Source organism: Halocola ammonii (genome assembly GCF_049334165.1).
In the GTDB taxonomy this organism is placed as follows: domain Bacteria; phylum Bacteroidota; class Bacteroidia; order Flavobacteriales_D; family Sanyastnellaceae; genus JBEGHD01.
The window spans coordinates 1-57671 of the sequence record NZ_JBEGHD010000001.1; the positions used below are offsets into that span (position 1 = coordinate 1).

The window sequence follows — 57671 nt, forward strand, 5'->3', positions numbered from 1 at the left end:
CTTTTTTAGCGAACTCTCCACCGTTTATTTTTCTGGAAAGTTTAAAAGATTGTTCAGTAATGTAAACCGGGTTCTTGCCCTCGTTGATCACCTTCCCCCTGCTGGCGCGAGCTTGTAGCTCGTGCCTCATTCTCAAGGCTATTCCTTTTTCCAAAAGAACTCGCGTGATGTCAAAATTAACAAGCAATGTGGGCACTTAGAGCGTTTCTGGTTTTTGGAATTCTATGCCTTCTGGCTGCTATTTATTTTCTCCTTTTCAAAGGGAAAATTCTGGTTGGTCCAGAAGTTAGAAAAATCACGAATCCGATTCTTATCCTGATATTTCTAATTCTTCATCTGTTGTTACTGTCCTTTTTCGGTTACATGTTAACTCTGGCCTTTTGAGTGGAGCGAAATGAATTTGTTAGTATGAGAGTCAGCTTTAATTTTATAAGAGGATTACTAAAGTGATCCTAAAGTAAGGTTCGTTACCCAAGCATAAAACCCAGAATGCACAACAGCCTTCGAGGGTTTTTCTTCGCCCTGCATCCGCTTGAGCCTGCGGCTCAGACTGCTGCAGGACAAAGAAAAACCCAGCGCGGTACCGCGCTGGGTTTCTTTTGTGACCCCGAGAGGATTCGAACCTCCAACCTTCAGAACCGGAATCTGACATTCTATCCAGTTGAACTACGGGGCCATGTTGTTAATATGGAGAAACTCTTGACCAGTTGAACTACGGGGCCGTTTCTCCGGCAAATCTCATTAGATTTGGGGTCGGCAAAATTAAGAGATTAATTCCAATTGATAGAATCTGGGGGCCGGGTTATATGAAAGTCAAATCTTTTCCGTTACCCTTCTGACTGAACTGTTTTTTATCAAATGATGATGAGACTAACTCTTTGTACTACTGTTTTTTGTGCGCTTTTTAGCTTTTCGCTTAACGCACAAATTGGTGTTGGACAATGGCGCGACCACTTGCCCTACACCAACGCAATTGATGTCGCACAGGGAAATGGACAGGTGTTTACGGCTACAGAATCTGCCATTGCAGCTTACTCCAAAACTGACCACTCGGTGAGGCGCATCTCCAAAGTTAACGAACTGACAGCTTCGGGAATTTCCGCTATCGGTTTTAGCGAAGAGTACAACACCCTCGTTGTAGCTTACGAAAACGGAAACCTCGACCTGCTCACCAACGGAACAGGGAGAAACATGGCCGACATCCTCAATAGCTCTATCCTGGGTGACAAAAGCATTTCAGACATTTACTTCATCGACAACAGAGCCTATCTCGCCACCGGATTCGGAATTGTGGTGATCAACATCGAAGCTCAGGAAGTGGCAGACACTTACATCATCGGTCCCAATGCCAGTCAACTAAAAATCTACAGCATCACATCAGATGGTGAAAACCTCTTTGCTGTCACTGAAAATGCTGTTTATAAAGGTAGTCTTGGCGATCCTTTTTTGGCCAACTACCAAAACTGGGATCAAATTAATGACCTGCCTCCGATTGGCAACAATGCAAGATTCGCACAATTGATCAACTACAACGGTAATTTTTACTTGCGAGTAGAAAATGAAAACGAGGATGTTGTCTACACCAGCACTACTGCGGAGCCTTTGCAATGGGAAGTGCTACAAGATTTGCAAGACACTCCAATTTACGACATCAGCGTTGGAAAAAACGATAACGTCTACATTGTTGAAGACAATGATGTTTATGTATTTGATGAATCTGGAACCTTTCTCGAAGAGGTAAACAACCTCAATGGCGAAAACGGTGCTCCCAAAGCGATTGTTGTTGACGAAGAAGACATCTTCTGGATGGCCGACAGCAACAAGGGCCTGGTTTCCACCAATCAGCAGTTTGAGTTCAGGGATGAAATAGCACCAGATGGGCCAGCTTACAAAAACGTTAGAAGGCTGGATGCCTACAACGATAACATTTGGGTGGCTTCCGGAGGTGTTGATCAATCCTGGGTTCCGAACTACGATAAGTTTGGAGCTTACGGTTTTGTCGATGAAGAGTGGATTCACTTCTCTGCCTGGACCGTAAACGAAAATGATCTTGAAGCCACTAACGACATTATGGACATTGCGGTAAACCCTCAAAACAACAGCGAAGTTTTCATTTCCTCATACGAAGAAGGGCTGGTGAGATTGGTCGATGGAGTTGGTCAGGACGTTTACCGGAACGACAACAGTACTTTGGTAATTAACGACAATGACGAAGACCCTCAACGAGTGATGCTCACTGGGCTGAGTTTCGACCAGAACAACAACCTTTGGATTGGAAACAATTATTCAAATCTCCCGATCCACGTGCGCACTGCTGGCGGTGAGTTTATCGGCTACGATTTTGGAAACACGGTTACCGAAAATTCTACAATCGACCGGGTAACGGCAACTTCTGGAAACCTGGTGTGGGGAACTCTGCCCCGCGGAGGCGGATTGTTGGTTTTTAATCACAACGGCACTCTGGCAAATACTAGTGACGACAACTTTAAACTCCTGAACAACGAGGAAGGAAACGGTGGGCTACCTTCTAACGATGTGTACTGCGTAGAAGAAGATTTAGATGGCGAAGTGTGGGTAGGAACCCTGCGAGGCCTGGGTGTCTTCTACTCTCCTCAGGCGATTTTTTCTGAAGAGGGAGCCGATGTGCAACAAATCCTGATCGAGCAGGATGGCAACGTCCAGGTCCTTCTAGAAACGGAAGCAATCAACTGCATCACCATTGACGGTGCCAACAGAAAATGGATCGGAACGGAAAGTTCTGGCGCGTTTTTGCTGAGTCCCGATGGAACCGATCAAATCTATCACTTCACAGAAGAAAACAGCCCGCTCTTATCGAACAACATCTTTGACATCGATATCAACTACGAAAAAGGCGAGGTGTTTTTTGCCACTGAAGACGGTATCATTTCTTTCCTCTCCACTTCGAGCAATTTCGATCAGGAAATGACGGAGCTCAAGGTTTACCCAAACCCGGTGAGAGAAACATTTGACGGGCCGATAAGAATTGATGGCCTGGACTACAACACCGATGTAAAAATCACAGACATCAGCGGAAATGTGGTTTATCAAACGACTTCGAACGGAGGACGAGCTATTTGGAATGGCAAGGATTTCAATGGCAATCGTGTGGCTACGGGCGTTTACCTGATTTTTGCAACCAATACCGATGGCTCGGCCACCAATGTGGGAAAAATCGCATTCGTCCAATAGATCTGGATCTGGTTTTTCAACATTTTTCACAGGTAAAACTTCTATTTGTCGTCTCGGCCTAATGGGCTACTTTCGAAGAAGAAAATCAGACGAATTTCAATATGCCTAGATTTCAAAATAGCCTCACTTCGAAATTACCTCAGGTGGGGACTACTATTTTTAGTCACATGTCGGAGCTGGCCGCCAAAGAAGGTGCCATCAATCTTTCGCAGGGCTTCCCCAACTTTTCACCAGATGAAAAACTAGTGAAAGGTGTGACACACTACATGCAAAATGGCTACAACCAGTACGCACCGCTATCGGGCGTGGAGCCTTTGCGAAAAGTCCTGTCGGAAAAACTGCAAAAACTCTACGACAGAAGCTATGACTTCAAGGATGAGGTTAACATAACGGCAGGGGCCACCCAGGCGATCTACACAGCCATCAGTGCTTTTGTGAAAGAAGAAGATGAAGTCATCATTTTCACTCCTGCTTACGATTGCTACGCTCCGGCAGTGACGGTGAACGGAGGCAAGCCAATTTATGTGCAGCTCAAAGCTCCGGAGTACAAAATCGATTGGGGCGAGGTGGAGAAAGTGTTCAATCGGAAGACCAAAATGATTGTGATCAATACGCCTCACAATCCCACCGGGACAGTTATCGGCAAAGAGGATTTACAAAAATTGGAGAAACTCGTTCGCGATTCTGAGACCATCATCCTGAGCGATGAAGTATACGAGCACATTGTTTTCGACAATAAAAAGCATTTCAGCCCAGCCATTTCGGAAGAGCTCGCCAATCGTACTTTACTCGTTTATTCCTTTGGGAAAACTTTTCACGTCACCGGTTGGAAAATGGGATTCATTGCGGGACCCGAAGAGTTGATTGCCGAATTTCGAAAAGTGCATCAGTACAATGTCTTTTGTTGCAACACGCCCATTCAGTATGCCCTGGCAGATTACCTTTCGGAACCCGCTCACTACGAAAAGCTCGGAGAGTTTTATCAGCTAAAGAGAGATGCCTTTTTAAGCGGTTTGAAAGACTCGCGATTTACCTACACACCTTCGGCAGGAACTTACTTTCAGCTACTCAACTACAGCGAAATAACCAACACACCGGATGTGGAGTGGGTCGAAAAGCTCACAAAACAGATCAAAGTCGCGGCCATTCCCGTTTCCGTTTTTTACCACCAAAAACTGGATGAACACATGCTTCGTTTTTGTTTTGCCAAGGATGAAGACACGCTATACGAAGCAGGAAAAAGACTCAGTGAACTGTAAATTTTTTCTCGATGGAAGATCTCAAAATCACGCTGATTCAAACAAAGCTCCACTGGGAGAATCCCAAAGAGAACAGAACGCATTTTGGCCGGCTTCTGGGTGAAATTCCAGACGATTCTGACCTGATCTTGTTGCCAGAAATGTTCACGACTGGTTTCACCATGAATCCTGAAAAGTACGCAGAGCCGTTTTCACAAAACATGCCCACGCTGGAGTTTCTGAGAAAATTCGCGAAATCGAAAGATGCTGTAATCTCGGGAAGTGTTTCTACTGAAGACAGCGCCAAATACTACAATCGCTTGTTTTGGGTGCGACCCGATGGCAGTTTCAGTTTTTATGATAAGCGCCACCTCTTCACTTTTGCCGAGGAAGACAAGCACTACAGCGGAGGGGATAAAAAAATCATCGAAGAAATTAAGGGCTGGAAAATCTTGCCACTCACCTGCTACGATTTGCGATTCCCGGTTTGGAGCCGCAACAGGCTGGTGGATGGAAAACCTGAGTACGACCTGCTCACTTACGTGGCAAATTGGCCCGCGGCTCGAAGTGCTCCCTGGTCGCAACTGCTGCCAGCGAGAGCCAACGAAAACCAGGCCTATGTAGCCGGCCTAAACCGCGTGGGAAAAGACGGAAATGGAATTGATCACTCGGGTGATTCCATTGTGATTTCCCCTAAAGGAGAAACCATCTCGGCAGCTAAACCCAATGAGGAGCAGATTTTTTCTGCCGTTCTATCCCGGGAAGACCTCGAGCGATTCCGGGAGAAATTCCCCGTGCTTCACGATGGAGACGATTTTTCACTCAACATTTGAGTTACTCTGTTAAGGCCTGTTAAGCCTGTAGAAATATCGGGTTTTAATTGCTATCATCGCAGTGTAAACCGCCTGAAATCAGGCCACAATGCCGAGAAATTAATTTTATAACTTCGCCACACATTTTAATCGACATCGCGCGCTATGAACTTTCAACGTACTAACGTCATCACCGGCTGGGTAGTTTTTTTGATTGCTACCATTGTTTATGCTCTCACTCTCGAACCGACAGCCAGTTTCTGGGATGCGGGTGAGTTTATCGCATCAGCCTACAAGCTCGAAGTTGGTCACCCTCCAGGTGCGCCTTTCTACATGCTGATCTCGCGCTTTTTTGCGATGCTCGTTCCTATGGAATACGCGGCCATTAGCATCAACATGGTGTCGGCTCTCTCGAGTTCGTTTACCATTCTGTTTCTCTTTTGGACCATCACACACCTCGCGAAGAAAGTTGCTGTAAAAACCGAAGAGCTCAACCCCGGAAAACTGATCGGTATCATGGGAGCCGGTGTCGTTGGAGCCCTGGCTTACACCTTTAGCGATTCGTTCTGGTTCTCTGCCGTAGAAGGTGAAGTTTACGCGATGTCCTCGCTTTTCACGGCCATCGTTTTTTGGGCGATACTAAAATGGGAAACACTTGCAGACCGCAAAGGCGAGCTCCGCTGGATCATCCTCATAGCCTTTTTGATGGGCCTTTCAATTGGTGTCCACCTCTTGAACCTCCTTGCAATTCCGGCAATTTGCTTTGTCTACTACTTCAAGAGATACGAAGTGAGGCCGCTTGGAATTCTCTACACCTCGCTGGTGGCAGTCTTTGTTCTCGGACTTATTCAGGCGGTGATTATCCCAGGAACTGTAAAATTCGCAGCGGCCTTCGAGCTCTTCTTCGTGAACGACCTCGGAATGGGATTCAACTCAGGAGTTCTCATCTATGCCATCCTGGTGATCGCCATCCTCGTTGGTGCGCTCTACATCACACAAAGAAAAAGACTTTACGCGCTCAACACACTGTCGCTAGGTGTGACCATGGTTTTGATCGGATACTCCACTTTTGCGCTAATCGTCATCCGCTCTTCTGCCAATCCACCGATGGATGAAAACAACCCCGAAAACCTCTTTACACTCCTGAGCTACCTCAATCGTGAGCAGTACGGAGATCGTCCATTGATTTTTGGCCAGTACTGGAACACTCCACAGGATCAGGAAAACCCTTACACTGACGGAAACGACACTTACTTTAAATCATTTAGCGTTCGCTCAAATGGCAACCTTGTGGAGTCATTTGACAACGAGTTTGCAGCCAGGGCCTATGCCGATGAAAACGGTGGAGGAAATATGGAAGTCGTTGAGGAGTACCTGGTTTCTATCAGTGGTGATGATGCCAAACCGAATTACGACTCTGATCTGTCTACGATTTTCCCAAGAATGTATAGCTCGCAGGCCAATCACATTGCAGAATACAAGAATTGGAGCAATTACAAGGGTTGGAACAATCAACGAGATCGACAGCAGGTTCAAAGCTTAGAACAGCGAAAACAACAAATCGAATCTCAGGAAATCCGCAGGGCAATGTATTTCATGCAGAACCCACAGAATGCGGAGATGAGACAGCAAGCCGAGCAACAGTATCGCGCACTGTCTAACGAGCTCGAAGGGCTCAACCGAAAGCTGAAACCTTCGTTTGGCGAAAACCTGAAGTACTTTTTCAACTTTCAGGTTGGCTGGATGTACGGCAGGTATTTCATGTGGAATTTTGCCGGAAAGCAAAACGACATTCAGGGCCATAGCGGAATGCTGGATGGCAACTGGCTCTCTGGAGTCGACTTCATCGATCAGGAACGACTTGGCAACCGAGCCGAGCTCTCTGAGCGTTACGCCTCAAACAAAGGCTTGAATCATTTCTATTTACTTCCGCTGATTCTCGGATTGATCGGATTGATATTCCAGCTTCTAAGAGCGCCAAAAGACTTCACGGTCGTCATGCTGCTCTTTTTCTTCACCGGTTTGGCTATTGTGCTTTACCTCAACCAAACCCCACTTCAGCCGCGCGAACGTGACTACGCTTATGCCGGATCTTTCTATGCCTACGCCATCTGGATTGGTCTTGGGGTGTACGCCCTGTACTACGCAGCCACTAAAATGAACTGGAACGATATCGGTAAAGTTGGGCTTTACGCTGGAGGAACAGGTGTCTTCCTCTTCTTGCTCGAAAGCGTGCTCTCAGACGGTCACAGCTTTTCTTACACTATTCTCTACATGACCGTAGTAACGCTTTTGGCAATGGGCTTAATGCAGCTGCTCAAGCAAGGTTCGGTCGGAGTAAAAGGTAGGGGAATTGCAGCCGCATTGATTTGTCTTGCTGTTCCTGCAGTGATGGCGATCGATGGCTGGGATGATCACAACAGGGCGAGAAGAAAAACTTCTATCGCATTTGCCAAGAATTACCTAAACACACTTGAGAAGAACGCGATTCTTTTCACTAATGGTGATAACGACACTTTCCCGCTGTGGTATGCACAGGAAGTAGAAGGAGTGCGCACCGATGTGAGAGTGGTGAACCTCTCGCTTCTCAACACCGACTGGTACATCAGTCAGATGAAGCGCCAGGCCTACGAAAGTGAACCTGTGCCATTCGATATTGCAGAGCAAAAATACCGACAGGGAACTCGCGATGTGGTGATCCTCGACAACAGCAGAAACAAGAAGGACAAATACATCGAGTTGGACAGAGCACTGGAGATTGCGCTAAACGATGACTTTAAAACCACTGTTGGCGACAACAAGAAATACAGCTTCATGCCGACCAATAAGTTTGCTCTTCCTGTGGATAGCGCTCAGGTGATTCAAACGGGAACTGTATCTCCAGAAAAAGCGGATCAAATTGTTGATACTATCAAGTGGACGATCCCAGGCCAGTACATTCTCAAAAACAACCTCGCAGTATTGAGTCTTCTGGAAAACAACAACTGGGAACGACCAATTTACTTTGCCGTGACCACAGGCCAGGACGCCTACATCGGTCTCGAAGACTACTTCCAGCTTGAAGGTCTCGCTTATCGCCTTGTTCCAATCAAAGAAGAAGGTGATCGTAGCAGAAATGCTGTAGGCGGAATCAACGAAGACAGGATGTACGAAAACATCATGAAGGAGTTTGAATGGGGCAACATGGACGATACCACTAACGGAATCTACATGGATGAAAACAACCGAAGAATGACCACTAACCTTCGTTTGCAGTTTGCCAATCTTGCCAATGAGCTGACACAAGAAGGTCAGGAAGAAAAAGCCATAGAGATTCTCGATAAATCCATGGAGGTAATGCCGGAAGTAAACGTTCCTTTTGACAGAGTGATGCTTCCTATCGCAGAGGCTTACTATGAGCTGGGTGAGGATGAAAAAGGAAACGAAATTGTCTCGAGACTCTTCGACCTTGCCGAAGATGACTTGGAATACTTCTTTAGTCTGAGTGATGAAAGACAGGCTATGCTTTCTCAGGAAATCAGAATTCAGCTATCGGTTGCTACCAGGATAGAATCGCTCGTGAATGACGAGTATCCGCAGCCGGAGCTTGGACCAGAACTTCAGCAACGCCTCGATGCTCTGATGGAAGCGTACAGCGGACGACCGGCTCCTCGCTCGCCACGTCAGCGAAACCCGGAGCTACTTCAGCCACAGACGCCAGATCAAAATCAGCAGCAACAGCCTACAACACCTAACCCTCAGTAGGGTTTAGGATTGCTGATTCAGACTTCAAAGACTTGAAACCAGAAAGCGGGAATTCTCCGAGGAGAATTCCCGCTTTCTGGTTGTTTGGTTTGTCGTTTCTTGTTAATGAACCAACTTCTACTGCAATAGGCTCACTTCCTTATAGCCACGTGGAAACTTTACCGTTTTTCGAGTTTCACGGTAATACTTTTCCCATTTCGGGCTGCTAAAATCATAGATTGAAGAAGTTTTGCCCTTTGCCAGATTTTCATCTTCGAAATGCATAACTCATAATTTTTAATTCCTTAACCACTTAGTAGACTAGAAATACTTGCTGATAGTTGTCTGAACGATTACTGGAAAACCTGCACTAAAATGAACAGAACTCTGTTAAAGTCGGTTTAATTATCACTTTGCAACTCAAATAAAATCAACTATTTTCACATCTTCGGGACAGAAATAAGCATTACCTCCCGGCTTAGCTCCACCCCACTTTATTTAATTTTTTAGTTTTCGAATTATGCAGCAGTCGGATCTCTATAGTCTATCCAACCTACGAGACCTTTACATGAACAACGAAGAGTTTGTGGTGAAGACTGTCGAAGTATTTGTACATCAAATCAAAAATGACATCCTGGTTTTGAATGAGCAACTGGCTGCCGGAGAATGGAAAGACCTAAGATCCACAGCTCACAAAATAAAGCCTAACATAGATTTGATGGAGATAACGTCCATCAGAGACACCATTCGCGATATTGAAAAAAATGCATCCATGGAGACTTCTGACGAGATGAGGCAGAAGGTTAAAAAGGTTACTGAGACCATCGATGTGGTTCAGCACTCACTTCAAGAATATCTTGAAAAGCAGCAAAGCTAATTTCCTCAGCGAATCACAACCTTGCGAGCGTGCGATTGGCCGAGATCATTCAAAACTCGCACTACAACCAAACGACTTTTTTGACTCGATAGGTTCACTCTCACTACACCATTATTTGACCCTCCTGTATTCAATACTCTCCCCGAAAGATCAATCACCTGAAAGCGGAAGTCGCTCTTCGAGGAAATTCTTAACTCCCTGTTTTGTACCAGAATCTGAGTTGCACTTTCCAGCGACTCAGCCACATTGTCGATAATGCATTCCAAAATTTCTGCTTCCGTGTTGCAACCACTGGCATTGTTCTCCAAAACAATTTCACCACCGATTTGCATTGGCTCCTGATCCATCAAAGGTTTTAACGAGCAACAGTTACCCAAACCGGGGTTGTTGGTGATTTCAACATCACCTTCAATTTCCGTGAGTGCAGTCATTCCGGCAATGCTAAACATGGATTCGTTGTTTACAATTTGTAGCGAACCGCCAATGGTTGTCAACTCCTCAAGCGGGTCCAGATCAAAAAGCAGCAAAGTACTATCTATCCTCAGGTTATTGCCAACAGCTGAGAGTGACTCCAACCCCTCCAGAGTACTAATTCCTCTCAGGTAAATCTCCAGACTGCCGCCTATTTCCTCCAGATTGGCTAATGCCGTGAGGTCCGTGAGTCCATCTTGAAATTCATTCAGAATAAAATCTCCACCAACAAAAGTGAGGTTCTCAAAACCAGTCAGATCCTCAATTGTTGGATTGTCGTAAATCTCAAAACTACCCTCAAGAGATGTTATCTGCTGCAGTCCATCGAGATTATCGAGGCCGAGATTACTCTCAATGTAAATGTCACCGCCCACTTCCGATAGCGAACCCAAATTTGTGATGTCTTGCATCGTAAAATTCGAGATCAATTTCAAGTCGCCTCCTACTGATTCTAGCTGATCAAGTCCTTCCAGTGAGAGCATCGAAATATTTTCAAAAAGAATGAGATGCTCTTCAATGCTCACGAGCGAAGAAAGCGGTGAAAGGTTCTCAATGTCACCATCATTGATGTAGAGTGATCCGCTGATTTGAGAACACGAGCTCAGCGCATCGAGCTCCGACTGACTGTTCACAAAGATTGTGTCGCCAGTAGTACCGCATTGCCCGCTCGCAGAGAGCCCGGCTAGTGTGCTGATTAAAAAGAAAATAAACGTCTTCATCTTATTCATAATGACCTCTTTTACGAAAAAAACAAAAATTGTTCTGCGTACCGATTGCAAGACTTTTTCAAGCAGTACATTTGCAAAAATTTTTGGAGGGCTAATCAATGACGAAAATAGCAATTCTGGCATCTGGAACGGGCACTAACGCTCGTGCAATTATCGATCACTTCGCTAAATCTGCGATTGCAGAGGTTGCTTTGGTGATTACCAATAAGCCGAATGCGGGAGTTATTGAAATTGCAAAATCGAATGCTATTGCCGTTGAAGTTATTCCAAATTCTGAAATTGAAGAGACACTTTTACACACCCTAAAAAAGCACAAAACCGATCTGGTTGTGCTAGCAGGATTTTTGAGAAAAATTCCTGTTGATGCCATTAGGGATTTTGAAGGCCGAATGGTAAACATACACCCTTCGCTGCTACCGAAGCACGGAGGCAAGGGAATGTACGGATCTCGAGTTCACGAAGCGGTGGTGAACGAAGGCGACAATCAATCTGGAATCACGATTCATCTTGTTAATGAAAACTACGATGAGGGAAAAGTAATCTTTCAGGTGGCCAAGGAAATCTTGCCGGAAGACACAGCCGAAACGGTTGCTAAAAAGGTGCAAAAACTCGAGCACAAGTACTATCCTGAAATTATCGAGCAACTTATAAAGGACACTAAAAACAACTAATTTTTAATGGAATTCAATTTCACCGAATTCATCACTGCGACAATGGTTCTCTTCGCGGTGATTGACATCATTGGCGCTATACCTATCATTGTAAAGGTGAAGCGCAAAGCCGGAGACATCCACTCCGGAAAAGCATCTATAGTGGCGCTGGTGCTCATGATAGCCTTTCTTTTTATTGGAGAAAAGCTGATCAATTTCATCGGAATCGATGTCAACTCTTTTGCCGTGGCCGGTTCGTTTGTACTCCTGTTTCTGGCCCTGGAGATGATCCTCGGAATCAATCTCTTCAAACAAGACGACACCGACTACAAAACAGTTTCAATCGTGCCCATTGCTTTCCCGCTCATTGCCGGAGCGGGATCGATGACCACGATCATTTCTCTCCGAGCAGAGTATGCCGCGATCAACATTGCTTTGGCGATCGTTGTCAACATGGTTTTGGTTTTTGCAGTCCTCAGGTTGACAGGCCGCATCGAACGTTTGCTGGGCGAGGGAGGAATCGCTATCCTACAAAAGGTTTTCGGAATCATTCTTTTGGCTATTGCCGTGAAGCTCTTTAGCAGCAATGTGAAGGTGATGTTTAATTTATAAATTCACCCCATGGAAATTACCGTTTACACAGACGGCTCGGCACTCGGAAACCCGGGACCGGGTGGCTATGGCATTTTTATGCAATCTGGAAAGTACCACAAAGAGGTATCGGAAGGTTTTCGAAAAACGACCAACAACCGGATGGAACTGCTCAGCGTGATCAGGGCCCTGGAGATGATCAAAAAACCCGGAGCGACCGTGACAATCTACTCTGATTCGAGCTACGTGGTGAATGCGGTAGAAAAAGGCTGGCTCGCCAACTGGCAGAAAAAAGGATTCAAAAAAAAGAAGAACGTGGATCTCTGGAAACGCTTTCTGGAGATTTACCCCAGGCACAATGTTAAGCTCGTTTGGGTAAAAGGTCATGCCGGAAATCCACTCAACGAGCGAGTCGACCGTCTGGCAGTGGCTGCAGCCGAAGCTGGCCCAAAAAAAATCGACCAGGGCTATGAGGATTCTTTGAAAAACCCCGACCTATTTAATTGATTTCCCAACCATTTTCTACGCGGGCTTAATTCCGTTCTGAGAGCGTGTCTCCCTCGGCAGAATGCGTAAATTTGCAGCCGAATAAAAAGCAACAACATGCGAACGGATCAATATCAAGGACACGATTATTACGAAATGGACGACCTGCTGAGCGATGAGCACAAGCTTATCCGCGACACTGCTCGCTCGTGGGTTAAAAAAGAGGTTTCACCAATTATCGAAGATGCCTTTGAAAAAGGAAAATTCCCTCGTCACCTCACTAAGGGACTGGCAGAAATTGGTGCCTTCGGTCCATACATTCCAGAAGAGTATGGCGGAGCAGGACTCGATCAAATCAGCTACGGAATTATCATGCAAGAGCTCGAGCGCTGCGACTCAGGGTTGAGATCTACAGCTTCTGTGCAGTCATCGCTGGTGATGTATCCGATCTACAAATACGGAAACGAAGAGCAACGCAAAAAATATTTGCCAAAACTCGCATCGGGCGAAATGATTGGCTGCTTTGGTCTCACTGAACCAGACCACGGATCTAACCCGGGAGGAATGGTTTCGAACTTCAAAGACGAAGGCGATCACTACTTGCTAAATGGCGCCAAAATGTGGATTTCCAACGCACCTTTTGCAGATATCGCTGTGGTTTGGGCCAAAAATGAAGAAGGAAGAATTCACGGTCTTATCGTAGAGCGCGGAATGGAAGGCTTCACCACTCCAACCATGGAAGGTAAGTGGAGCCTCAGAGCTTCTGATACCGGAGAGCTGGTTTTCGACAACGTTAAAGTTCCAAAAGAAAACTTGCTACCAAACAAATCGGGACTCGGTGCTCCTCTTGGCTGCCTCGACTCTGCCCGCTACGGAATTTCGTGGGGCGCAATTGGAGCAGCTCTCGACTGCTACGACTCAGCTCTTCGCTACTCAAAAGAGCGTACGCAGTTCGACAGACCTATCGGAGGTTTTCAGCTTCAGCAAAAGAAACTCGCTGAGATGATTACAGAAATCACCAAAGCACAGCTTCTTACTCTCCGTCTCGGACAGTTGAGAAATGAAGGAAAAGCTACTTCAGCGCAGATTTCTATGGCGAAAAGAAACAATGTGGACATGGCGATAAACATCGCCCGCGAAGCGCGTCAAATCCACGGTGGAATGGGAATCACAAGCGAATACCCAATTATGCGCCATATGATGAATCTGGAGTCTGTGATTACCTACGAAGGAACTCACGATATCCACCTGCTCATCACCGGGCTGGACATCACCGGAGAAAACGCATTTACCTGAGAGTAAATTAGAACTCAATCAAAAAAGCCACTGCTCGCAATGAACAGTGGCTTTTTTAATGCTCTTTTGGGCTTGATTAATCCGTAAAACGCTCGTCTGTTTCCATAATTTCTCCGCAGTTGTCGCAGGTGCGAAGCTCTTCGGAGTTGTAAAATTCCTTGAACCGTGGTAGAAAATCCTTTTCGATATTCTCTAGCTCAAAGTATGTTTCGTGGAGCTTGTGGTTACAGTGATCGCAAAACCACATCAATCCATCTTTCATCCCAGTTCCCTTTCTCACTCGTTCAATCACGAGGCCAATTGAACCTTCCGATCGCATAGGAGAATGAGGAACTTTTGCCGGATGCAGATACATGTCTCCCGCCTTCAACGGAATGTCGACAGCCCGGCCATCTTCCTGAATGCGCACAGTGATTTCACCTTCGAGCTGATAGAAAAGCTCCTCGGTTTCGTTGTAGTGATAGTCTTTTCGGGCATTGGGTCCGCCAACGATCATCACGATATAATCTTCGCCTTCGGGGTAGAGATTCTTATTCCCGACTGGCGGCTTCAGCAAATCTCTGTTTTCATCTATCCACTTGGGAAGGTTGAATGGTCTTCTAACAGCCATAATTTTCTATTTCTGGTTTCTTGTAAAGATAAAAAAGTGATCGAAGGTCGCTAAGGCTGATGCTGAATCTCTTTTTTGCGTTTGCTTACCAAATAGACCCCGTAAAAAATGAGCACTGCACAAAGCACTTTTGGCCAGGTGATTTGACTCGCATAAGTTGCTTCAGAGAAAAGTGTGAAAACCCAGGCAAAGACACCCGTCATCATCGGTTGAAAATAGATGTAACTACTCGCCACTGTGGGCAAAACCGTTTTGAGCGCAAACACATTGAGGAGGTAAGCAAAGAAGGTCGTGAAGAGGATCACATAGAAAAAACTGAGGAAATCACCCGTTTCGAAAAGCTGCCAATCTACAGCAGCTGCCTGGCTCCAACCGAAAGGAATCACAAAAACAAAGCCCATCAAAAATGCCCAACTAATTACCGTTAGCGGTCGATACTTTTTCATAAGCGGTTTCACGGCCACGAGATAAAGCGCGTAAGAAGCGGCATTGATCAAAACAAAAGAATCACCCAAAACACTACTACCGGAATGCATTTCACTTCGGCTCAGCAGAATCAAAGTTACCGCCCCCACAGCTCCGAGAATGACTCCGATGACTTTTCTCTTGGTGACTCTTTCACCGATAATCAGCGCAGACATAATCAAAACCAAAATGGGGTTTGTGGTCATGATGATTGACGCATTAATGGGGGATGTAATGCTCAACCCATTGAAGAAAAAGAGCTGATTGGTGGCAACACCTGTGAGCCCGCAAAAAGCAAATCGCAGAATATCGACCTTATCGATCTTCTCAAACCGAAAGAGAAAAAATGACCAAAAGAGCAATAGTGCTCCTCCCACCCTAAGCAAGATAAACCCCGAAGGGCCCAGCAAATCAGGCATCAACCCTTTGGCGATGATGTAGTTAGCGCCATAAATTAGGTTTACACTGAAGAGGGCGATGTGTGCCGTAGTCCGGGCGCTCATTTACTGCTATCGAGGTATTGCTGTGCTTCGGCAATTACTTTTTTGCTGTTGCCGGCAAAAGCGCGATCGTTAGAAAGAAGTACCGGACGTTTCAAAAAAGTGTATTCATCGAGTATAAGCTGGCGGAAATCATCTTCAGAGAGCTCCCTTTCGTTCAGCTTTTGCTCACGGTATTTTCTCGCTCGTTTATTGAAAAGTGATTCATACGAACCTTCGTGTTTTTTCATTTGATCGAGCTCTTCGGGACTCACGTTTTCCGATTTTATTTCCCGCAGGTCTACAGCTCGATTTTCAATATCGAGATCATTCATAATTCGCTTGCAGGTATCGCAGGTTTTCAGGTAGAAAAACTTCATTTTCAAATCTTTTGATTGACCCAATTATCTCGAGGCAGGTTCTCTGTGCAAAATCGCTTTTAGTTTCTTCACCAAATTGTGAAGCTCGTTGTTGTACGAAATGTTGTTGTGAATCACTTCGTCACACTGACTTCTATAAGGTTGTAAATAGCTCCGATCGGCAGGTAGCACATGGTTTTCCCACTGATAGCGCACCACATCTTCAGGGTAACCTCGCTCCTCCATGTCGCGGGTAATCCTACGTTTTAGCCTTAGCTTTTCATCGGCTTCTACGTAAACCTTGTAATCCAGCAAGTCGTTGATTTCTTTGTAGTGAAAGATGAAAAGGCCTTCACAAATTACAATGGGCGCAGGGTGAATTGTGATCTTCTCTGGTTCTTTCTCGGGGTTATTAAATGTGTACTCGAGCTTGGTGATGGACTTGCCGATGCGCAACCGCTGCACATCGTGATGAAAATGCCTGCGGTCTATCGATGTGGGCAGATCGAAGTTCAGTTCACCATTCTTATCCTTCTTCTGCTCTTCCCTGGGCTTATAATAATTGTCTTGAGAAACCAGTGCCAGACTGCCTTTTGGCATCATCTTAAATAAATCTCGAAGCAGACTGGTTTTGCCTGAAGCGCTGCCTCCGGCAATTCCCACCAGGTAAGGATGTGAACGCGAACTCATGTCGCAAAAATACTAACCTACCGCGTAAGAAAGAAAAAGGGAATCAATTAACACGCGATTGCCTTCTGATTGCTTCTGTCAGCATGTAGCCGGCCTGATCGAAGTGGCTGATTGGCACGAATAGCCCACCTCCTGTTGCCGCAAAAGTGCTCAACTCTTCCTCATGATCGGGATTGCACTTAAGACCAACAATGGAGAGGTAGATGTTTTTCTCCACATAGCGATCGATGGATTGCTGAATTCTGCGTGTGTCGGAACTTCTGAAAACTCCATCACTTACCAACAGCACCTGATTATTTCCACCTTCAACGAAATGATCTGCTGCAAGGCTGTAGGCGGTTTGCACAGCTTTGCTTCCTGCGGTAAATCCTTCTGCCGAAATGTTTCTGATCATTTCTCTAATCTGCTCTTTGTTCGTCACGAAAGTCGGTTCCACAATCACCTCAGTGTCGGCCGCATAAGTGAGAATTGTGAGTTGATCGACATCTCTCAGCATGTCTACCAACTCGAGCAATGCCGCTTTCATGATGTCCAGACGGCCAGAGCGATTCATACTACTGGAGACATCCACCAAAAATACCAGGTTGTTGTGGACAAAGCGATCCGAGGTGAAATCATCTTCATCAACTTTCGGAATATTTTCCACTGGCGCAGGCTGCACCACAACTTGTGGCCGCGCTTCTTCGGGTTTTGCTTCTGGCCTATTGGCCTCCAGCTCAGTAGCAGGACGGCCTTGTTGAGCAGTCATTTCTATCTCCTCGCGTTCCTTCGGCTCCAGTTCGAATTCAAAGAAATTGTTGCGTCTGTTAATGTACGTGCTCGAATCTGCGGGCAAATAACCATCGGCCTCGACCAAAATGTAGAAATAGCGAATGGGAATCACTTCCACTACCCGACCGTCTCTGTCGGTCGAAAAGGCATTGATCTGTCGTCCGCGTTCAATTAGTCGCACTCTAGCATCATCTATCGGATCTCCTGTGATCTTGTTGGCTACCACAAATTCTACATCAAAGCTACTTCCTGTTTGAGGTCTTCGATCATTAAAACTCGGACAGGCCGGATTATCGGCAGGATCAATGAAAAGCACCTCTCCGGAGAATTCCAGGTTTATAGGATCAGGCATTGAAGAGAAATAAACAGGAATTTCGTAATCCACCTCCTCCTTAAACATAGGGTTGAATTTCACCCTAAGGGTGATGCTGCTGTCAGGCTGCAGTTCGCGACCAGAGAACAAGTGAGCAAACTCTCTGGGAAAAGCAGAGCGCAAGAGAAAAGCCTTCTCGTCTCCGCGATTTGTAAAAGTGAAATCAACCACGCGATCGGTTCCCCTCTTAATTTCACCAAAGTCGTGCTCGGTTTTACTGGCTTCAATTTGGGAGAAAACCAAAACCGGGATCAGAGCAAAAAGCAAAAAGACAGACTTCTTCATGGAAATTGAAACGTTCGAAATTCAAAAAAGATTATCGCAAGATCCGGGCCTTTCTACTTTCCTCCGAGATTATCGGCCACTTTGCGGTCGTTGCCAAGTCGCGGCACCTTGTTTTGCCCACCGAGGCGACCAACAGATTTCATGTAATTATTAAAACTTCCTTTCGGCAATGGAGTGATGATCAACCTTTGCAAAATGTTTCCTGTGATCAGATCCTTGTAGTATGGGTTTTGGTTTTGCATGGACTTGTCGATGCTGGCCCTTCCCTTCTCAAGGCTTTCCGTGTCCGGTATTTCTTCAAATTCCACCATCCACTCGTGATAGGGAAGTCCTTCAGCGGGTTCCAGTTGGGGCGCCACATGAAATTCACTCACCTTCCAGCCAAACTCCTTCTGAGCTTCGGACATCGCTTTTTCGACCTCCTCAGCTATCACATGCTCTCCAAAAGCAGACGTGAAGTGCTTTATCCTTCCGGTTACTTTTATTCGCGGAGGCTTCAGCGAAACGAACCGCACCGTGTCTCCGATGCTGTAACCCCACAGGCCAGCGTTAGTGTTTAATACCAAAGCGTAATTGACACCGATTTCCACTTCAGAAAGTGAAAGTCGGGTTGGGTTTTCATCAAAAAACTCGTCAGCCGGAATAAACTCGTAGAAAATGCCCGAGTCGAGAACCAATAACAACCCTTCCTCTGTTTGGGTGTCCTGGTAGGCGATAAATCCTTCCGATGCCGGGTAAGTTTCCACGGTGTCCACAGACCTTCCAATGAGCTTTTCAAATCGCTTTCGATAGGGCTCAAAATTCACTCCTCCGAAAACGAAAAGAGAGAAGTTTGGGAAGATTTCGGAAATATTTTCTTTTTCAGATTTAGCAATCAACTCCTCGAAGTAGACCTGAACCCAACTGGGAATTCCGCTAATTAGAGTCATGTTCTGATCGATGGTTTCTTCAACGATCTTGTCCACTTTAGTTTCCCAATCTTCAATGGAGTTCGTTTCGAACGATGGCAATCGATTTTTTTGCAGATATCCAGGTACGTGATTGGCCACAATCCCCGAAAGTCGGCCGTAAGGAATTCCACTGGGCAGCTTATCGAGCTTTGGGCTTCCCTGAAGGAAAATCATTTTGCCTCCAACAAAATTTGCATTGCCAGATTGCTCAATGTAGCAGAGAAGCGCGTTCCGCGCAGAATTTAGGTGATTGGGAAGAGAGTCTTTGGTAAGCGGGATGTACTTCGCACCAGATGTTGTTCCAGAAGTTTTGCAAAAGTAAAGTGGTAAACCAGGCCACAGAACGTCCTTTTCTCCCTTTTTAATCCGCTCGATGTATGAGGTCAGCTGCTCGTAGTCCGCAATTGGCACCTTCGACTTAAAGTCTTCGTAAGTCTCGATTGATGCGAAGTTATGGTCCTTGCCAAAAGCGGTCTTGCGGCCACCGGCAATCAGTTGCCTGAATACTTTCTCTTGAGCTTCAACAGGTTGATCAGCGGTCTTCCTAATTTTGTTGGCCGTCCACTTAGCAAATAGCCTTGCTGCAAAAACTTTCAGTCCCATTCGTTTTCAATTTGCTCCAATATCCGAAAGAAACGGACAGCCCAAAAATAAAAGAGGCCGGAAAATTCCGGCCTCTTTTGAAATGAATATTTATTTCAATAATTGCTTATTGAATAACCATCTTCTTAGTTGATGTGAATTTACCATCCACGATCATTGTGTAAGAGTAGATACCTGCATCAAGACCGTTAACATCCATTTGAATGAACTGGTTACCTGCAGCTACCTGACCTTCATCAATCGTTTTCACCAATTTACCAGTGATGTCATACACTTCAAAGCGTACTTCACTTGCCTGGTCCAGGTTGAAAGGAATTTTAGTTGTTTCAACAGCTGGGTTCGGGTGGTTTTGACCCATGTGGAAACCATTCTGAGTTGAAACCTCATCGACACTTACAAACTCGTCAGTGATCAAACGGATCGCTGGAGTGAAAGTACGAGAGAGGAACCAGATAAAGTCTCCAGCACCACTTTGATCAATTGCACCTGAAGAGAAATCAGAGTCAGAGTTAGACATTCCGTAGAATGTTAACGCTTCAGCCGCTGGCTGGTTGTTGAATACTCCGAGGTAGTAGAATTCACCTGTAAAGATGTCGCTGTTCTCATCTTCAAAAAGCAACCATGTAGGCTCGCTCATTTCAAGACTTGTTGGGATCATGAAATCCTCAACAATACCTGCTGTTGTAGCTACTGGCTGTGCACCAGCTCCGTTAACACCTTCTGCAGGATCAAACTGAATCAACTGAATGTTGTAGAACGCTTCTGGATCAGTGGTTTCACCAAATCTCACTGAAGCACCCCAAACTGTTGTGTTCTCGTTTACGAAAGTAAAGGCGTTACCCCAACCTTCTGGCTCCCACAAGCTTGGATCATCTTCGAACTCACGCATTGTAGTCTCGTTATCGAGCAATGGCACGTAGTCGTGACCCATGATACCAGGGTTTGTAGTGTATTCAATAGTTTTTTCCATTGTGTTGTCTTCTGGCATCTCGTCTGTAGCATCACTTTCTACTGTGGTGCGCACTGTGTATTCACCTGCTTCAGTAGGAACCCATCCAGTTTCGATGTAGATTGTGTCTGTCGGAGTGTTTGGGCAAGTTGGGTCGTTTGCAAAAGATGGAATCAAGAATGGTTCTGCAGAAGCTGTATGAATTACGTCACCACCTTCGTTAAGAATCTCAATTGTGAAAACTGAGTTTTCCTGGTCACCCTGACCGTAGTTTTGGTACATCGTACCTACATAAAGACCTCCGTCTTCAACAGGGATTGCCTGATCCAATGGAGTAATCCAGTATTCGTAGATATTAAGAACATCTCCGTTAGTCACTTGAGTAACGCGAAGGTCATTCACAACATCGGTTTCGAAGATGCGAACATCATCAATTCCCCAGTAGTAGTGAGAGTATCCAGTGTTTCCAGCAGTATCGTATCCAAAGCGAATGATTACGCTTGATTCACCAGCTGCAGCACAAGAAATATCCACTTGCGTTGGGAATGGGTTTGGAGACGCTTCGTTTGCGTTCTCAAGGAAATCTCCGTGAGCTGGGAAAACTGACCAGGTAGAACCACCGTCAGTAGAAACCTCAACTGTTAGAGGAGATGGAGAGAAGCAGCAGTAACGGAAGTACTGATCCCACGCAATCTTTACAGACTCAGTTCCTGAAAGGTCCATTTCAGGAGAAGTAAGAGTCCCTGTCAAATCTTCAACACCGTCTGCAACTGGAGTGTTGTAGAAATCGGCATCAAAAATCACCCAACCGTTGTCGGCTGTTTCAGACTCAAGTGGTCCGATGTTCGTTGAAAACTCACCGGCAGGGCTATTTTCATCTGCAACTTGCCAAACGTCCATTTCTCCAGTACCGATGTCAGAAATAGACCAGGCACCGAATTCGTTGTTACCATCAAATCCATTGGCAAAATCTTCGTAGAAAAGCTCTGTGTCTCTTGAAGAATCGAATGGACGTTGGGCCTCGTCTCCGAGTCTGTTACTCATCTCAACCTCTTGTTGAGTTGCTTTTTGTGTTTTGTGTTTTGGCAAATTAGTGTCTTGTGGTGTTTGAGCAATCGCTCCTGCACCAATCAAAGCACCAACTGCTAATGTGTACAATTTTTTCATATCACTTAGAATTTTTTTTGTAGGGTCCAAATTAAGGAAATTACCCAATAGACAAATGATTGTTAAACTTCTTTTTTCTTCAAATCGTGGAAGTCTAAACTTGTTCACAAGAAATAAAAAAGGCCACGGCATTCACCGTGACCTTTTATTTTATAGAGGAGCTAATTGAAATTACTTCACTAGCATCTTCTTAGTCATTCGCTTACCGTTTGCAATCAGTGTGTACTGATACATTCCGGCTTCTAGCTCAGAACCATTAATAATGTACTGGTGAGCTCCAGCTGCTTGCTGTCCTAAGCTTTCTGAGATCACTAGTTTTCCTGTGAGATCGTAAACTTCAAACGTTACATCTGCAGCAGATCCGAGGTTGTATTCTACTCTTGTCTCTGCTGTGAATGGGTTTGGAGCGTTTTGCTCGAGTGAGAAATCTGCAATCGCGTCTGGGCCATCAACAGAAACGGTAGGATCAAAGTTGAGACGAGTCATTGGAACCGAAGCTGTAGCGCCCCATCCTGCCTGTCCGTCATCCAACCATGAAGCAACCCATACGTTTGTTCCAGAAACTGGAGTACGAACAACTCCGAAGCACTGAGCTCCTACAAGGTAGGTTGTGCCTCCAGTGAGATCAAAGCCCTGATTGCCCGGGAACCCTAAGTCGACAAAGTTTCCTTCACCAACACTGTTCAGTTCATTTCCGGTTACCACGTATTCTTCTGTTTGCTCAAGCATGTTCACAATTGGAAGACCTTCGCCATCGAGACCATCGAATTCGAAAATCACACCTTGAATAACAGCTCCGGTTTCAGTTCCGGCACCAACAGCAAATTGAATGCTGTAAGCTGTTTGATCATTGTAAATATCGAAGAGGTTACCGAAGAAGTAGCTACCAGTTTCAGGGTCAACAAATGCCTGTGCAGCACCGTTGTCGCGAGCATAAACAAACTCTGTGATATCGAAAGAAGCTGACGCCATGTCATCTCCTGGCACACCATCTGTGTTGTCTCCGATTGCCGTGATCTGAGCCTCAACTGTTGTTCCTGGTGTAGCATTTGGAGTGAATACATCAGAAACAGAGATAGTGTCGCGAGTCAACGAAGGAAGGTCTACCAAAGGAGAAACCTCACCATCCACTTCGAGGTTACCACCCTGAAGAATGTCAACTTCAAATCCAATGTTGGTGTTGTCGTTAAATCCGTTGTTAGCGATAATTCCTGTAACACTAACTGGGCTCACCTGTGTAGATGGCACCTGGCTGAAAGGATAAAGACCTGGCTCAAGTCCTTCGAGTGACCAGTCGCCAATTGCAATCTTAGCAGCAGTCTGGTTGTAGTCTGCAAGTGCACCTACGCACACATTGTCAACTGCAAAACCTGACGCCCAGTTGCTGTCATCTGTCCATGTAAAACGGATCGTTACTGAAGGCTCATTAGAGTAGTTGTACAACGGCACAACAACTGATTGCCAAACAGTCTCGTCTACTGGAAGCTCGTCAGAAACAGTTTCCCATGTCGTTCCACCGTCAAGAGAAACTTCTACAAATGCATCGGCATTAGCAGTTGTGAATCCCTGGTCGTGGAAAATATCGAAAGTGAGTGCAACGTTAGACGCGTCTGTAAAATCCAGCTCTGGAGTTTCGATCCAGCTAAAGCTGTTGTCACAATCACAAGGAGGTCCATCATCGTTGGCTCCTGCGAACTTGTTATTGATGTTCCCACCAAGGTAAGGCACTGGCCAGTAACCTCCATTGTTGGCAGTTTCTGCATCGTGTACAACAAATGCATCTGTAAATTCTCCTGTTCCAATACCGTCTCCATCTAGTTGCTCCACTTCATTGGTAGACCAATCTGTAGGCACGGTTCCAAGAGTTTCATCTTCAAAATCCTCATCGAGGATGTCTCCATCTCTAACAAAATCACGAGGATCAAAAGTCCCGCGAGGAGCTACCATTTGGGTAATCTCGGTTCTTTTGAACTTTCTCAGGTTTTCATTGGAGGAGTTAGCGAATCTGTTCTGTGCCATAGCACTTGCAGAAACAAGCACGGCAAGCACAGCAAAGTAAACTTTGTTCATAATTACTCGATTTTTAGGTGATACTTAATAAATAGTACAATTGCTTATGCTGACAAATATAGAAGAATCCATTTGCAGTTAAAGCAGGCTTGTACCAATTCAATTACAATTTCATTTGGAATTGCCCTCATCCATAAAGTTGCAAACACCTCTAAACCAGCTCCTCCTTGTAGTCTTCGAGAGGAGGACAGGTACACATCAAATTGCGATCTCCGTAAGCGCTGTCGATACGACCAACAGATGGCCAAAACTTTGCTTCTCGAATGTAACTCAGTGGATAAGCTGCTTTTTCACGGCCGTAACTGTGTGTCCAGTGGTCTGAAGAAATTTCTACTGCGGTGTGCGGACTGTTCTTCAAAACGTTGTCTTTCTTGTCAGCAATTTCCATTTCGACTTCTCGAATTTCTTCGCGAATAGAAATCATTGCATCGCAAAAACGATCCATCTCTGACAGACTTTCACTTTCTGTTGGTTCAATCATCATTGTTCCATTCACTGGAAAAGAAACCGTTGGAGCGTGGAAGCCATAATCGATCAGTCGCTTGGCAATGTCCTCTACTTCAATTCCAAACTGCTTGAAGCCACGGCAGTCGACAATCATCTCATGAGCGACCGTGCCGTTCTTTCCTGTATAAAGCACTGGATAGTGATCCTTCAGTCTTGCACGGATGTAGTTGGCATTCAAAATCGCCATTTTGGTAGAGCGAGTCAGGCCTTCCACTCCGAGCATTTTGATGTAGCCGTATGAGATCAGCAAAATCAGAGCACTTCCAAAAGGGGCGGCCGAAACTGAGTGAATTGCTTTTTCACCGCCAATTGGCACGAGAGGGTTTCCTGGCAAAAATGGAATGAGGTGCTCGGCTACACCGATTGGACCCATCCCAGGGCCACCACCTCCGTGGGGGATGGCAAAAGTCTTGTGCAGATTGAGGTGGCAAACATCAGCACCAATGGTTCCGGGGTTGGTCAAACCTACCTGCGCGTTCATGTTAGCACCGTCCATGTAAACCTGACCACCGTTGTCGTGAATAATCTGATTAAATTCGAGAATATTCTGCTCGAACACTCCGTGCGTTGAAGGGTAAGTAATCATGAAAGCTGCGAGGTTGTCGCTGTGCTTTTCAGCTTTTTCTCTCAGATCATCGATGTCGGTGTTTCCTCGGTCATCGCATTTCACAACTACTACCTTCATTCCGGCCATCACGGCACTTGCAGGATTTGTTCCGTGTGCAGATTCTGGAATGAGGCAAATATTTCTGTGCGATTCGCCTCTGCTCTCATGGTAAGCGCGAATAACCAGAAGTCCTGTGTACTCTCCCTGCGCTCCCGAGTTTGGTTGAAGCGAAACTCCGGCAAAACCGGTGATCTCGCAGAGTTCTTTTTCGAGCTCTTCAATAATTTCTTTATAACCTCTCACCTGATATTTTGGAGCAAAAGGATGCACACTTGCAAACTCCGGCCACGTGATCGGAAGCAGTTCGCTAGCTGCGTTGAGTTTCATTGTGCAAGAGCCGAGCGGAATCATGGAGTGAGTCAAGGAGATGTCGCGATTTTCCAATTTCTTGAGGTAGCGCATCATCTCTGTCTCCGAGCGGTGAGTGTTAAAATTCGGATGCTCGAGAAACTTCGAGTTTCTCATAAATCCATCTAACACGTCATCGTTGTACTCGTAAGCCACTCTTTCGATTTTCGGGAAATCTTTCCCCTCAGCCAAAACGCTGACGATTTGAATCAAATCATCGTGGTTAGTCGTTTCGTTAAGCGAAATTCCGATGTGGCGCTCATCGTCAAAGTAGCGGAAGTTGAGCCTGTTCGACTCGGCACTTTCCTGAATGTTTTCAAAATCGTCTCCAACATCAATTTTTAGAGTGTCGAAGTACACCTTATTAATATTCGTGTAGCCGATGTCTTCTACCGCCTGTGCCAAAGACCTCGTTTGGTTGTGCACCTGCTGTGCAATTCTTCTGATACCCTCTGCACCGTGGTAAACAGCGTACATTCCCGCCATCACAGCCAACAGCGCCTGAGCAGTGCAAATATTTGAAGTAGCTTTATCTCTGCGAATGTGCTGCTCTCTGGTTTGCAGTGCCATTCGGTAAGCACTTTTACCGTGAATATCTTTTGAAACACCGATAATTCTTCCCGGCAAGCTTCTTTTGAACTCTTCGCGTGCAGCAAAATAAGCAGCGTGCGGACCACCAAAGCCCATCGGCACTCCGAAACGTTGTGTGTTCCCGAAAACGACATCTGCTCCCCACTCTCCCGGAGGAACCAAAATCGCGAGACTGAGAATATCCGCGGCAATGGCCACTTTTGCTCCCACCTCGTGTGCTTGAGCTGTAAAATCTTTGTAGTCTCTAACCTCTCCGTCACCAGCAGGGTACTGAACCATCGCACCAAAATACTCTTCGGTGAATTCCACCTGGCTGTAGTCTCCGATGATCAATTCGATATCGAGATACTGCGCACGCATCTCCATTACGCTGAGGGTTTGTGGGAAACACTCTTCGGAAACGAAGAATTTCACAGCACCAGCTTTCACTTGTTTGCGTGATCGAGTGTTGTAAAACATCATCATCGCTTCTGCTCCTGCAGTGGCCTCATCGAGAAGCGAGGCATTAGCGAGTTCCAAACCAGTGAGGTCCGAAACCATCGTCTGAAAGTTCAGCAAGCCTTCGAGACGGCCTTGCGCAATTTCGGCCTGGTAGGGCGTATATGCAGTGTACCATCCTGGATTTTCGAGAACGTTTCTCTGAATTACCGTTGGCACAACTGTGGGGTGATAACCCAAACCGATGTAGCTTTTGAAAACCTTGTTTTTCTCTGCTTTCTCTTCGAGCATGGCCAGATAGTCGTACTCCGACATCGCCTCCTGTCCATCAAACGGCTGTTTCAGTCGGATGCTGTCCGGTACGGTTCTATCAATAAGTTCATCTAAAGAATTGGCACCAATTCGCTCGAGCATTTTTTCGACACTGTGATCGCGTGGTCCAATGTGTCGCGAAGCAAAAGATTCTGTAGGCATATTCCCCTAATGATTTGTGCCGAAACGCGCTCTCCACCCTTCGGCCGGTTTGTATTGTCGCATTAAAAAAATCGCTGCAAATATACTCACTAAATCAAGCTTTGTAGATTCATTTGCAGGCGAAAAATCATTTTCCCAAAAACTTTTCTCCGGCCTTTGATGAAGTGCTTCTCTGCCGGATGAATTACTTTTGAAACACCTTTAATTACAATTCGTTCGGAATGCGCAATTTTATCCTTTGCTTTTTTGCAATCGTCTGTTCTTGCCTGACTGGTTTTGGACAACAGGACACTATTCTCACTCTGGAGGGAAACGCCATCCCGTGTGCGGTTCGCGACACCACTGGATTTTTTGTGCAGTATTCCATTTTTAAAAGAAATGGAAAGGAAAAAGAGCGCGAAGTTCATCGATCGGAAATTTTCTCAATTACTAAAGCGAGCGGAAAAGAGGTAGTTTACTACGAACCGGACTTATTTTTAGGTGAAGATCTCTCACCGGAAGAAATGAGAATCTACGTGACCGGAGCCCGCGATGCCAGAGAAAACTACAGGCCGATTTGGACTTTTGTAGGTGGTGTTGCTTTTGCCGGAATCGTGAGCTACATCGGGCAGGGTGGATTCATTTTGACCATAGCACCACCCATTGCCTACATGCTCGTTCAGTTTATTCCCTACATTAAGATCAAGGAAGAAAACATGACGAATTTGAGCTATCAGTACAACGATCTTTACGCTGCCGGCTATGAAAGTGTGGCCCGGGGCAGAAAAGTTCTTTCAGGTTTAAAGGGCGGCACCCTGGGAAGTATTCTTGGATTCTTGACTCAGCTGCTCATTCCTCTCGAAAATTAATATGGCCGGTAATTCAACAGATCAGCCGACTTTTCTCAAACGGGCCTTGAGCCTGTTGGTGTTCTCTAATCTTTGGATCGCCTTTGGCGCTTTCCTTTGGACGCTCGGTACCTACTTCATTTTTGAGTTTAAAATAAATTACCTCGTGCCGTCCTTCGTGGGAAGTGCAACGCTCTTTACCTACAACTTTCAACGGTTGGTAAAACTTCACCTGAGCGCCAGAAGAATTTCGGATCGAAACCGGTGGATCAAAGAGCGAAAGCCGCTGATCACATTGCTCACTATAGTGGGAGGATCTGCCACGTTTGTACTTACATTCTTTTTGCAAGCTTCAGCCATTTGGTTACTCATCCCACTCGGCATTATTTCAATAGGTTACGCTCTAGAGTTTTTTCCGACAAAAAAGAAGACCGTCAATCTGCGAAGCCTGCCGGGAACGAAAATCATTTTGATCAGCCTCACCTGGTCAATTGCAACTGTGCTCCTACCTGCAATTACAGAAACTTCACAAATTCTGGCAGAACACTACATTTTCACTCTCGAGCGCTTTCTTTTTGTGATGGCCATCACCATCCCTTTCGACATTCGGGATCTGCGCTACGACAAGCCGAGGATGAAAACGCTACCTCAAGTTCTTGGAATAAAAGGATCGCTTTGGCTTGCTACTTTCCTGTTAATCGGGAGTTCGCTTTTAGACTTCTGGCTTTTCGCAATCGGTATCTTTCCTCTGTGCGTATTCTTTGGCCTTTTGGGCTCCTACTTCACTGCGATTCTGCTGGTCACTTTCACAAACCACCACCGTCCAGAAACCTACTTTACCGGATTGTTGGACGGACTTTTTGCATTTCAGTTCGCTCTGCTTTTTCTCTTCTGCTTCTTCAACTAAGCAGAAAAAGCAATATCGAGAGACTCGCGAAAAGCTGCAATCGATTTGTCCAGATCTTCGTAGGTATGCGCTTCTGAAACAAAACCGACTTCGTAGCCTGAAGGCCCGATGTAAACTCCTCGTTCGAGCAGCGCGTTGTGGAAAGTGGCAAAGTACTTCATGCTGTCGGCATCAATTTCCGAAGATTTGCGAATCGCGATTTTGTCTGAAAAAGCCATCCAAAAGACGGAGCCACGCGAAAACATGTTGAATGAGTACCCTTTTGCTTTGGTGTGCTCGAGAATTCCATCGATCAGATACTTTGTTTTCTTTTCGAGTTCTTCGTAAAACCCAGGCTTGAGGCATTCTCTCAACTGCGCCAGTCCGGCAGACATGGCCACGGGATTTCCACTCAGTGTTCCTGCTTGGTAAACATCTCCTTCTGGAGCGATATGACTCATCACTTCTTTGCTCGCACCGTAAGCGCCAACTGGCATTCCACCACCGATGATTTTTCCGAAAGCCATTACATCCGGTTGAATTCCATAGTAACCAGCAGCACCTTCGAAGCCCACTCTAAACCCGGAGATTACCTCATCGAAAAACAGCAGAATGTCTTCTCGATCGCAAACTTCCCGGAGGTACTGCAAAAACTCTTTTCCCTGAATAAGCAGTCCGTTGTTGGCTGGAATCGGCTCGATGGCGATCGCTGCAATCTCTCCTTTATATTTTTTTACCGCTTCTTCGATTGCCTCCTTATTGTTTAGTGGAACCACAATGGTTTCGTTCGTAAAAGACTCCGGAACTCCGGCAGAAGAAGAATTTCCAAGTGTCACCAGGCCAGATCCTGCACTCACTAAAAGAGAATCTACGTGACCGTGGTAGCAACCTTCGAACTTGATGATCTTATTGCGGCCGGTGTACCCACGGGCAAGACGAATGGCGCTCATTGCCGCTTCAGTTCCACTGTTTACAAAACGAATGCGCTCGAGGTAACTGTGGTTTTCGAGAATCAAATCTGCCAGTTCGTTTTCGAGTCGGGTTGGTGTTCCAAAGGAAGTTCCGTTGGCAACGGTCTTGGTCACCAATTCACGAACTTTGTCGTTGTTGTGACCCAGAATCAGCGGCCCCCACGAGCAGCAGTAATCGATAAATTCATTGTCGTCTTCGTCCCAGATGTGGCAGCCATCGCCTTTTTTAATGAAGAGCGGATTTCCACCAACGGCCTGGAAGGCTCTCACTGGCGAATTTACTCCTCCGGGAAACAGCGTTTTGGCTTTTTCAAAAAGTTCTATGGATGTAGATCGATTCATGCTTTTGTGAGGGTTTGATTATTTTTGACGCGCTTCTACGAACAGTCGACACTCCGAGGAGTTCAAAACCTTGCGTAGAACAGTCGGTTTTTCCAACTGAAAGGCGGCAGACAAAATTAAAAAACACACCCGGATATGCAGTTTGAATTCAGTGCTGATTTTGCCAAAGAGATGGATGAAAAAGATCCTCTCAAATCGTTCAGAGATGAGTTTCACATCCCGACCAAAAATGGCCAGGAAGTCGTTTACTTCACCGGCAACTCACTGGGCTTGCAGCCAAAAAAAGCCAGGGAAATTATAAACCAGGAGTTGGACGACTGGGCAAAATTTGGCGTAGACGGCCATTTCGAGGCGCGCAACCCATGGTTTTCATACCACGAGCTTTTCACAGAAAAAACTGCAAGACTGGTTGGAGGACTTCCGCACGAGGTGGTGATGATGAACGGACTCACTACCAACCTTCACCTGATGATGGTATCGTTCTATCGACCGAAAGGAAAAAGATTTAAAATCCTCTGCGAGAAAAAAGCCTTCCCTTCAGATCAGTACGCTTTGGAATCGCAGGTAAAGTTTCACGGTTACGACCCCAAGGAAGCAATTATCGAAATCGAGCCAGACCCCAAAACTCAGCTCGTTGATCACAACACGATTTACGACATTCTGGACAAACAGGGTGAAGAAATCGCGCTGGTGATGATCGGGGGAATGAACTACTACACCGGACAGCTTTTCAACATGGAAACCATCACAAAAGCTGCGCGAAAAGTAGGAACCAAAGTAGGTTTTGACCTTGCCCATGCTGCCGGAAACGTAAAGCTCAACCTTCACGAATGGGGCGTTGATTTTGCATGCTGGTGCACTTACAAATACCTCAACAGCGGGCCTGGTAGCATCTCTGGAGTTTTTGTACACGAACGCCACGCTGAAAAGCCGGACCTTCCGAGATTTGCCGGTTGGTGGGGTCACGATAAGTCAGAGAGGTTTCAGATGAAACCCGGGTTCAAGCCGATGTACGGTGCTGAAGGCTGGCAGTTGAGCAATGCTCCGGTAATGGCTATGGCTCCTCACCTGGCTTCGCTCGAGCAATTTGACAGAGCCGGGATGATCTCTCTTACTGAAAAATCAAAACAGCTTACGGGTTATCTGGAGTTTGTGTTGAAAACAGTTTCCGCAAAAGCCGAAAATCTCGAAATTGAAATTCTCACTCCCGAAACTCCTGATGAAAGAGGCTGTCAACTATCTGTCTTCACCCACGGTCAGGGAAAAGCACTTTTCGACAAACTCACGGAAGAGGGAGTTGTGGCCGACTGGCGCGAGCCAAACGTCATTCGAATGGCTCCGGTGCCGATGTACAATTCGTTTATGGACATCTATCGTTTTGGAGAAATTCTTCAACGTGCAACTGCAGAAGGGTAAGACTTATTTGTCATCTTTGAACTCATAAAAATCACACAGGATAGATTATGGCCGCAAGCAAGTTTGCCGTTTTGGGCGTAGGAAAATACGGATCTCAGATTGCCAGAGACCTCGCTGCCAAAGGTGCCGAAGTTTACGCTTTTGACCTCAGTCAGGACAAAATCGAGGATATCAAAGAAGACGTTGCCCTCGCTGTGACACTCGACACCACCGACAAAAAAGCACTCATCGCTCAGAAGGTTGATGAGATGGATGCAGCAATTGTGGCCATCGGAGAAAACTTTGAAGCGGTTGTTTTAACTTCGCTCAACCTGTTGGACATGGGAATCAAGCGAGTAATTTCCAGAGCGAGTGGAACCAACCAGTTTCGCATCCTCGAAAAAATCGGAGTTCAGGAAATTCTTTCACCCGAAGCGGAAGTTGCCCACATCGTTACTGAGAAGCTCGTGAACCCGAGCATTACTGCTTTCCTTCAGCTCCCCGACAACTACGAGATTGCCGAGATCAAAGCTCCTGATGGAGTAGCAAACAGAACGCTCGAAGAAATTGACCTGGTAAACAAGTACGGCTTAACGCTGATCACTGTGAAGCGAGCCTTCGAAGTGGAAAAAGAAGGACAGGCCACTACCGAAGAACACATTATCGGTGTTCCTAAAGCAGAAACTGTTATCTACGAAACTGATACACTGGTTGTATTCGGAAGCCTTAAGAACGTGAAGAAATTCATTGAGATCAATTAGCGGATCAATGTGATGTTCCCGGTCTTTTCAACCGGATCTGAAATTGAAAGATCTTCTTCCTCGTACTTGTAAATCACTCGGTAGGTAAAGACTTCGTGCTCTGGATATTTTTCTCCTCCGCGCACCTCTCCCCTCCAGGCCTGATTCATGTCTTCCGACTCGAAAACGAGAGTTCCCCATCTGTCAAAAATCAGCATCTTGTATTCCACGACACCTTCTCCGTAAACCCGGAAAACATCGTTGAGGCCATCTCCATCAGGTGTGAAAGCATTCGGAATGTAGAGCATGTGAGAGCTGCAATTCTCTTCAACTTCTGAAGAGAAAGTCGCCTGGCAGCCAAAAGCCGTGGTGATGGTCACTTCGTAGTAACCGGGAGCAAAAACAGTGATCTGCTGATCGTCTTCCCCATTTCTCCAGGCGTAGGTAGCTCCGCCATCTCCGGCATCTAGCACAAGCGGGTCTTCTTCCATGCCGAAGCAGTATTTGACAGAGCTTCTCAAGTTTGACTCTGGAAGTGGGAAAACACCCACTGAAACATCTTCTATTACTTCGCAGGCCTCGTTGGAGACAATTACCAGATAATTTCCGCTTTCGGTGACGGTTATTGTTTGCGTATCTTCTCCGGTCGACCACTCGTGAGTGAGACCGGGGTTTCCGGCATCGAGCGTCACTTCTTCCCCTTCGCAAAGCGTTAACTGACTTCCGAGGTCTACTTCTGGATAAGGAACTACAGAAACTATCGTGGAGTCGAAGGTCGCGCAATCATCAGCATTGGTCACTTCCACTACGTAAACACCAGAGTCTCCAACTGTGATGGATTGCGTTTGGTGGCTGCTATTCCAGTCGTAATCAACCCCATCTCCACCGGCATCAAGTGTCAAAAAATCGCCATTGCAAATGGTGACTTCATCTTCGAGACCAACCACCGGATTTGCAGAAAAATCAAGCAAGACAGTGTCTGTTTCTACACAGCCGGCTGCATTAGTCACTTCGACCCAATACTCACCAGACTGATTCACAGTCAGCGTTTGACCGTGAGAGTCATCGCTCCAGTTGTAAGTCGAACCTGAGTTTTCAGCATCGAGTAGAACAGTATCGCCCTCGCACAAAACAGCCGGGGATTGAAGACTGACATTTGGAGATGGCTCTGCAGTGATTTCAACCTGATCGCTCACTGTGCAGCCTTCTGCTGAAGTTGCATTAAACGTTACTATACCCGGTGAAGTCACCAAAGTAGAATCTGCTGTAGACCCTGTGCTCCAGTTGTAACTGGCAGCTTCGGCACCGGAATTCAGAACAATTGTATCGCCCGGGCACATCACTAAATCGGGACCCAGATCAAATTCGTAAAAAGCGACATTAACCTGAACGGTATCCGTTTTGGCACAACCGAAATCGTTGGCTCCGGTTACCACAAATTGAGCACTCTGATTGGCAGTCACCTGAGGACTATCTGAAGAAGGGTCGTCAAGAATTCCCGAAGGACTCCAGCTCCAGTTGATATTTTCTGTGGCATCGGTGACTACAGAAAGTGGTAAACCACTGGCATCGCAAACCGTAGTGTCGTTGTTCGCTGCCACACTGAACTCTTCGTATACCAGAACCGAAATGGTGTCTGTCACAGAACACATGGAAAGTGTGTCGGTGGCGGTGAATACAAAGTCCGCATCAGTAATCGGAGCAACAGTGGTAGCAGGCATGTCCGAAACCGAAGTGCCTCCATTGCTCCAATCAAAAACCAAAGGGCTTGAGCCATTGACAACCGAAGCGTTTAGGTCGATCGAATCTCCTGCACAAATCTCCACTGAACTGGCGGAGGCAGTTGTGCTCACGAGGTCCGTTAGAAAAACAGTCGTTTCGCCAGTAGCTTCGCACCCGTAGGCCGAAGTGGCGTCTACCGAGTAAGTAGTTGTAGCGGATGGACTTGCCTCTACCGTCTGCGAATCAATCTCGTTGAGCGACCCATCGTCAGGTCCCCAGCTGTAAGAAAAAGCACCCGAAACATCCGGAACTGCGGAAAGCTCAGTCATTCCTCCATTGCAAAGACTGGTGTCTTGAGTCATTTGCAAAGTAAACTGCTGACCTACCTGCACCGAAATCGAATCGGAATAAGTGCAGCTAAAGGCAGGATCGAAAACCTCAACGACATAGGTAGTATCGAATTGAGGTGTTGCTAAAGGATTTGAAATCGTGTTGTCATCGAGGTTGTAATCGGTCCAGTTGTAAGTGAACTGATTGCTGTGAAGAGCACTGATTTCCACATCATCGATCATCCAGTTGTCTTCATTGTTGCCGGAATTTGAAAGCTGTCTCCAACGAAATCTGGTGGTTGTTGAAAAAGCTCCATTGGGAATATTCGCACTGATCTGAGTGAATAACGGATAAGCCGATTCTGCAAAAGTGTTTATTGGAGTCCAGGCTGCACCTCCATTTACAGAGTATTCTAAAATAATGTCCTCTCCTGGATCTGCATCATCGCAAGGCGCTACACCAGAACTGATTTTCAGCCAAAAAGAAACAGTCCCGCCAAATTGCACATTGAGATCGTTTGTTTCAGCAAATCGATCTCCGTTTCCGTTGAAGTAAAGTGCATTTCCTCCCACAGATCCGCAGAGCGAACTCGCCATTCCATCTTCAATATCGGCCCAAACGCCCCAGCTCACACCGGGATCGAAATTGTCTTCGAAAATCAACTCCTCTACATCGGCTTCAAACTGAATGTCTTCTCCTTCACAAATGATTGTGCGATCCGCATTTACTCTAAAATCTGTGATCCCTCCAGGATTTACGGTAATAAAAACACTGTCGGTGACTGTACTTGTGCAACCGGTGAATGAAGACACTTCCAATACGTACCATCCCGAAGAGGTAGGCGTGGCAATTGGATTTGCCACATTTGGGTTGTTCAAAGTATTGGCATTCGACCAGGAATAGATGTAAGCATTGTTTCCCTCAGGCGATAAGCTCGCACTGAGTTGAACTGACTGATTTTCGCATATTACAGTGTCTGAGGCCGTAACCTCCAGGCTTGGAGATTCTGGCGTTTCCACCAAAAAGAACTCCTCTTCCACACACCCTGAAACGAGAACATCTCCACGAGCAATGTAAACCCCAGGAGAAATTGGCGAAGTCAGCAAAAGCTGATCTCCACTAAAGATAGTATCCTCCGGATTGGACTCCATGAACCAGTTTGTGTTAAACATATTTTGCTCCGGATCCAGCAGTACGGAGTCGGCATCACAAAAGGCGCTATCCAACTCCACATTGAGCAAGTCGCGACTGGCAAACGAGCCTACCGAATAGGCGTAGGTTTCAGCTGCTCCAAAACCATAGACGTAAGCTGAAAACCCATTTGGAGCCGACATGGTGTGGCTTCCTTCAGAGATTGTAAAATCAGCGTAAGAATGTGATGGGCAGGATGGAAATAGTGCGAACGAAGAGGACGGCACAGGTGCTCCGTCAAGAGTGAGTTGATCAATATCTTCAGTTGCGGCAATTACGATCATTCTGTGATCGTCCATATTAGCACTGGCTACGGTGCTAAAAGTAATGTCGTCAATCTTCTGATTAACATCGTTCAAAATCAACATCGCAGGGTCACCAACTACGCCATTACTACCGGGGCACCCAAGACCTTGCATATATTGGGTAACGCTGATTCCCTTGTCGGCAGTGACGCACTGCACTGACTGAACATCATTTACCTCGTAAATTTCTCCCGAATTCAAGGTGACGCTCGTGCCATTCACATTGACGTTAGTATTATCCTGATTGGCCAGTACACGAATTGTGCATTTATAATCTGTACTTACCGTAAATGGCACGGAATAGAATTCAGTACCCCAGGTTTTCACCGGAAAGTTTTGTTCGAAAAGGTGATCGCAAGCTGTGCATGTTTCGTAGACCTGAGCGCAAGAGCTCCCTGAGAAAACGGCAAACGGCCTGCAAGCCCCACTTTGTTCGGTCGCTTTCACCTGCGTTCCAGTAAGGTCTTCGGCACTTCCTCCAGCTTTCAACTGATAAGATTCGCCTCTTTGCAAAGTGACAGTGAATGGCACTCCGGCAGGATTCCCTCCCGCAGTGGCAACCGATGGTGTGATTTCAATTTCTGTATCGTCTTCTGTGGCTACCACCAATAGCTCGGAATGAAACGAACCGATTCCAGGATAGGAGCTCACCCGATAGGACGTTCCGAGGGTTTTTGTAGGAAGCACCTTGGTTCCATCTGCCGTATTCGGATTAAAATTAATCGCAAAAACACTCACAGTGTCCTGAGTTTCGATGAGAATCCCTTTACTTTCAATGACCTCGCTGGTGTAGTGCTCAGCGATGTTATTTGGAAGAGTAAGAGGCGTTGTTGTGTTCGCAGCTACATTGAAATTCACAGAGTACCCTTGCTGTGGGATAGAGAGCGTACCACTTGTAGATTGATCAGAAGTGATAAAAACCTGAAGCTCTTCTCCGGACTGATTGTCGATGAAATTCTGCATGAATCCCAGCCAAAACTCCTTGCCCTTGGTGGGAACCACCGTTTGGCAAAGCGCGCTTGCAGAGAGCAATACGCTTATCGTCAAAATGACGCAAGCTCGCATGTAGGAATTACTACTCAACACTGAGTTCCGAATAACAGATTAATAGATTGGTTTTGCTTTCACTCCATGAAACTGAAAAAACGGGTGAAAGGTTACGTATTGTACGCACGGAAAGGCCAATTGGGTGCAGGCTTTCGGCAAAAAATCACTTGTCTGAGTTTTGGTCATCGAGTTGCCACTCCATTTCAATTTCCCAGTTGGAGCGAACTCCAATATCTTTTGGAAGATAAACCACGTACTCCGGTTGCTTTTTCTCCAGGTAGTTTCCGGTATCCCATTTGCCGTTTTGGTTTTCATCAAAAATGATCCGCATGCGGTATGTGCCGGGTAAAACACGATTGTATTCAAACACACCATCTCCGGAAATCATTCTTTCCTCCACTACCTCATCGTCTTTAAGGAGCTGCAGCACGCCCTGGCCCTGATCGATCTGCAAGCCAGAGATTGTCATGGAGAAATTCCCAAAATGCTTGGCTGAAAAGGTTCCGAAGCTAAAATCTGTTGTGTCGTTTTGGTAGCCGCGGTAATCGACTATCGCCCCTGGGAGAAGCTCCAGTTTGTACTGATTGTCGTCTTCAAAATCAGCAATAAGCTGCACCTTACTGAAGCTATCGTCTACTTCATCAATCGAAAACTCCATCGGGATGCTATCGCGCAGAAGTTCAATTTTGGAAGTATCAACTGCTGCCACGAGCGTTCTTGTTGCGAGAAAAATATCGTCTTCAGAGGGCTGTGTCGCTTTTGCTGTCAGTTTTGGGGTAAGCGAATTGCGTGTAGTTGGGATGATCTCCCGATTCTCAAAAGTAACGCGAATCGTGTCGAGCACTTCGCCATTGTCTGAAATCTCGAGATCAATTTTCTCATCGGTTGGTTGGCCGGTTAGCCAAACATAGATCGAGTCACCTTCAAGCTGTTCCATAGCATAGCTCGTATCAGCTCCGATGGTCAGCACTTCGACTTCTGGATTCAGCGGTTTTCTGTTGAGCTGGATTGAAATGAATCCGACAGAGTCCGTTGTCCACTCCTTGATGAATTGCAGCTCAGAATCTTCGAGGAAAGTACGCAGCTCAACCTGCTTCATTGAGCTATCCACAACTGAAGCGGAAACCAGAGAATCGAGAAAGCCAATTCGCTCTTCGGGCGAGTCATAAAGGTAATTTGAGAGCTCCTCCTGAAGTGCAAAAACCTTGTAGTCTCCAGGCTTCATGTAGCCCACATCGTATCTTCCCTGCTCGTCTGTGATGCCGAAGTAGTAAGGCTTTTGCTTCATTGGAAGGGAGTCGTCCCGTCCTTCATAGAGCATCACTTTTACGCCTTCCTGAGGTTCGGTTGTAAAAGCGCTGGTCACAATCCCCTGCATGCCCAGCGAGTCGAGCACATCTCCGGTAGAAAAAACAAATACTAAATCCTCGGCCGGATTGCCTTCGGTGAAGTCGGTTACTCCTTCGCCAAAATTGAATGTGTAGGTCGTGTTGGGCTTCAACTCCTCGTCAAACTCAACCAAAACACCTTTTCTTTTAATAGAAATCTGCGGGCGATCTTCGAGTGGCGGGCTGATTAGCAGTTGATTGTACACGTCATTCAGTTGCACAAACTCATCGAATTCAATGTAAAAAGAAGAAGCTTCAAAATTGAGACTTCGGTTTTTCGGTGTCATCTCTACTACCTGAGGCGGTTGCGTATCTCGCGCTCCACCTTGAGGAGGAATCACCTGGGCGCAGCCAAAAAGAAAAAGCACCAAAGCAGACGCGAGTAAAAACCGGTTGAGAGATAGAATCATAGTCCGTTAAACGGTTCGATGAGTGCAATAATTTTTCTGAGCTCTTCAGCATCTGAATTGTCAAAGGCATTGAGCTGATCGCTGTCGATATCTAGCACTCCACTTACTTCCCCCGCAGCATTGTGAATGGGAAGAACAATTTCTGATTTGCTCAGAGAACTACAGGCAATGTGTCCTGGGAAAGCATCTACATCTTCTACTACAATCGTCTTATCCTCTTGCCAGGAAGTGCCGCATACACCCTTTCCCTTTTTAATTCTCGTGCATGCTACCGGCCCCTGAAAAGGTCCTAAAACGAGCTCGTCACCAACCACTCGGTAAACACCGGTCCACAAAAAGCCAAAAGCTTCGTGAATAGCAGCACAGAGATTGGAAACGTTGGCTAGTGCGTCCTCTTCACCACCAATTAGTGCTTCAATTTGAGGCGCTAGCTGACGATACTTTTCTGCCTTCGTCCCTGTCTTGTTAATGTTGAGATCTTCTGCCATAATGAGGTGGCAAATATCGGGTGAATGAGCGGATTCGACAAGCTCCAAAATGCTGGAGTTTGCGTACCGTTCTATTATTTCTTTTATTGAGGCGATTTTTAAACCCTCTAACCCAACTTAACATGACTAGAAAACTTCTATTCCTGTTTGCCTTGTTGATCTGTATCCAATCACACGCTCAAAAAAGGAACAATCACCCAGACAAATTTGAAGTGACTTTTGGTGAAACCTTTAAAGGTACTGCGCCAACCACCATTGAGAATATTTTCTACGCAGGAGAAAAAACACTCCTTATTGCAGAAAAGCGCAAAGGAAAATACAATGTGATAGTGCTCGATAAAGATCTTAAGGAAGAATTCGATTACAATTTACCACTCGATATTGATCGCGTGGACTATTCGCTAGTCGGCTTGTCCTATCTGGAGTCGAAAGGAGAGATGATCGTCTTTCTCACCAAAGAAGGGAAAAACAAAGGTCTCATTGACCTTTGTGCATATAGCTACAACCCGGCCGTTGAACCACAAGACCTATCGGTAAAAAAGATTGCCACAGTAGAGGCCGAAGAAGGTTTTCTCGGCTATAACGAGGGTAACTTTAGCTTCACTTATTCTGAAGACGAATCGAAAATTCTATTCTCTTACAGAATTGACATCGACAAAGAGTCGAATAAGCAGTTTTTCCTAATTATCGATAAGGATCTAAACCTAATTTCTGAAAAAGAGAAGGTTTCGACCAAAAGTGAAAGGGTTTTCGGCAAATATTGGATTCGCCTCATTTCGAACGAAGGTGACATTTACCTTTCGAGCTTCGACCTATCAAACGATGGCAAGCACAACATCTACTACACCGTCCATAAGTGGGGTAAAGATGAAGAGATGAAAAGCAAGAAGATAGACCTCGGGACTAAACATCTGGCACCATCTAACTACACTTTGAAGTCTTATCACGATTATTTGGACGATGAGAGTCTTACCAGAAAAGACCCTCTGATGTACCCTTTAAAACCTCTCTACGGCTTTACCGAAGACCACAACATTGTGCTCTCCGGGCTGTATACCGATGAGAGAGACAGAGGTGCAATAGGCAGTTTTTACACTCAATTCAGTTTCGAAGATGAGGAGAGTCCGAAAATTCATTTTGCGCCAATGTCAACCGAAATGATGACAGAAGTAATGCGCGCAAATAGAGGCCTTGAGGGCGATGATGAACTAAAACAATACTCAGCAATAAATAATTTGAACCCACTTCACCTATTCGTTGAAGATGATGGAAGCGCCATTGTTTTTTACGAGTACGAAAACGAAAGAGAAGTTCGAGTGACCAAATCTGATGGTGGGTACAGCACTAAGACGTATTACTATTATAGTGATGTCATTGTAACAAAGCACAACAACGATGGGTCACTGGCCTGGACCAACAGAATTGAAAAAATTCAGATGATGGTTGGTGGTAGCTCTTTCACCAATGTTTCTTCTTATCCGGTGCATCATGATGGAGAGGTCTCTCTTCTTTACTCCAACACAGGAAACGCGAGTGACTCACGATATATGTTGTACGTCTCCACCATTGATGAAAATGGTGAGCTCAAAGATGATGAAGTCATTTATGATTTCTATCAGGACAACATCTCTCCAATGCCTACAGAAAATGAAGTTGTTTCTTCTGGAGATATCATCCTTCACAACCTCAAGCAAAAAGGATTTTCTCGCAAGAGATTCATGACCAGAATTAAATTTAAATAACTACACCCAGATCATCATGAAATACTTGACTTTTATACTCTGCCTGTTTCTCTCAATTCAAACATTTGCTCAGCTTGATATCACAAAAAAGGCAGACCTTGAATGGGGTGAAGAACTCGATATCAAAAGGCGTCAGACGCTAGATTCTATGGTCACCACAGTAGATGACAAGCTTTATGTCTTGATTGACGAACGCAACAACAAGATTCTTCAAGAATATGGTACAGATCTGAAGTACAAGCGATCCGTTGAAATCCCTCTCAGAATTGATCGGGAATTTTATGACTTTCAAAACATCACATACCTCAACGGTCGATTCATCGTGTTTCTTTCCAAGTTTGAGCGGAGAGAGGATAAAACAGACCTCTACTACACCACAGTTGACCGAGAAGACTTGAGTACTGACATGAAACTGGTTCATCTCGGTGAGCTTCAGTCAAAACAAGCCGGACTGAAAAAAGAACAGGGCTCTTTTGACTTCGACATTTCTGAAGACGAATCTAAAATTTTGATTTTCAAACACATACCGAATGCAGACAGAGAACCGGAAAAGTATTCCTTTCAGGTTTTCGATAGTCAACTGAACCAGCTCTGGGAAGACGAAGTTCAACTCAATTACTCAGAGGAGCTATTCGAAGTGTTGGACATTCGGACTACCAACTCAGGTGACGTTTTTGTAATGGGAAAGGAGTTTGAAGACCGAAAAGCCAAGAGAAAAGAAGATGAAACTCAACACACTTTTCACCTGCTCAAATATAACAGTGGCGGAAATAAAGCAAAAGACTTTGAAATCGAAGTCGGTGAGAAGTTTGTTACCGATATTCAGTTCGCAGTGCGCGACAACGAGGATATCATTGTGAGTGGATTCTATTCTACAGTTGACAACACGATGATCAACGGTACTTTTTTCATCACCATTGATGGCGAGACTCAAAAGGTAAAAACATCCTCCCTCAAAGCTTTTGATGAAGACTTCATCACAGAAGGAATGACTCTAAGAGAAGAGAAGAAAGCAAAGAGGAAAGCTGAACGAAAAGACGAAGACCTGGGATTGTCGAATTTCGACATTCGCGAGTTTATCATTTACCCTGATGGAAGCATAAAAATTTTAGCTGAGCAGTATTTCGAGACTACCGTTACCAGCACTTCATCTGGAGCTGATGGTATGGTAACCACTACTTCTTACACTCAGTTTAATTACGAAAACATCATCATTATTAGCGTGAATGCTGACGGTGATATAGAATGGAATGCATTGGTGGAAAAAGAACAGATTGCGGTGGTTCCCGGTGGTCGCTTTTTGCATGTCATGCCCAAAGAAAATGGTGATATCCGACTGTTCTACAACCTCGAAATGGATGACTACCTCGATAGAGGACAAATGGGTGACCTAAAGCGCAAGGCGAGACGGGGGGACGTCACTCTCTACACAATTGTAAATGATAATGGTGAGCTCAAAGAAAAGGTGCTCTTCGAGACCGAAGACATGGACATTGTTACTGTAGACGCACTTAGCGATCCTAATGATGAAAACACAATGATCCTTTACACAATCGAAAACGATCGGGATAAGTCCTTTGCTAAAGTGAGCTTCCGCTAGTTCATCGGAAAAGCCACACTTGCTACTGAGACTTTTACTCCTTCAACCTTGTTGAGCTGCATAGCGCAAGCCTCGATGGTGCTGCCGGTGGTAACAACATCATCGACCAACACCAGATGCTTACCTTCGAATTCGCGTGGCTTCTTCACTCCAAAAATGTTGCTGGTATTCTGCCACCTGGCGAATCGACTTTTCTTTGTTTGCGTTGGGTTGTGGATCTTGCGAATGAGGTTTCCTGTTGAAACGGGCTTCTTCCAAATCTCAGACATACCGTCCGCAATACACTTCGCCTGATTAAAGCCTCGCAATTTCATTTTTCTGGGATGAAGAGGAACCGGCACAATTTCATCAACGTCATCACTCCAGCCACTTTCCATGAGTTCATCAGCCATCAGCCGACCGAGTTTTTCTCCGAGATCCTGGTTACCGCGGTATTTCAGGTCGTGCAGTAGTCTTTGAGTCATGCCGCCCTTTGAAAATTGTAGAAAAGCAGCAGCTCGCTCAATCTCGATTCGGCCCCAAAAAAGCTTTTCAACTGGATTGTCGCGCATCGTAGCCAGATTGGCTTTTGGAAGCTTCAAAAGGCAGCCTGTGCAAATCATCTTTTCATTCTTTCCGAGGTGACCCGAACAGCCGGGGCAGTATTCTGGGAAAAGCAAATGAACAAAGTCTTTCAAATAGGTTTGTTCGAGCATAGTTAAGTATTTTAGGGTGCTGTCTCTAAAGTTATAAAAAAATCACATCGGATTCATTATGAGAGTTTTAATAGCCGGCTCCACAGGTTTAGTTGGAGGTCATTTAGTACATTTTTTGTTGGAAGACTCGCGTATAAAAGAGATTCACAGTCTGGTGAGAAAAGAAACCGGACTTTCGCACTCAAAGCTTAAAGAGCACAAAATTGTCTTTGAGAATCTTCAACATGAAGCACCAAATGAGCACTTCGATGCCATTTTTTGCTGCCTGGGGACAACCATCAAGAAAGCCGGCTCACAGGAAAAATTTCGAAAAGTCGACTTCGATTACGTGAAGTCACTGGCTGAGAACTACACCTCTGCAGATCAATTCTTGGTGGTGAGCGCCATGGGAGCAGACAAGAGCTCCAGTATTTTCTACAACCGGGTAAAAGGTGAAATGGAAGAAGCTGTGAAAAACAGCGGAATCAAATCGGTTCAGATTTTCCGACCATCACTACTCCTGGGAGATCGGGAAGAGTTTAGACTGGGAGAAAAAATTGGAAGTATATTCATGCGAATCTTTAGCCCTCTCATGTTTGGTTCGCTGAAAAAGTACCGACCAATTAAGGCCGCGGATGTAGCGAAAGCTATGCTAAAAGCGAGTGTATCGAATTCGAGTTCAGACACTTTCGACAGCTACCAGATTCAACAAATGGCGTCTGGCAATTAGGATTTTGGTCTGAGAAAAAGCGAGACCACACCTGCTACAAACACGGCAAAAGCTCCATAAACCACGTAGAGTGCGACTTGATCTAATTCCAAAAACCACAAGTTCAGACCGAAGATCACTGCAATTTTTCCTATTAAGTAGCAGTACTGAAAAAACGCTCGCTGTCCGCTGTCGATGAAGCTGAGGATTAAATAGGTTGCAAATAAAAAGGTAGAAACCACAATCATCCAACCGCCAAAAGGCCAGTGCTGGACAACGAAAAGATACCCCAATAACATCAGCGCAACCGATGTGATGAAAAGCCAGAGAAACTTATTTTTTGGCTTCTTTCTTTTGGGAAGGTCTAAAACTTTTTCTTCGTCCATTCAAATGATTTTCTATTCTTGTAAACGGAAGTAAACCTGTAGTGTTTATCACAACTGAACGAACTCACACAGATTTCAAAGTTAATTACACTCAACGATGAATTTTGGAAAGTTAGAGAATATTGAAAACGTGAACTTCTCACTTCCTGACGACCACCCGGAAACTCATCGTTTCCTGCCCAAGCTACAGCCTAAGGAACCAGAGCTCTACATCGGAGGAACCATGTGGACCATCAAAGAGTGGAAAGGAAAAGTGTACCCGGAAAAAACTCCGCAGAAGAATTTTCCCGAAGCCTACTTCAGGCAGTTTGGCTGCATCGAGCTGAACGCTACTCACTACCGCATTCATCCACCGGAAACCATTCAGCGGTGGTACAACCTGGCTCCGGAAGGATTTGTGTTTTGTCCGAAATTTCCTCAGATCATCACTCACTTCAGACGGTTTAATAATTGCGAAGGTCCGACCAATGACTTTCTTGAAGGCATCATAAATTTCAAAGAAAAGCTCGGACCTTCTTTTATTCAGCTTCCGCCAAACTATACTCCAAAACATGCTGAAAAGCTGGTGGATTACCTCGACAATCTTCCAGAAGATCTGCCGCTAGCTGTGGAGTTCAGACATGCGGACTGGTTTGGAGCCAGTCAAACAGCGAAAGCAGTTTTCGGTTTTTTGAGAGATAAAAACATCAGCGCAGTGATCACCGACACTCCCGGCAGAAGAGACGTGTTGCACATGCGGCTCACCAGCGAGATTTTAATTATCCGCTACAACGGAACCAACCTGCACAAAACTGACTACGAAAGAATGGACGAGTGGACGGAACGCATTCGACTCTGGGCACAACAGGGCATCAAGGAAGTTTATATTTTCATGCACCAAACCAACAGCATACTCACTCCCGAAGCCTGCATCTATTGGGGAAATAAATTAGCTGAGAGCTGTGAGGTGGATGTGAAGGTGCCGGAGATTTTGGGGTAGATCAGAAATCTCGTAACTTCAACAGCATGGAAAACGACACATCTCCTTTAAACGGCTGCACCAAAGAGGAAATTGAAATGCTGGAGAAGAGGAAAGCAAGGCATCTCTCTGGAAGAAGCAAGTCTTATACTCGTGAAGGGGCTAAAGAGAAATTAACAGAGTACTTGGATCAATCTAAACCTTAACACATGGCTATTCTTAGAAAAATGACGGTATTAGGATTGTTACTGTCCTGTTTTTTTCTCGGACAAACCCAGAGTCTTACCTCAGTTCAAAAGGAATTTTTGAGGGAAGAAATAGTTGGTGATACAGTTTATATCAAGAAGAGAAAAAGTGGACCATCCAAGGTTACCTTGACAGAATTAAAAGAGGCACTGGAAAACCCATTCATTTCACCAAAAGCAAAAGATTTGAAACCCCTTCTCGATTCTTTACTCATTGCGAATGCAAATGAAATGAAAGAGCAGTGTACTTTCAATAACTCTTTTGCATGGAAGGAATTAGAGAACCATGGCTTCACAGTGGTTAAGGACAAACAATCTTTATCTCGAGTTTCTTTTTCACTGCCAATAGTTTTGGACCCTTCTCATATGATTGTCGTTCGATCGTGGGGCTACTCCTCTTCATTTGCCGGAGAGGATGCAGACATCTGGAGATTAGAAAACGGGAAATGGAAAATCGTTTGTAGTATTAATTTCTGGCATACGTAATGAATGAAAATAAAATGGAAGGTAGATCGCATGAAGATGGCTTCACAAAAAGTGAAATTAAAATGCTCGATAAAAGAAGAGCAAGCCGATTAACTGGTGAAAGTGAACTTCTCTCTGTGGAGGATGCTTTTCAAAGGATTCGAAACCTTCGACAGAGTAAGTTCAAGTAGGTTTCTGTTTTTGAAGTAGCATTTTCATGAATATCTGTACCTCCTTCTTGATCTTCTTTCTTTGGTCTTTCAAGCTACTTTTAAACTCGATTTGTTTCCCCTGAAGTTTTCTAATCTCTTCGCAAACTTGATCCTTGATAGGCTTTAAAACCGAATCTATCGAAAGGGTATAATTCGAAACTTCATTAAGAGAAATATTTCTGTCAGTAAGTTCATTAATAAGTTTAGTAGCTTTTCTCAGTTCACCCCTTCTTTTAGCCGATACCTTCTTACCCGATGAATGTGCACCGATATTATTTCTCATCAACCTCACCAATTGAAACACCTTGATATGATGAAGCTTACCATACTTAATAAGTTGTTTGCCATCTAAGATCCCATAGAGTCGGATTATATAATTTTGATTTAGCCAGACCGCCACTCTATGTGCGGACTTTTGAAATTCATTGGTGTTTGGCTTCAGGATTTTTACTCTAAATGCAATCCCAGCATCCCTATGAAAAGTTGGACTGGTAAACTCGTTTTTCTCTGGAAATTTTGAATAGAATACAGCCCTTGTCATTACATGGCAATTCCACTGTATTTCAATTTCCTCGCACAAATCATCAATTATCTGCTGGTCAATTTTCATCGTTCGTAAAAATACTAAAACCAAAAGCGGCCCGCTCTCTCAAACAAGAGCAGGCCGCTTTCTGGCTGTATTTATTTGGTCGCTTCGGCTGTTATCGGTTGATAACGAGCTTAGCGTTTAGTGCGTAGTCAGCTCCCTGAATTCGCAAGTTGTAGAATCCTGCCGGAAGGTCAGACACGTTGTAAACGATCTGCTGGTTTCCAGCGTTCAAAGTCATCTGCTCTGTTTTGATCAGCTTTCCTGAAAGATCCATCAGGTAAAGAACAACCTGCTCTTCTTGTGCCACTTCGATCTCGAAATTCACGATCTCGCGAGTTGGGTTAGGATAAAGCTTGAAGCTGTTTTCCTTATCAAGTGCATCGTTCAGTCCAAGCGTTGTTGTCTCTGCTTCGTTGTTTTCAGTTCCAGCATCCGCAACTTCTGCAGGAGTGGTAGACTCGAGGTTGAATGCATCGATTGCAACATCACTGAAGTAGCTCGATCCTGTGGTTGCCACAAAGCGGAATTTCACGCTTGACGGAGCGTATTCAGAAACATCAACCTGGGCTGTTTTCCATGCATTGCCCTGATCTCCCGAAAGTGACCAGATGCTTGTCCAGTTCACTTCATCGTCAGAGATCTGAAGCTCGAGAGTTCCCATTGTACTTCCGTACATGTGGTAGTCGAAGGAAACTCCGTACTGGCTTCCTTCAGCAAGCTCGAAGCAAGGTGACTGAAGAATCGCTTCCTGCCCACCGTAGCTTGGATAAGAAGACTCAACGAACAGGTAGAAATCCTCTTCAGAAGCCATCTGCGGTCCGGTTCCGAAAGAAGGAGTGTTTCCTACGTTCAAAGTCCAGTCGAGGTCGTCTTCAGATTCCTGAGTCCAGTCGTCTGTTCCGTCCTCGAATCCTTGCTGATAAGCTTCTGTGTCAACTTCTTCGCAATCTGCGCAAGAGAAGTAATCACAAGAATTGTCACTCAAAGTAGCATCTTCGTTGTAGTTGCAAGCTGTTTCATCCGTACATCCGAAAACTCCTTCGAAAACGGAAACCGCATCGATGGCGATGTCACTGCTGTAGGTCGTTCCCGTGGTTCCGGTGATTCTCAACTGAACCGACTGTCCGATGTATTCAGAAAGTTCTAGCTCTGCTGTCATCCACTCGTCTCCCTGGTTTCCTTCAAGTGACCACACAGTCATGAATTCACCTCCGGTTGAAACTTCGATGGCAAGACTTCCAACCTGCGAACCGTACATGTGGTAAGCAAAGCTAAGGTAAGGAGCAGTTGCATCTGTTAGGTCGATACAAGGCGAAACGATGCTCGCTGATTTGTCAGGAGATCCGTTGAAAGAAGCTTCGAGGTAAGCGTAGCTGTTTTGCTCGAATGCTTCAGAAGGCCCGGTGGCGTAAGATGGAGTTGAACCAGAGTTCAAAGTCCACTCAAGGTCGTTTCCTTCTGCTGGTTCCCATCCACCGAGGTCAGTTTCGAAATCGGCATTCAAAGGAAGTGTTGCAATATCGAGGCAGTCGCTGCAAGAAAGATACTCGCAAGAGCCATCGTTGGCGTCTGCTTCAGCATCGTAGTTGCAGGCAGTTTCGTCTGTACATCCAGGCGTAGCTTCGATCAGTTCGAACGCATCGATTGCAATGTCACCTTTCCACGACATACCTGTGGTGGCTGAGAATCTCAGTTTCACAGTCGATCCAATGTAATCTTCGAGATTTACCGAAGCCATCATCCACTCTTCACCTTGCTCACCATCAAGTGTCCAAAGTGTTTCATAGGTGTTTCCATCGAGAGAAGCTTCAAGAGAAAGCGTTCCGATGTTGTCACCAAACATGTGGTAATGGAAGTTGGCGTAAGGCATATCCGCTCCGTTCAGGTCGATGCATGGAGAAACAATCTCAGCAGTTTTCATCGGGCTGTTTGGGGATGAAGATTCGATGTAGAAGTAATAGTCTCCTTCGAAAGCTTCTTCTGGCCCGGTGTAGTAAGATGGTGTTTGAGTGGAGCGAGTCGACCAGTCGAAATCGTCACCTTCAACGTTCATCCAGTTTTCGAATCCATTTTCAAAACCATCGATCAGTGGAAGGCTGGCTACAACATCGCAACCAAGTGCATCCTGAAGCGTTTTGATTCTGGTGTCATTTTCAGGAGCTGTTTCTTCCTGATTGTAAGGGTCAACTGCGAAGAACTCAGCGAGGTATTCTGCCATTGCATCTTGCTCAGATCCAGCTTCAGCAAAAGTGGCAACACCTTCTTCCAGTCCCTGCTCTTCAAGAGCGATTGGGTTTTCGCCAAGTGAATCAAACGGATATCCGTCACCTCCACCTGCGAGGAAGTTCAAAGTCACTGTTTTGATTTCTCTGTCGGGATCGCCAACGAGCTCTCCACCAGAAGCTACTGTGTCAAGAACGTTTCCGTTTCCATCAACAATCTGTAGTGTGAAGATTCTGTCTCCAGCCGGAGCTTCAGGGTTGTAAACGATATGCATTCCGGAAATCTGCGGGAAAGATCCAGGAGTAGCTCCCGGAGCAACAGACGAGAATCCGTATTCCATCACTTCCTTCAGGTCGCTGGCGGAAAGTGAAAGAATTGTCAAACGGTTGTTGAAGCGAAGTGAGTTTTCGATGTCGAGTTGAGAAACTTCTTGCTCTTCTTTTCCTGAAAGTGGGTTGGCCTGTGGTGGAAGGAAGTCGTAAACTCCTGGAGCAACTTCCACAACCTGTCCGATTGCAGCTCTGATTCCTCCACCGTTTTTGATCGAAACCATTACTTCAGAATCGAACTGCTGAGCCACCCAAAGGTTGGCGTCTGCGGTGATGTCTCCAAGGTTGGTTTCTTCGGTTCTAACTTCAGAACGTCTTCCGTCAAGGTAAACAGCGGTTCTTCCAAACACATTTCCGTCTTTGGCGATAACCACATCCTGCACAGCACTGGTCAATCTTGAAACGAGCTCCCCTTTTGAGTTTTCTGCGAAAGCATCTTCGCCATTCCAAAGTTCTTCCACCATTTCCATGTCGGCAATGTAAGGTCCATTGATTGTGCTGCTGAGGAACTGTGGCAACACAACTCCGGCTTCGTTGAAGTTTACAACGAGGCGGCCAACATAGCTGTACTCACCATCGGTACTCACAATCAAAGTTGGGTCTCCGTCAGCATTTGAAGTCACAACCGGATAATCAGCATCAGCTTCAGATCCGCTCAAAAGTCTGTCGTCATCGTTAGCGAGAATAGTGTCGGAACCACCGGCAACGATTACGTCTACTCCGTTTAGCAAGGTAGCAAGCTCTTCTTCGAGGGCGATTTGCTGGAGGTGAGAAACGAGGATAATTTTGTTAGATCCGGCAGCCATCAAATCATCGATAACCGGCTGAAGAACTGCAGCAAGCGCAACCATGTCGTTTGATCCACCTGTGATCACTTCCGTGTTTCCCGGTGAAGAAATTGAAGCAAGCAGCTGAGTTGTAGCACCGACTACACCGATCAGTTCTCCACCTTCTTCAATCAAAGTGGCAGGAGCTAGTTTCGGAGCATTGGCAGCGGCATCCAATTCGCCAATCAGCGATTGGAACTCTGTGTTCAACAGAAGTTCGTCTGTGAACAGGTAGTTTAGGTTTCCATCGTTTGAGAAGTCGAGGTTGGCGCTGAGGTAAGGAAACTGAGCTCCCAGCCAGCGAACGTCAGAAAGAGAACCACCGGTGATGTTTGGAGCGATAATTCCGTTCACTGCATCAGTGGTAGCATCAAACTCGTGGTTACCGAGGGCTGAAGCATCAAACCCGATAATGTTCATGATCGAGATGTCCGCTCTTCCTCCACCTTCGCGAATATTGTCGAGATCTGGTTCTCCGTAAAGATCCTGGTAGACATCCTGAAAAATCGGTCTCATCGACCCGTCTGCAGAAGCATTGAAAAATGGTCCCGGGATGTAATTGTCACCGGCAGAAAGTGTAACGGAATTTTCATAAGTGTCTTCGAGGTGATCAACAATGGCAGCGAAGTTTGGCGCTCTTTCGATTGCGTCAACTCCACCTTCGAGGTCGGATGCGTGAAGAATCTGAAGAGTGTAAGGCTCTGAAGAGAACTGGAACACAGAAACAGTTCCCGAAACTTCGTTCGAGCTGATCAAAAGCGCATTTCCGCTTGGGCTGTCTTCGGCAGGAACAAAAGTCAAATCTTCTACTCCGAGGTCACCAGCAGTTCCCGCTTCGGCATCTCCTGAGAAATCTCTGTTGTTAACGTATTGAACGAATTCAGGATTCGATGGATTAGAAAGATCGTACATCATAATCCCACCCATTCTTTCCAGTCCGATGAAAGCGTAAGTAACACCATTCAACGTTCCGTATTCAATGGCTTCCGGCTCCGGACCTTTGTCGTCAGAACGAGCATCGAAAGAATCGTTTTCATCGTTGTTGGAGTTAAAATCGTTTGGATACTGGTTGGCTATGATTTGCTCAAACTGACTTCCGCTGTCCCAAACAAGGTTTCCAGAAGCATCCCACACTGAAAAAGAGCGGGCTCCATATCCGTAGATTTCATCAAAATCACCATCGTTGTCAATATCACCGATTGAATTAGTGATGTTCAAGCGACCGAGGTTTTCATCTTCCTGCAGCCATTCAGCATTTGGAAAAACGGTTGGGTCGAGAACGAGATCTTTCACTCTGTCTTCTTCGGAGTAGCCATCGTAATCACGAGCATCACCTTCGTTGGCAGTGATGATGTAGGTTTGTCCGTTGATTTCCAGCGCTTTTATTGCGTCCGGCATGTAAAAGCTTTTCACAGGCCAGGTGGTGATGTTGATTTCATCGTCATCGTTACTGGCATCAATTGCGTTTTCAGGAAGGCTGTAGTCTTTTGTGCCAAGAGCGACAACATCCACAATTTCGAGATTTACCAGATCAACAACAGCGATGGCGTTGTTTTCCTGGCAAACTACGTAGGCCGTTTCAGAGTCAGGAGCAACAGCTACGTACTCGGGCTCGAGGTCCTGAGAAACAGTAGCTCCCGGGCCAAAAATTCTAACCCCCGGGAGTTCCTGTCCGTCATAAGCATTGAAGTTAAGGGTAGTGACGTTTGCGTCAGTCAGAGAAGCAAATCCACCTGTAATGTCAATTACCGAAATGGTTCCTTCCGGATCCACATCGTAATCATCGTTTGGCTCGCCTTCATTGGCGACAATTAGTTTTGTTCCATCAGGAGTTACAGTAACCATGTCAGGCAGAGCACCCGCAGTCACCGAGCTGACAAAGTTTCCATCGATGTCGAAAATCACGACCGATCCTGGATCCTGTTTGGGATCAGCTTCAACGGCAGCCGCAATGTGGCCGTCCAAAACCACAAGGCTGTTGATTCCTGCACCGTAAGCTGAGAGATCAATAGAATAAAGTAAGGTAAGGTTAGAAATATCCGAAGCGTCCAACACATCTATTGTGTTTGCATCGGCATTGGTAAAGAAGATTCGCTGAGAGACGGCATCGTAGCCGGCAATTTCTGCAGCGCCTTCGTCAAACACCCCGGTTTGGTAGCTGGAGACATGTTCCAGCACGGGCGCCTGAGCCATGGCTGTAGCGGAAAAGGCAGCCGCTAGCAGCATGGTGAAAAAGCTTTTTAGGTAATTGTTTTTACACATGATCAAGGGAATTAATTTGGTTTGTTCTGCGAAACTACTCTCACCTTATCTGAATGATTTTAAGCTGGTTTTATCGAATGTTGAAAATCGGAAGCGAAAGCCGTTGAATCAACGCAAGTGGAAATGTTGAGTTAAGATTGAGCTGACGAATTATTAAGAATGGAATTTCCCACAGCCATTTCGGTTCTGCTGTTTACAAAGGGAATAGGTTTTCAAGACAAATCGATTTATGCAGACTTAACCTGAGCGATAGTTTTTAACTTTCTACCAATCATTAAACTACTTATTATGAAAGCTTTCTACTTTACTGCAATTTTCATTTTGATTGTTTTGAATCCCTCACTTCTACGGGCTCAATGTACTGCCGATGCCGGACCCGATCAGCATTGGTGTAAACCGATTGAAGAAACCGGTGAAACCATCCTTCTTGGTGGCGAACCAGCTGCTATCGGAGGCCAGACTCCATATTTGTATTCGTGGTCTATTGAGCCAATTTCACCCGATGGAAGCGATCTCGCTTTTTACGCGTCACATTTTTTGAGCGACACCACATTGGCTAATCCAGAAGTAGAAGACAACTGGGGATTTGAGATGGAGTTTATTCTGACGGTGACAGATGCTGAAGGCTCTACTTGCACAGATTCAATGATTCTAACCACATCGGAATTTGGACAGCACCTAGGGCAAACAATTTACAGCATCACTGTAAATGACACTATTCAACTCGAATCGCCAAACGTTTCTACCACTTCCGAAGAGACTTTTATCGACTCAGTGTTGTGGCAGCCGTCTACAGGTTTAATCGATGTCAATGCGATTCAACCGTTCGCCACTCCCGATCAGGATGTGGCCTACTACTGCTCCGTTTGGGATAATTTCGGATGCAGTGTTCAGGGAGGAGTGTTTCAATTTGTGAACGTAATGCCAATCGGAGTTGAAGAATCTGAGAAAGACACCGAAATAAACGTTTACCCAACTCTAGTCAGTAGTCAAAATCAGTTAATAAAAATCGAAGCGAGCACTGCGCTCCCGGCAGCGCGATTCATACTTTATAATCTGAATGGAAAAAGGGTTTGGGAAGAAGAAATCCGAAGCTCTAACAGCAGCATGTCACTTCCAAATCTCGCTACCGGACAGTACGTCTATCAAATCAACTCGAGTTCTGAAATCCTTAAGACTGGAAATATTTCTATTTTCAGCCCATGAAACTAAAATCGATTTTTGGCGCGCTACTCACACTGCTCGGAGTTGCTGGGTTAATCTACTCGGCATTTCTCTTCATCGGAAACGACTACGACTGGAAAAGACTCCTCGTTTTCGGAATAATAGGATTTATCTTTTTCGTATCTGGGATTAAGTTGATCAGGAATTTGGGTGACTGAATGAACCTGATAATTCACTAAATTTGAAATATGAGCATATCAGAGAAAAAACTCAGTCTCATTCAGCGTTTGATGCACGTTCAAAACTCCTCTGTTCTTGAACAAGTTGAGCAATTGCTTGGGCAAGCAGAAATGGAACAACATGCGAATGAATCAATCAGGGATTACGAAAATGGTGATTTTGAAACTCTAGAAGAATTCACTAGAAAAAATAAAGCTTGGCTGAAAAAGAGATATACAGAGTAGTTATTTCTAAAACTGCCAGGAGAATCTACGAATCAAGGATCCTTGAATATCTATTCAAATATTTCTCACATCAAAGGGCGAACTCAATTGACCAATCAATTGGTCGAGTTCTAGAGTCATTGAAGAACCTTCCTAAACGCGGTTCAATAGAGCCTCAAATTGTTAATTCAAAAAGGATATTTAGGTATTTGTTACACCGCGAATCCAGAATATTTGAAATCAAAATTCTTTATTTTATTGACGAAGAAAACTCAACTGTGGTCATTACTGACTTTTTTCCAACTTCAATGGATCCGGCACAAATGATTCCAGATTGACAGTATTTATCACCCAGCCCAGTTCTCCCGGTCCAAACTTCTGTATTGAATAGCCTCTGCCAAATGCTCCGGTAAAATTTCTTCACTTCCGGCCAGGTCGGCAATAGTTCTGCTGACTTTCACGATCCTGTCGTAAGCTCGAGCAGAAAGATTCAATCGATCCATTGCTGTTTTCAAAAGCTGATTTCCAGCAGCATCGATCTGGCAAATCTTCTTCAACTCCCTCGTTGCCATCTGTGCGTTGCAGTGGATGTCCTCGTTTTCGGCAAAACGCTTCTCCTGCACCTCTCTGGCTTTTTCAACTCGCTGGCGAATGCTGTCGCTTTTTTCGTATTCCTTTTTATCCGTTAGTTCATCGTAGCTCACTGGAGTGACTTCAATGTGGATGTCGATCCTGTCGAGCAGCGGGCCGCTGATTTTGTTCAGGTATTTCTGCACTACTCCCGGTGCGCAAACGCATTCTTTCTCTGGATGGTTGTAGTAGCCACATGGGCAGGGATTCATCGCAGCAACGAGCATAAAGCTGGCCGGGTACTCCACCGTGAACTTCGCCCGCGAAATTGTGACAACGCGATCTTCCACCGGCTGGCGCATCACTTCCAAAACTGCTCTTTTGAATTCCGGCAACTCATCCAAAAACAAAACTCCATTGTGAGCCAGTGAAATTTCTCCCGGCTGCGGATAGCCACCACCTCCAACTAAAGCGACATCCGAAATTGTGTGGTGAGGAGATCTAAAAGGCCGGACAGAAATCAACGCATTCTCTCGCTTCATCCTACCAGCAACGGAGTGGATTTTTGTGGTTTCCAGCGCTTCGTGCAATGAAAGTGGTGGAAGAATAGTCGGAAGTCTTTTGGCTAGCATTGTTTTTCCAGCTCCTGGAGGCCCGATCAAAATCACGTTGTGACCACCGGCTGCAGCAATTTCAAAAGCTCGCTTGATGTTCTCCTGTCCTTTGACATCGGCAAAATCAACGGGGAATTCGTTGAGCCGCATGTAGAATTCCTCACGGGTGTTTACTATCGTTCGCTCTACTTCGCCCTTGCCTTCAAAAAAGTCGATCACTTCAGAAATATTCTCTACTCCGTAAACTTCGAGATTGTCTACGATTGCAGCTTCTCGTGCATTTCCAGCCGGGACGATCATCCCTTTAAAACCTTCCTCTCGCGCCTGAACTGCAATCGGCAAGACTCCTTTTATCGGACGCAAACTGCCATCAAGCGAAAGCTCACCCATGATGATAAATTCATCCAGCCCATTGGCAGTCATCTGCTCTGATGCAGCCAAAATCCCAACGGCCAGTGGTAAGTCGTAGGCAGAACCTTCTTTCCGGATGTCGGCTGGAGCCATGTTGATGGTGATGGCTTTTCCGGGGAGTGAATAACCGGTGTTGCTGAGTGCTGCGGCAATTCTCTGCTGGCTTTCTTTCACGGCACTGTCGGGCAGGCCGACCAGCAAAAAGTTGATGCCCTTGTCGATGTTAACTTCTATCGTTACGGTTGTAGCAGAAATGCCAAAAACGGCAGATCCATAGGTCTTTACTAGCATTTGTTAAGGTGTTTAAAAAAAGAAGAGTCGGACCGCTAGCCCAGGTGCTCTTCTATGTAATCAATCAGGGAGTGAATCACTTTAATGTGTACTTCCTGAATTCGGTCGGCATAGCCCGACCACGGCACGCGTACTTCAGCATCGCAAAGTGGTGCGAGTTTTCCACCGTCTTTGCCGGTGAGGCCTACGACTTTTATTCCTTTGTCTTTAGCCACTTTTGCAGCTTCCAGCACGTTGGCAGAATTTCCGCTGGTGCTGATGCCCAAAAGCACATCCCCCTCTCTTCCAACGCCTTCAAGATAGCGCGAAAAAATGAATTCAAAACCATAGTCGTTTCCCACACAACTGATGTGCGAAGGATCGGAAATGGAAAGTGCTGCAATCGAAGATCGGTTGTCGCGGTAGCGTCCGGTTAGCTCCTCGGCAAAATGCATGGCATCGCACATGGAACCACCGTTTCCGCAGGAAATAATTTTACCACCACTTCTCAGAGAATCCACCATCAGCTTTCCGGCAGCTTCGATTTTCTCAAAATTCGATTCATCAGAATTGAACTTCGCAATCAATTGCTGCGCTTCTTCAAAATGTTTTCTGATCCCTTGTGACATTCAGCGATGGTTTTGAAAAGCTAAGATGGGAAAATAAAACAAATTCTACCTTTCGGATTCGGGATCTCTCGAAAACCAAAATTCAATCAACAGATCAAAATCAGAGTCAATGATTCAGCCCATCCGAAATTAAACTTCACTCCTTCACCTTATCGTAAGCATTGAGACCGCAGCGAAGCCATGCCTCGTACTCTTCCACATCGGGAGTGTAGCCCACTGGTTTGTTGAGCAGCACTTCGTCAGGAGAAATCAAAGCGTAGAATGGCTGTGAGTTGGAGTTGAACGTTTCGATCTCGAAAGCCGACCACTTGTCACCATATGTTTCAATGATTTTGGTATTGCCAGTTCGCTCCATCTTGATGGTATCTTTCTTGGCATCGGGAAGTTCCTTCCTGTCGTCCACGTAGAGTGAAACCACAATGTAGTCGTCCTTCAGCATGTCGTAAACTCCGGGTTTGTCCCAGACGTTTTCTTCCATTTTTCGGCAGTTCACGCAGGCGTAGCCTGTGAAGTCAACCATGATCGGTTTGTTCTCGCGCTTAGCTCTTTCGAGCGCCATCATGTAGTCTTTTTCGCAATCAAGCATGAGCGGGCAGTCTTTTGGATAAACTATACTATAGCCCACCGGTGGAGCCAAACCACTGAGCAGCCCCAGCGTTGTGAAGCTCTCTGTTTTATCGTTGTAGCGGAAACCTGAGGCCAGGTAGGCCACAAAAGCGAAAATCAAAATCCCGAAGGAAATTCTAGAGAACGACAGTTTTTTAAGGGGACTGTCGTGAGGAAATTTTATCACTCCAAAAATGTAGAGACCCATCAGTGCAAAGATGATAATCCACAAGCCGAGGAAGACTTCGATTTTCAGGATTCCCCAGTGCTCAACGAGGTCGGCATTACTGAGAAATTTCAAAGCCAGGGCAAGCTCAGCAAAACCGAGCACCACTTTCACCGTGTTTAGCCAACCGCCAGATTTTGGAAGTGAGTTTAGCATTCCCGGGAAGGCAGCAAAAATGGCAAACGGAATTCCGAGAGCAAATCCAAAACCTCCCATTCCCGCGGTGAGCTGCATGGCTCCACCGCTGCTGGTAAGCGACCCTGCGAGCAACGAACCGAGAATCGGGCCAGTGCATGAAAACGAGACAATGGCTAAAGTCAGTGCCATGAAGAATGTTCCCACAAGTCCACCTGTGTTTGAGGCAGAGTCGGCTCTGTTGGCAAACTTGCTCGGGATGGTGATTTCAAAGTATCCGAAGAATGAAATCGCAAACACGATGAAGATCGCGAAGAAAATCACGTTCAAAATCGGATCTGTGGAAATCGTGTTTAGTATGTTTTCATCGATTTGGTCCAGCAAGTGAAAAGGAATGGAGAGAATTAGGTAGATCAAAAAGATGAACAGCCCGTAAGTTCCAGCTCTCAAAAGACCTTTTTT

43 protein-coding genes and 1 tRNA gene (1 of these 44 running past the window's edge) are annotated in these 57671 nt (G+C 45.6%); 22 read left to right on the forward strand and 22 right to left on the reverse strand.

The window, feature by feature from the left end:
• Positions 1-602: 602 nt before the first annotated feature.
• Positions 603-676, reverse strand: a tRNA-Arg gene (locus ABHV44_RS00005).
• A gap of 182 nt (positions 677-858) precedes the next feature.
• Between ABHV44_RS00005 and porZ the strand changes: the two genes are divergently transcribed.
• The 5 genes from porZ to ABHV44_RS00030 all read left to right on the forward strand — a co-directional run bounded on the left by porZ (position 859) and on the right by ABHV44_RS00030 (position 9860).
• Positions 859-3210: a type IX secretion system anionic LPS delivery protein PorZ gene (porZ, locus tag ABHV44_RS00010; protein ID WP_459072576.1), complete on the forward strand. Its 2352-nt coding sequence runs from the start codon at positions 859-861 to the stop codon at positions 3208-3210.
• Positions 3211-3311: 101 nt separating this feature from the next.
• Complete coding sequence (locus ABHV44_RS00015; RefSeq protein WP_459072577.1) at positions 3312-4469, forward strand: methionine aminotransferase; 1158 nt, start codon at positions 3312-3314, stop codon at positions 4467-4469.
• A gap of 11 nt (positions 4470-4480) precedes the next feature.
• Entirely contained in the window at positions 4481-5281 is an 801-nt protein-coding gene (locus tag ABHV44_RS00020; protein WP_459072578.1) for an amidohydrolase, read from the forward strand.
• A gap of 144 nt (positions 5282-5425) precedes the next feature.
• Entirely contained in the window at positions 5426-9004 is a 3579-nt protein-coding gene (locus ABHV44_RS00025; RefSeq protein WP_459072579.1) for a glycosyltransferase family 117 protein, read from the forward strand.
• Positions 9005-9551: 547 nt separating this feature from the next.
• Positions 9552-9860: an Hpt domain-containing protein gene (locus ABHV44_RS00030; protein WP_459072580.1), complete on the forward strand. Its 309-nt coding sequence runs from the start codon at positions 9552-9554 to the stop codon at positions 9858-9860.
• Positions 9861-9865: 5 nt separating this feature from the next.
• Here the strand turns inward: ABHV44_RS00030 and ABHV44_RS00035 are convergent, their stop codons facing one another.
• Positions 9866-11059, reverse strand: a complete 1194-nt coding sequence (locus tag ABHV44_RS00035; RefSeq protein ID WP_459072581.1) for a hypothetical protein — start codon at positions 11057-11059, stop codon at positions 9866-9868.
• Between the two features lie 98 nt (positions 11060-11157).
• Between ABHV44_RS00035 and purN the strand changes: the two genes are divergently transcribed.
• From purN to ABHV44_RS00055, 4 genes are all read left to right on the forward strand, one after another.
• Entirely contained in the window at positions 11158-11730 is a 573-nt protein-coding gene (gene purN, locus ABHV44_RS00040) for a phosphoribosylglycinamide formyltransferase (protein ID WP_459072582.1), read from the forward strand.
• 6 nt (positions 11731-11736) lie between these two features.
• Positions 11737-12321: a MarC family protein gene (locus ABHV44_RS00045; RefSeq protein WP_459072583.1), complete on the forward strand. Its 585-nt coding sequence runs from the start codon at positions 11737-11739 to the stop codon at positions 12319-12321.
• A 9-nt stretch (positions 12322-12330) separates the two neighbouring features.
• Positions 12331-12807 carry a ribonuclease HI gene (rnhA, locus tag ABHV44_RS00050; protein WP_459072584.1) on the forward strand — a complete coding sequence of 159 codons (477 nt, stop codon included), beginning with the start codon at positions 12331-12333 and terminating at the stop codon, positions 12805-12807.
• 96 nt (positions 12808-12903) lie between these two features.
• Positions 12904-14082, forward strand: coding sequence for an acyl-CoA dehydrogenase family protein (locus ABHV44_RS00055; protein ID WP_459072585.1), 1179 nt, complete (start codon positions 12904-12906; stop codon positions 14080-14082).
• A 76-nt stretch (positions 14083-14158) separates the two neighbouring features.
• On the opposite strand, the gene ABHV44_RS00060 is transcribed toward ABHV44_RS00055, so the two are convergent.
• The 9 genes from ABHV44_RS00060 to gcvP all read right to left on the reverse strand — a co-directional run bounded on the left by ABHV44_RS00060 (position 14159) and on the right by gcvP (position 26878).
• Positions 14159-14692: a 3-hydroxyanthranilate 3,4-dioxygenase gene (locus ABHV44_RS00060; RefSeq protein ID WP_459072586.1), complete on the reverse strand. Its 534-nt coding sequence runs from the start codon at positions 14690-14692 to the stop codon at positions 14159-14161.
• A gap of 50 nt (positions 14693-14742) precedes the next feature.
• Complete coding sequence (locus ABHV44_RS00065) at positions 14743-15660, reverse strand: DMT family transporter (protein WP_459072587.1); 918 nt, start codon at positions 15658-15660, stop codon at positions 14743-14745.
• A complete protein-coding gene (locus ABHV44_RS00070) occupies positions 15657-16016 on the reverse strand; it encodes an arsenate reductase family protein (protein ID WP_459072588.1) in 360 nt (119 codons plus the stop codon). Before ABHV44_RS00070 ends, ABHV44_RS00065 begins: the two co-directional genes overlap by 4 nt.
• Positions 16017-16040: 24 nt before the next feature.
• On the reverse strand, positions 16041-16685 hold the full coding sequence (locus tag ABHV44_RS00075; RefSeq protein ID WP_459072589.1) for a uridine kinase family protein: 645 nt from the start codon (positions 16683-16685) through the stop codon (positions 16041-16043).
• A gap of 43 nt (positions 16686-16728) precedes the next feature.
• On the reverse strand, positions 16729-18114 hold the full coding sequence (locus tag ABHV44_RS00080) for a VWA domain-containing protein (RefSeq protein WP_459072590.1): 1386 nt from the start codon (positions 18112-18114) through the stop codon (positions 16729-16731).
• A 53-nt stretch (positions 18115-18167) separates the two neighbouring features.
• Positions 18168-19667 carry a GH3 auxin-responsive promoter family protein gene (locus ABHV44_RS00085; protein ID WP_459072591.1) on the reverse strand — a complete coding sequence of 500 codons (1500 nt, stop codon included), beginning with the start codon at positions 19665-19667 and terminating at the stop codon, positions 18168-18170.
• 106 nt (positions 19668-19773) lie between these two features.
• Positions 19774-21783 carry a T9SS type A sorting domain-containing protein gene (locus ABHV44_RS00090; RefSeq protein WP_459072592.1) on the reverse strand — a complete coding sequence of 670 codons (2010 nt, stop codon included), beginning with the start codon at positions 21781-21783 and terminating at the stop codon, positions 19774-19776.
• Between the two features lie 171 nt (positions 21784-21954).
• The gene (locus tag ABHV44_RS00095) at positions 21955-23853 is read right to left on the reverse strand and encodes a T9SS type A sorting domain-containing protein (protein ID WP_459072593.1); all 1899 of its coding nucleotides are present in this window, start codon (positions 23851-23853) and stop codon (positions 21955-21957) included.
• Positions 23854-24004: 151 nt separating this feature from the next.
• Positions 24005-26878, reverse strand: coding sequence for an aminomethyl-transferring glycine dehydrogenase (gene gcvP / locus ABHV44_RS00100; protein ID WP_459072594.1), 2874 nt, complete (start codon positions 26876-26878; stop codon positions 24005-24007).
• A gap of 221 nt (positions 26879-27099) precedes the next feature.
• On the opposite strand from gcvP, the gene ABHV44_RS00105 reads away from it, so the two are divergent.
• Both ABHV44_RS00105 and ABHV44_RS00110 read left to right on the forward strand, forming a co-directional pair.
• Entirely contained in the window at positions 27100-27726 is a 627-nt protein-coding gene (locus ABHV44_RS00105) for a hypothetical protein (RefSeq protein WP_459072595.1), read from the forward strand.
• A gap of 1 nt (position 27727) precedes the next feature.
• Complete coding sequence (locus ABHV44_RS00110) at positions 27728-28612, forward strand: UbiA prenyltransferase family protein (RefSeq protein WP_459072596.1); 885 nt, start codon at positions 27728-27730, stop codon at positions 28610-28612.
• Here ABHV44_RS00110 and hemL read toward each other — a convergent pair.
• Positions 28609-29904 (reverse strand): glutamate-1-semialdehyde 2,1-aminomutase, encoded by a 1296-nt coding sequence (gene hemL, locus ABHV44_RS00115; protein WP_459072597.1) that lies wholly within the window; start codon positions 29902-29904, stop codon positions 28609-28611. The two genes, ABHV44_RS00110 and hemL, sit on opposite strands and share 4 nt — an antisense overlap.
• 135 nt (positions 29905-30039) lie before the next feature.
• On the opposite strand from hemL, the gene kynU reads away from it, so the two are divergent.
• Together kynU and ABHV44_RS00125 are read left to right on the forward strand one after the other, a co-directional pair.
• Positions 30040-31320 carry a kynureninase gene (kynU, locus tag ABHV44_RS00120; protein WP_459072598.1) on the forward strand — a complete coding sequence of 427 codons (1281 nt, stop codon included), beginning with the start codon at positions 30040-30042 and terminating at the stop codon, positions 31318-31320.
• A 47-nt stretch (positions 31321-31367) separates the two neighbouring features.
• Positions 31368-32060, forward strand: coding sequence for a potassium channel family protein (locus ABHV44_RS00125; protein ID WP_459072599.1), 693 nt, complete (start codon positions 31368-31370; stop codon positions 32058-32060).
• Here ABHV44_RS00125 and ABHV44_RS00130 read toward each other — a convergent pair.
• The 3 genes from ABHV44_RS00130 to ABHV44_RS00140 form a co-directional block, all read right to left on the reverse strand.
• The gene (locus tag ABHV44_RS00130) at positions 32057-36673 is read right to left on the reverse strand and encodes a T9SS type B sorting domain-containing protein (protein ID WP_459072600.1); all 4617 of its coding nucleotides are present in this window, start codon (positions 36671-36673) and stop codon (positions 32057-32059) included. The two genes, ABHV44_RS00125 and ABHV44_RS00130, sit on opposite strands and share 4 nt — an antisense overlap.
• 124 nt (positions 36674-36797) lie before the next feature.
• Positions 36798-38432 carry an Ig-like domain-containing domain gene (locus ABHV44_RS00135; RefSeq protein ID WP_459072601.1) on the reverse strand — a complete coding sequence of 545 codons (1635 nt, stop codon included), beginning with the start codon at positions 38430-38432 and terminating at the stop codon, positions 36798-36800.
• The gene (locus ABHV44_RS00140) at positions 38429-38968 is read right to left on the reverse strand and encodes a GAF domain-containing protein (protein ID WP_459072602.1); all 540 of its coding nucleotides are present in this window, start codon (positions 38966-38968) and stop codon (positions 38429-38431) included. Before ABHV44_RS00140 ends, ABHV44_RS00135 begins: the two co-directional genes overlap by 4 nt.
• A 74-nt stretch (positions 38969-39042) precedes the next feature.
• On the opposite strand from ABHV44_RS00140, the gene ABHV44_RS00145 reads away from it, so the two are divergent.
• A complete protein-coding gene (locus ABHV44_RS00145; protein WP_459072603.1) occupies positions 39043-40662 on the forward strand; it encodes a hypothetical protein in 1620 nt (539 codons plus the stop codon).
• 16 nt (positions 40663-40678) lie between these two features.
• Complete coding sequence (locus ABHV44_RS00150; RefSeq protein ID WP_459072604.1) at positions 40679-42262, forward strand: hypothetical protein; 1584 nt, start codon at positions 40679-40681, stop codon at positions 42260-42262.
• Here ABHV44_RS00150 and ABHV44_RS00155 read toward each other — a convergent pair.
• Positions 42259-42957: a ComF family protein gene (locus ABHV44_RS00155; RefSeq protein WP_459072605.1), complete on the reverse strand. Its 699-nt coding sequence runs from the start codon at positions 42955-42957 to the stop codon at positions 42259-42261. The two genes, ABHV44_RS00150 and ABHV44_RS00155, sit on opposite strands and share 4 nt — an antisense overlap.
• A gap of 58 nt (positions 42958-43015) precedes the next feature.
• Between ABHV44_RS00155 and ABHV44_RS00160 the strand changes: the two genes are divergently transcribed.
• Positions 43016-43666 (forward strand): NAD(P)H-binding protein, encoded by a 651-nt coding sequence (locus tag ABHV44_RS00160; protein WP_459072606.1) that lies wholly within the window; start codon positions 43016-43018, stop codon positions 43664-43666.
• Here ABHV44_RS00160 and ABHV44_RS00165 read toward each other — a convergent pair.
• Positions 43663-44031, reverse strand: a complete 369-nt coding sequence (locus ABHV44_RS00165) for a hypothetical protein (protein WP_459072607.1) — start codon at positions 44029-44031, stop codon at positions 43663-43665. The two genes, ABHV44_RS00160 and ABHV44_RS00165, sit on opposite strands and share 4 nt — an antisense overlap.
• A gap of 97 nt (positions 44032-44128) precedes the next feature.
• Here ABHV44_RS00165 and ABHV44_RS00170 point away from each other — a divergent pair, with 97 nt between their 5' ends.
• From ABHV44_RS00170 to ABHV44_RS00180, 3 genes are read left to right on the forward strand one after another with little or no spacing between them, the layout of a single operon-like run.
• Positions 44129-45010, forward strand: coding sequence for a DUF72 domain-containing protein (locus ABHV44_RS00170; RefSeq protein ID WP_459072608.1), 882 nt, complete (start codon positions 44129-44131; stop codon positions 45008-45010).
• 26 nt (positions 45011-45036) lie between these two features.
• Complete coding sequence (locus tag ABHV44_RS00175; protein ID WP_459072609.1) at positions 45037-45195, forward strand: hypothetical protein; 159 nt, start codon at positions 45037-45039, stop codon at positions 45193-45195.
• A gap of 3 nt (positions 45196-45198) precedes the next feature.
• Positions 45199-45720, forward strand: coding sequence for a hypothetical protein (locus tag ABHV44_RS00180; protein ID WP_459072610.1), 522 nt, complete (start codon positions 45199-45201; stop codon positions 45718-45720).
• A 162-nt stretch (positions 45721-45882) separates the two neighbouring features.
• On the opposite strand, the gene ABHV44_RS00185 is transcribed toward ABHV44_RS00180, so the two are convergent.
• Complete coding sequence (locus ABHV44_RS00185; protein WP_459072611.1) at positions 45883-46521, reverse strand: hypothetical protein; 639 nt, start codon at positions 46519-46521, stop codon at positions 45883-45885.
• Positions 46522-46612: 91 nt separating this feature from the next.
• Positions 46613-52105, reverse strand: coding sequence for a choice-of-anchor I family protein (locus ABHV44_RS00190; protein ID WP_459072612.1), 5493 nt, complete (start codon positions 52103-52105; stop codon positions 46613-46615).
• A 324-nt stretch (positions 52106-52429) separates the two neighbouring features.
• Between ABHV44_RS00190 and ABHV44_RS00195 the strand changes: the two genes are divergently transcribed.
• The 3 genes from ABHV44_RS00195 to ABHV44_RS00205 are packed head-to-tail and all read left to right on the forward strand — an operon-like array spanning position 52430 to position 53769.
• On the forward strand, positions 52430-53347 hold the full coding sequence (locus ABHV44_RS00195; protein WP_459072613.1) for a T9SS type A sorting domain-containing protein: 918 nt from the start codon (positions 52430-52432) through the stop codon (positions 53345-53347).
• Entirely contained in the window at positions 53344-53523 is a 180-nt protein-coding gene (locus ABHV44_RS00200; protein ID WP_459072614.1) for a hypothetical protein, read from the forward strand. Before ABHV44_RS00195 ends, ABHV44_RS00200 begins: the two co-directional genes overlap by 4 nt.
• A 30-nt stretch (positions 53524-53553) precedes the next feature.
• The gene (locus ABHV44_RS00205; protein WP_459072615.1) at positions 53554-53769 is read left to right on the forward strand and encodes a hypothetical protein; all 216 of its coding nucleotides are present in this window, start codon (positions 53554-53556) and stop codon (positions 53767-53769) included.
• 326 nt (positions 53770-54095) lie between these two features.
• On the opposite strand, the gene ABHV44_RS00210 is transcribed toward ABHV44_RS00205, so the two are convergent.
• The 3 genes from ABHV44_RS00210 to ABHV44_RS00220 all read right to left on the reverse strand — a co-directional run.
• On the reverse strand, positions 54096-55634 hold the full coding sequence (locus tag ABHV44_RS00210) for a YifB family Mg chelatase-like AAA ATPase (protein WP_459072616.1): 1539 nt from the start codon (positions 55632-55634) through the stop codon (positions 54096-54098).
• Positions 55635-55669: 35 nt separating this feature from the next.
• Positions 55670-56242, reverse strand: a complete 573-nt coding sequence (gene lpcA / locus ABHV44_RS00215; protein ID WP_459072617.1) for a D-sedoheptulose 7-phosphate isomerase — start codon at positions 56240-56242, stop codon at positions 55670-55672.
• A gap of 136 nt (positions 56243-56378) precedes the next feature.
• Positions 56379-57671: the 3' portion of a protein-disulfide reductase DsbD family protein gene (locus ABHV44_RS00220; protein ID WP_459072618.1), read on the reverse strand. Its footprint extends 1170 nt past the window's final position; the window shows 1293 of its 2463 coding nt (coding positions 1171-2463); the start codon falls outside the window, past its right edge; the stop codon is at positions 56379-56381.

What these genes read in the sequence shown, in the direction of transcription:
- ABHV44_RS00200 (WP_459072614.1), top strand. Translation starts at nt 53,344, where the DNA reads ATGAAACTAAAATCGATTTTTGGCGCGCTACTCACACTGCTCGGAGTT.
- ABHV44_RS00035 (WP_459072581.1), bottom strand. Translation starts at nt 11,059, where the DNA reads ATGAATAAGATGAAGACGTTTATTTTCTTTTTAATCAGCACACTAGCC.
- ABHV44_RS00095 (WP_459072593.1), bottom strand. Translation starts at nt 23,853, where the DNA reads ATGAACAAAGTTTACTTTGCTGTGCTTGCCGTGCTTGTTTCTGCAAGT.
- ABHV44_RS00145 (WP_459072603.1), top strand. Translation starts at nt 39,043, where the DNA reads ATGACTAGAAAACTTCTATTCCTGTTTGCCTTGTTGATCTGTATCCAA.
- ABHV44_RS00210 (WP_459072616.1), bottom strand. Translation starts at nt 55,634, where the DNA reads ATGCTAGTAAAGACCTATGGATCTGCCGTTTTTGGCATTTCTGCTACA.
- ABHV44_RS00160 (WP_459072606.1), top strand. Translation starts at nt 43,016, where the DNA reads ATGAGAGTTTTAATAGCCGGCTCCACAGGTTTAGTTGGAGGTCATTTA.
- ABHV44_RS00195 (WP_459072613.1), top strand. Translation starts at nt 52,430, where the DNA reads ATGAAAGCTTTCTACTTTACTGCAATTTTCATTTTGATTGTTTTGAAT.
- rnhA (WP_459072584.1), top strand. Translation starts at nt 12,331, where the DNA reads ATGGAAATTACCGTTTACACAGACGGCTCGGCACTCGGAAACCCGGGA.
- ABHV44_RS00125 (WP_459072599.1), top strand. Translation starts at nt 31,368, where the DNA reads ATGGCCGCAAGCAAGTTTGCCGTTTTGGGCGTAGGAAAATACGGATCT.
- ABHV44_RS00175 (WP_459072609.1), top strand. Translation starts at nt 45,037, where the DNA reads ATGGAAAACGACACATCTCCTTTAAACGGCTGCACCAAAGAGGAAATT.
- hemL (WP_459072597.1), bottom strand. Translation starts at nt 29,904, where the DNA reads ATGAATCGATCTACATCCATAGAACTTTTTGAAAAAGCCAAAACGCTG.
- ABHV44_RS00045 (WP_459072583.1), top strand. Translation starts at nt 11,737, where the DNA reads ATGGAATTCAATTTCACCGAATTCATCACTGCGACAATGGTTCTCTTC.
- gcvP (WP_459072594.1), bottom strand. Translation starts at nt 26,878, where the DNA reads ATGCCTACAGAATCTTTTGCTTCGCGACACATTGGACCACGCGATCAC.
- ABHV44_RS00155 (WP_459072605.1), bottom strand. Translation starts at nt 42,957, where the DNA reads ATGCTCGAACAAACCTATTTGAAAGACTTTGTTCATTTGCTTTTCCCA.
- ABHV44_RS00105 (WP_459072595.1), top strand. Translation starts at nt 27,100, where the DNA reads ATGCGCAATTTTATCCTTTGCTTTTTTGCAATCGTCTGTTCTTGCCTG.
- ABHV44_RS00015 (WP_459072577.1), top strand. Translation starts at nt 3,312, where the DNA reads ATGCCTAGATTTCAAAATAGCCTCACTTCGAAATTACCTCAGGTGGGG.
- ABHV44_RS00170 (WP_459072608.1), top strand. Translation starts at nt 44,129, where the DNA reads ATGAATTTTGGAAAGTTAGAGAATATTGAAAACGTGAACTTCTCACTT.
- ABHV44_RS00075 (WP_459072589.1), bottom strand. Translation starts at nt 16,685, where the DNA reads ATGAGTTCGCGTTCACATCCTTACCTGGTGGGAATTGCCGGAGGCAGC.
- ABHV44_RS00165 (WP_459072607.1), bottom strand. Translation starts at nt 44,031, where the DNA reads ATGGACGAAGAAAAAGTTTTAGACCTTCCCAAAAGAAAGAAGCCAAAA.
- ABHV44_RS00110 (WP_459072596.1), top strand. Translation starts at nt 27,728, where the DNA reads ATGGCCGGTAATTCAACAGATCAGCCGACTTTTCTCAAACGGGCCTTG.
- purN (WP_459072582.1), top strand. Translation starts at nt 11,158, where the DNA reads ATGACGAAAATAGCAATTCTGGCATCTGGAACGGGCACTAACGCTCGT.
- ABHV44_RS00085 (WP_459072591.1), bottom strand. Translation starts at nt 19,667, where the DNA reads ATGGGACTGAAAGTTTTTGCAGCAAGGCTATTTGCTAAGTGGACGGCC.
- ABHV44_RS00180 (WP_459072610.1), top strand. Translation starts at nt 45,199, where the DNA reads ATGGCTATTCTTAGAAAAATGACGGTATTAGGATTGTTACTGTCCTGT.
- ABHV44_RS00070 (WP_459072588.1), bottom strand. Translation starts at nt 16,016, where the DNA reads ATGAAGTTTTTCTACCTGAAAACCTGCGATACCTGCAAGCGAATTATG.
- ABHV44_RS00030 (WP_459072580.1), top strand. Translation starts at nt 9,552, where the DNA reads ATGAACAACGAAGAGTTTGTGGTGAAGACTGTCGAAGTATTTGTACAT.
- ABHV44_RS00185 (WP_459072611.1), bottom strand. Translation starts at nt 46,521, where the DNA reads ATGAAAATTGACCAGCAGATAATTGATGATTTGTGCGAGGAAATTGAA.
- ABHV44_RS00150 (WP_459072604.1), top strand. Translation starts at nt 40,679, where the DNA reads ATGAAATACTTGACTTTTATACTCTGCCTGTTTCTCTCAATTCAAACA.
- ABHV44_RS00135 (WP_459072601.1), bottom strand. Translation starts at nt 38,432, where the DNA reads ATGATTCTATCTCTCAACCGGTTTTTACTCGCGTCTGCTTTGGTGCTT.
- ABHV44_RS00080 (WP_459072590.1), bottom strand. Translation starts at nt 18,114, where the DNA reads ATGAAGAAGTCTGTCTTTTTGCTTTTTGCTCTGATCCCGGTTTTGGTT.
- lpcA (WP_459072617.1), bottom strand. Translation starts at nt 56,242, where the DNA reads ATGTCACAAGGGATCAGAAAACATTTTGAAGAAGCGCAGCAATTGATT.
- ABHV44_RS00025 (WP_459072579.1), top strand. Translation starts at nt 5,426, where the DNA reads ATGAACTTTCAACGTACTAACGTCATCACCGGCTGGGTAGTTTTTTTG.
- porZ (WP_459072576.1), top strand. Translation starts at nt 859, where the DNA reads ATGATGATGAGACTAACTCTTTGTACTACTGTTTTTTGTGCGCTTTTT.
- ABHV44_RS00020 (WP_459072578.1), top strand. Translation starts at nt 4,481, where the DNA reads ATGGAAGATCTCAAAATCACGCTGATTCAAACAAAGCTCCACTGGGAG.
- ABHV44_RS00055 (WP_459072585.1), top strand. Translation starts at nt 12,904, where the DNA reads ATGCGAACGGATCAATATCAAGGACACGATTATTACGAAATGGACGAC.
- kynU (WP_459072598.1), top strand. Translation starts at nt 30,040, where the DNA reads ATGCAGTTTGAATTCAGTGCTGATTTTGCCAAAGAGATGGATGAAAAA.
- ABHV44_RS00190 (WP_459072612.1), bottom strand. Translation starts at nt 52,105, where the DNA reads ATGCTGCTAGCGGCTGCCTTTTCCGCTACAGCCATGGCTCAGGCGCCC.
- ABHV44_RS00060 (WP_459072586.1), bottom strand. Translation starts at nt 14,692, where the DNA reads ATGGCTGTTAGAAGACCATTCAACCTTCCCAAGTGGATAGATGAAAAC.
- ABHV44_RS00090 (WP_459072592.1), bottom strand. Translation starts at nt 21,783, where the DNA reads ATGAAAAAATTGTACACATTAGCAGTTGGTGCTTTGATTGGTGCAGGA.
- ABHV44_RS00065 (WP_459072587.1), bottom strand. Translation starts at nt 15,660, where the DNA reads ATGAGCGCCCGGACTACGGCACACATCGCCCTCTTCAGTGTAAACCTA.
- ABHV44_RS00205 (WP_459072615.1), top strand. Translation starts at nt 53,554, where the DNA reads ATGAGCATATCAGAGAAAAAACTCAGTCTCATTCAGCGTTTGATGCAC.